Below are 57,671 nucleotides of genomic sequence, written 5' to 3'. Positions count from 1 at the left end.
ACACCGCGAAAGCGCGGGCCGGCCGTGACGTTCGACAGCACGGTGCGCCAGGGGAAGACGGCGTCCTGCTGGAACACGAAGCCGACCTTCGGGTCGATCCCGTCGACCGGCTCGCCGTACACCCGGACCTCGCCCTCGGTGGGCTCCTCCAAGCCGCTGACCAGGGTCAGCGTGGTGGACTTGCCGCAGCCGGTGGGGCCGACCACGGCGACGAACTCGCCCTGCGCGACGGTCAGGTCAAGATCGCGAACGGCGGTGTGCAGGGCGCCGGACGGAGTGCGGAACCGCTTGGTGGCGCCGGTCAACTCGATCGCCGGGGCCGGCGCCGGCCCGGTCGCCGGGGTTGTGCTCATGGGACCTCCCGGGTTTCTTCTGTGCTTGCCCCGGGAGGCTAGGAGCGGCGGGGGCGGCAGCGGGAGGCTTCTCGGCGAACTGCGGGTTCTCCGCCTTGAGGGGTGTTCTGCTCGTTTTGCTTCCGCTACAACAGCGGGGGCACGGCTGACAGAAACACCTCGGAAACATAGGGTGTGCCGACCACTGCCCCGTCCCCGCCCGGTTCCACCAGGTCCGCCCCGGTCCGCCCCGCCCCCGAGAGGAGGCCCGGATGAAGCACCCCCACTGGCCCCGCCGGGTCTTCGCCCAGCTGCTGCTGAGCCAGACCGTGGTGACCGTCGGCGTCACCGTCGTCACCGCCGGCCTGTTCCTGGCCCCGGTCAGCTCCGAGCTGGACCACGACGCGATGCAGCGCGCGCTGTCGATCGCCCAGGCCACCGCCAGCGACGAGGTGATCGCCCGGGCCGCCGAGGCCCGCGACACCGCCACCGCGCAGCGCAACGCCGAGCAGATCCGCACCGCCACCGGCGCCAGCTTCGTCGTGGTCACCGACCTGGACGGCATCCGGCTCTCGCACACCGACCCGGGCCGGATCGGCCAGCGGGTCTCCACCGACCCCGAGCCGGCCCTCAGCGGGCGCAGCGTGACCGCCATCCAGGAGGGCACCCTGGGGCGCACCGCGCGCGGCAAGGTACCGCTGCGGGTCGCGGGCGGGCGCATCGTCGGCGAGGTCTCGGTCGGCATCAGCGACGACTCGATCCGGCGGCGGCTGCTGAAGATGCTCACCGGCATCCTGCTCTGCGCCGGCGCCGGCCTGGCCGCGGGCACCGTCGCCACGCTGGTGCTGGCCCGGCGGCTGAAGCGGCGCACCCACAACATCGCGCTGGCCGACATCGCGGCACTGCTGGTGGAGCGGGAGGCGATGCTGCACGGGATCCGCGAGGGCATGGTGGCCCTGGACGAGCGGGGCCGGATCCGGCTGGCCAACGACGAGGCGGCGCGGCTGCTCGGCCTGCCCGAGGACTGCCCCGGCCGGGCGATCGACGAGGTGCTGCCGCCGGGCCGGCTGGCCGACGTGCTGGCCGGGCGGATCTCCGGGACGGATCTGCCGGCCGTCCGGGACGACCGGGTGCTGGTGGTGAACCGGATGGCGACGGCCGAGGGCGGCGCGGTGGTGACCCTGCGCGACCGCACCGAGCTGGAGTCCCTGGTCCGCGAACTCGACACCACCCGCAGTCTCACCGAGGCCCTGCGGGCCCAGGACCACGAGCACGCCAACCGGATGCACACCGTGCTCGGGCTGCTGGAGCTCGGCCGCCACGCACAGGCGGTGGAGTTCATCTCCGAGCAGTCGGGTTCGCACGCGGCGGTCGCGGCCCGGATCGCCGAACAGGTGCAGGACCCGCACGTCGCGGCGCTGCTGGCCGGCAAGACGGCGGTGGCGGGCGAGCGCGGCGTCCGGCTGGAGGTCGCCCCGGCGGCGCATCTGCCGGACGCGGTGGTGGACGCCCGGACGCTGGTCACCGTGCTCGGCAACCTGATCGACAACGCCGTGGACGCGGTGGCACCGGGCGGCGGTCAGGTCGCGGTGACCCTGGTGGCGGCCGGCTCCACCCTGCTGGTCGAGGTCGCGGACAGCGGCCCGGGCGTACCGGCGGGCCTGCGCGAGCGGGTCTTCGAGGAGGGCTGGACCAGCAAGGACGCGCCCGCGCACCGGCCGCGCGGGCTGGGGCTGGCGATGGTGCGGCGGCTGGTCGAACGGACCGGCGGCCGGATCGTGCTCGACGCCGGGCCGCTCGGCGGCGCCCGGTTCACCGTCGAGCTGCCCGAGGCCCTGCACGGCGAGGCCCCCGCTCCGCCCGCCGCCGTGTCGGCGACCGCCGCACCGCCCGTCGCACCGCTCGTGGAGGCCTGATGATCGACGTACTCGTGGTGGACGACGACTTCCGGGTCGCCGACGTGCACGCCGCCTACGTGGCCAAGGTGCCCGGCTTCCGGGTCACCGGCACCGCGCACTCGGCCGGTGAGGCACTGGCCGCGCTGGAGCGCCGCCCGGTGGACCTCCTGCTGCTCGACCACCATCTGCCGGACGAGACCGGTCTCGCCCTGGTGCGACGGCTGCGCGAACGGCAGGTGGCCTGCGACGTGATGATGGTGACGGCCGCCCGGGACGTCTCCACGGTGCACGCCGCGATGCAGCACGGCGCCCTGCAGTACCTGGTCAAGCCGTTCACCTTCGCCGGGCTGCGGGAGAAGCTGGTCGCGTACGCGCAGCTGCGGCACGCGCTGGCCGGACCGGCCGCCCGCGAGGCCGGCCAGGACGAGGTGGACCGGCTCTTCGCCACCCTGCGCAGCACGGCGGCCCCGGCGGTCGCCCTGCCCAAGGGCCACTCGGCGCCCACCACGGACCTGGTGCTCGGGGTGCTCCGGCGCGCGGGGCGGCCGCTCTCCGCCCAGGAGGTCGCGGAGGCCACCGGTCTGAGCCGCTCGACCGCGCAGCGCTACCTGAAGCAGCTGGAGCGGGACAGCCGGCTGCGGCTCACCCTGCGCTACGGCGACACCGGGCGGCCCGAACACCGCTACGTACTGGCCGTCCGCGCCTGACGGAGCCCCGCCCCGGGCGCGGGCGGGTCCGGGGCGGGGCTCCGCCGGCGGTCCCCGGCGGGCAGCACGGAGCCCCGACGGTTCCCAGGCCCGTCGGGGCTCCGTGGGCGCGCGGGCCGCGGCTCAGGCCGCGCCGGCGCCGGTGAGGGAGCGGACCTCCAGCTCGGCGTAGCGGTCCGGGTCGGCCGGCTCGGGCGAGACCAGGGTGCCGATCCAGCCGGCCAGGAAGCCCAACGGGATGGAGATGATGCCCGGGTTCTCCAGCGGGAACCAGTGGAAGTCCACCCCCGGGAAGAGCGCCACCTTGCTGCCGGAGACCACCGGCGAGAAGGTCACCAGCACGATCGCCGGAACCAGCCCGCCGTACACCGACCAGACCGCGCCGCGCGGGGTGAACCGGCGCCAGAACAGCGTGTACAGCAGCACCGGCAGGTTGGCCGAGGCGGCCACGGCGAAGGCCAGGCCGACCAGGAAGGCGACGTTCAGCTGCTGGGCGAAGAGGCTGAGCGCGATCGCGACCGCGCCGATCCCCACCGCCGCGATCCGGGCGACGCCGACCTCCTCGCGCTCGGAGGCCTCCCTGCGGGCCCGCCGGGAGGCCGGGACACCGCCCCGCCGACGGCGCGGGCGGCCCCGCCAGGCACCTGCCCAGATGTCGTGGGCGAAGGCCGCCGAGGAGGCGAGCGTCAGCCCGGCGACCACGGCGAGGATGGTGGCGAAGGCGATCGCCGAGATCAGTGCGAACAGCACCACCCCGCCGGTACTGCCGTTGCCGCCGCCGAGGACGAGGGCGAGCAGCGGGACGGCCGTGTTGCCTGCCGCGTTGGCGTGCCGGACCTCGGCCGAGCCGACCAGCGCGGTGGCGCCCAGGCCGAGCGCGATGGCCATCAGGTAGAAGCTGCCGACCAGCCCGATCGCCCACATCGTGGAGCGCCGGGCGGCCCGCGCGGTGGGCACGGTGTAGAAGCGGGAGAGGATGTGCGGCAGGCCCGCCGTCCCCAGCACCAGCGCGAGGCCGAGGCTGAAGAAGTCCAGCCGGCTGGTGAAGCTCGCCCCGTACTTGAGCCCCGGCTCCAGGTACCGCTGCCCGGCGCCGCTGTGCTGGGCGGCCTGCCGCATCAGCTCGGCGGCGTCCCCGTGGAAGCGGACCATCAGCAGCACGGTGAGCAGCACCGAGCCCGCGATCAGCAGGAAGGCCTTGACGATCTGGATCCAGGTGGTGGCCCGCATCCCGCCGACCGTGACGTAGACGATCATCAGACCGCCCACCGCCACGATGGTCCAGGTGCGGGCCTCGCTGCTGCTGGTGCCGAGCAGCAGGGCGACCAGGCTGCCCGCGCCGACCATCTGGGCGACCAGGTAGAGCAGGGTGACGACGACGCTGGCGCCGCCGGCCGCCGCCCGGACCTTGCGCCGCCGCAGCCGCAGCGCCAACACGTCGGCGAGGGTGTACCGGCCGGCGTTGCGGACCAGTTCGGCGACGAGCATCAGCACCACCAGCCAGGCGACCAGGAAGCCGATGCTGTAGAGCACGCCGTCGTAGCCGTACAGCGCGATCAGCCCGGCGACGCCGAGGAAGGAGGCGGCGGAGAGGTAGTCGCCGGAGAGCGCGAAGCCGTTCTGCAGCGGGGTGAAGTCACGGCCGCCGGCGTAGAAGTCCTCGGCGGCGCTGCCCCGGCGGCCCACCCAGAGGGTGATGCCCAGGGTGACCAGGACGATGACGGCGAAGAGCACGATGGCCAGGTCGTGGTGGTCTCCGGCCGGGGCGACGGGGGGCGGGGTGGCGGTCCTCATCGCAGCTGGTCCTGGGTGTCCCAGCGGAGCTCCAGCGCGGCCCGGTCCCGCTTGGTGCGGGCGTTGCGGGCGTAGAGCCAGGTGAGCACGAAGGTCGAGGCGAACTGCAGCAGGCCCAGCAGCCAGGCCACGTTGACCGGGCCGGCGACCTGGCTGCGCATCACCCCGGGCGCGGCGGCCTGGGCCGCGACGTACAGCAGGTACCAGCCGAGGAACGCCCCGCTGACGGGGAGGACGAAGGACCGGTAGCCGCGCTTGATCTCCTGGAACGCCTCGCTGGCCTGAACGGCGCGGTACACCTCGCTGCTGGTGTCGACGGCCGGCGGGGCCTCGGCCGGCGGCGCGGGTACCGGCGGGAGCGGCCGGGCGGGTGCCGCGGTCTCCGTCCGGGCGGGCGGCGGGCTCGGCGGCCCCTGGGGCGCGGGCGGCGCGGGCCGGCCGGGTTGGGGGGCCGCGGCGGGAGCGGCCCACCAGTCGAATCGCTGCCCCTGCCCGGGACTGCTCGTCTGCTGTTGTGGCACTGCTGCTCCTGGACCGGCGAGGCTCTGACGGGGCTCTGACCGAACCCATGATGGGGGCCCGCGGAGCCCGCAAACTCCCATTGCAGATACGTTCACTCGATGAGGTGATCGATGATCCGACAGACGCTCATCCGACTACTGCTGCGTACCGGTGATCCCGTGGCGGAAGGCGTAGGCGACCGCCTGGGCCCGGTCACGCACCGCGGTTTTGGCGAACAGATTGTTGATGTGCGTCTTCACGGTGGCCGGGCTGACGAACAGCCGCCGGGCGATCTCGGTGTTGGAGAGACCCTCCGCGATCAGGGCCAGCACCTCGGCCTCGCGGGCGGTCAGCCCGTCCGGCAGCTCCCCCGGCCGGCCCGTCCCACCCTGCGCCGCACTCGGCGCGGCGGCCCGGGCCGCACTGTCCGCCAGCCGCTCCAGCAGGCGCAGTTGCACCTGCGGGGAGAGCCCGGCCGCGCCCGAGCGGACGTCCGCGATGGCCCGGGCGATCTCCTCACCGCCCGCGTCCTTGGTGAGGTAGCCGCGCGCCCCGGCCTGCAGCGCGGGGAAGAGCGAGTCGTCGTCGGCGTAGGTGGTGAGCACCACCACCTCCGTCTCCGGGTGCGCGGCCCGGATCCGGCGGGTGGCCTCGACACCGTCGCAGCGCGGCATCCGCAGGTCCATCAGGACGACGTCCGGGCGGTGCCGCTCGACCAGCGCGACGGCCTCCTCGCCGTCGGCGGCGGCGCCGACCACCTCGATGCCCGGCAGCAGGCCGAGCAGCATCACGATGCCCTCGCGCACCACGGTCTGGTCGTCCGCCACCAGCACCCTGGTCGGGCCCACCCCGTTCACGCCGGTACCCGCAGCAGCACGCGCCACCCTCCCTCGTCCGGGCCCGCCAGCAGGGTGCCGCCGAGCAGCTCCGCGCGTTCGCGCATCCCCAGCAGACCGTACCCGCTGCCGCTGTCCGTCAGCCCGCCCGTCGGCTCGCCGCGCCCCGGCCGGCTGTTGCGCACCTCCAGCTCCACCGCGTCGGGCAGGTAGCGCAGTTCGAGTGCGCAGCGTGCGCCGGGGGCGTGTTTGCGCACGTTGGTCAGGGCTTCCTGCGCTGTGCGCCGTACCGCGAGCCCCGCCTCGGCGGGGAGCGGGCGCGGCGTCCCGGTGACGGAGAGCACCGCCCGCTCACGCCCGGTCAACTCCACCAGGAACTCGCCGACCGGGGTGAACTCGCCGCGCAGCGCGGAGAGCGCCTGCCGGGTCTCGGCCAGGCCGTCCTGCGCCATCCGCCGGGCGGCCACCACGCGTTCGCGGACCTGCTCCCGGTCGGTGCCCGCGTCCAGCATCAGCCGGGCCGCCTCCAGGTGGACGAGTTGCGCGGAGAGGCTGTGGGCCAGGACGTCGTGGATCTCCCGGGCGATCCTGGCCCGCTCGGCGAGCGCGGCGCTCTCCGCCTCGGCGGCCCGCGCGGCCCGCTCCTGGGCCAGCAGGCGCCGGGCGGTGCCGCGCGCCTCGGTGTCCAGCCGCAGCAGGTAGCCGAGCAGCGCGAGGCCGCCGACGGTGGCGACGACGCTCAGCCAGCTCGCCCAACTGGCCGCGGTGTACGAGCCGAGGGCGGCCGCCGCGGTGAGCAGCGCGGGCGCGGGCGGCAGCCGGATCAGGGCGGTCACGGCCAGGCCGTACCAGAGGACGTCGGCGAGCAGGAAGGCCTGCCCCCAGTTGGCCAGCCAGGCCACCCCGAGCAGGCCGGCGGCCAGGCCGAACGACAGCGCTGGCCGCTGCTCCCGGGCGGCGCGCAGGTACCCGGCGGACAGGCCGACGGCTGCGGCCAGCCCGGCCACCGCCACCACCACCGCCCAGCCGGTGTGGGCGCCGGCGGAGAACGTCCCCCAGCAGACGGTGACCAGCAGGACGGCCCGGCCGAGCGCGGTGAGGACCCGTCGCGGCCGGCTGTCGGCGTCGCGCTCCAGCCCCTCGCGGGACGGCCAGCGGGTCCAGTACCACCCGGCCACGGGTGCCTCCTCAAAGCTCGCGGTGGTGGGTCAGCGCAGCCCTGCGACCTGCTCCGGGGCCTCCAGCATCCGCGCCCTCCAGTTCACCACGAGCGAGCGGACCAGCAGCAGCACCGCCAGGCCGAGCAGCAGCGCGCTGCCCGCCTGGTGGACGTGCAGGGCCGCGCCGACCCCGTAGAGGCCGAGCCGGATGACGATCATCCCGGCCCAGGCGGCCACCGTGGCCCTGGTGCCCTTGGCCCACAGCCCGCCGTCCCCGGCCCGCCAGAGCCGGACGGTCCAGCCCCAGACGGAGCCCATCGCGAGCACCGCGACCAGTCCGCAGCCGAGCAGGGCGGCCGACTGGGCGGTGTGCTCGTGGTCGATCAGCCGCGGGTCGCGCAGCGCGAGCGCGCCGAGGACCAGCGGCAGCACCCAGAAGCGGCGATCGGTGTCCAGTCGCCGGGCGCGCATCTGGCGCCGGACGACCAGGGCCATCACCGCGATGACCGCGACGACGTTGACAAGGGTGCTCATCGGACTCTCCGTCCCGCCGGGAGGTGGCTGCTGACCTCCCCGACGCTACGGATCCGGCGCTCCCGGCTGATCGGAGCCGGGGTGGACGAACGGATGGAGCCGAACGCCCGAGGGCCCTCCACCCGTGGGTGGAGGGCCCTCGTCGCGCGGGTGTGCCCGGGGGCTGTGCTCAGGCGTCGATGCGGGAGCGGTCCAGGGTGGCCGCCGAGTCGACGATGAACTCCTTGCGGGGGGCGACGTCGTTGCCCATCAGCAGGTCGAAGATCTTCTCGGCCTGCTCCAGGTCGCCCAGGTTGATCCGGCGCAGCGTGCGGTGGCGCGGGTCCATGGTGGTCTCGGCCAGCTGGTCGGCGTCCATCTCGCCGAGACCCTTGTAGCGCTGCACCGGCTCCTTCCAGCGCATGCCCTTGCGCTGGAACTCCAGCAGGGTGGAGCGCAGCTCGGCGTCGGAGTAGGTGTAGTGGTACTTGTCCTGGCCGCGCTTGGGGCTGGTGAGCTCGATCCGGTGCAGCGGCGGGACGGCGGCGAAGACCCGGCCCTGCTCGACCATGGGCCGCATGTACCGCTGAAAGAGCGTCAGCAGCAGGCAGCGGATGTGCGAGCCGTCGACGTCGGCGTCGGCCATGAAGATGACCCGGCCGTAACGGGCCTGGTCGATGTCGAAGGTGCGGCCCGAACCGGCCCCTATCACCTGGATGATCGCGGCGCACTCGGTGTTCTTGAGCATGTCGCTCACGGACGCCTTCTGCACGTTGAGGATCTTGCCGCGGATCGGCAGCAGCGCCTGGAACTCCGAGTTGCGGGCCAGCTTGGCGGTACCGAGGGCGGAGTCCCCCTCGACGATGAAGAGTTCGCTGCGCTCGACGTCGTCGCTGCGGCAGTCGGCGAGCTTGGCCGGCAGCGAGCTGGTCTCCAGCGCGGTCTTCCGGCGCTGGGCCTCCTTGTGCTGACGGGCGGCGACCCTGGTCCGGGCGGCGGCGGCGACCTTCTCCAGCACCGCCCTGGCCTGCAGCTTCTCGTCCTTCTTGGCGGAGGTCAGGAAGGCCTTGAGCTCCTTGGCGACCACTGCGGCGACGATCCGGTTGGCCGCCGAGGTGCCCAGCACCTCCTTCGTCTGGCCCTCGAACTGCGGCTCCGCGAGCCGGACGGTGACCACGGCGGTGAGACCCTCGGTGGCGTCGTCCTTGGTGATGTCGTCCTCGGCGACGCGCAGCAGCTTGGCGGTGCGCAGTGCCTCGTTGACGGTCTTGGCGAGCGAGCGCTCGAAACCGGTGATGTGGGTGCCGCCCTTGGGGGTGGCGATGATGTTGACGAAGGAGCGCACCGTGGTGTCGTAGCCGGCGCCCCAGCGCAGCGCGATGTCCACCCCGAGGTGGCGGGTGACCTCGGTGGGCGTCATGTGGCCGACCTCGTCCAGGACGGGGACGGTCTCCTTGAAGGCCCCCTCGCCGTGCAGGCGCAGCACGTCGCAGACCGGCTTGTCCGGCGCGAGGAACTCGCAGAACTCGGCGATGCCGCCGTCGAAGCGGAAGGTCGACTCCTCGACCTGGTCACTCTCGGTCAGCCGCTCGTCACGGACGACGATGGTCAGGCCGGGGACGAGGAACGCGGTCTGCCGGGCCCGGTTGTGCAGGTGCTCCAGCGAGAGCCGGGCGTCCTTGAGGAAGATCTGCCGGTCGGCCCAGTAGCGGATCCGGGTGCCGGTGCGGGTCTTCGGCACCTTGCGGGCCTTGCTGAGGCCGTTGGCGGGCTCGAACGGGGCGTCCGGGCCGCCCTCGGTGAAGATACCGGGGGTGCCCCGGCGGAAGCTGATCGCGTGGGTGTGGCCGCTGCGGTCGACCTCCACGTCCAGCCGGGCCGAGAGGGCGTTGACGACGGACGCGCCGACGCCGTGCAGACCGCCGGAGGCCGCGTACGAGCCGCCGCCGAACTTGCCGCCGGCGTGCAGCTTGGTCATCACGACCTCGACACCGGAGAGCCCGGTCTTGGGCTCGACGTCCACCGGGATGCCGCGGCCGTTGTCCCGCACCTCGACCGAGGAGTCCTCGTGCAGGACGACGTCGATGTGGTCGCAGTGGCCGCCGAGGGCCTCGTCGACCGAGTTGTCGATGATCTCCCAGAGGCAGTGCATCAGGCCGCGGCTGTCGGTGGAGCCGATGTACATGCCGGGGCGCTTGCGGACCGCCTCCAGGCCCTCCAGGACAAGCAGGTGCCGAGCGGTGTAGTTGGAGCCGTCGTCGCCCGCCAGCAGTGCGGACGGCACGGTCGTTTCGGCACTCACGCGGCACTCTCCTCGGTGAAGTTCTGTCTCATCGGTCACATCCGGGCACAGCCGGAACGTCCGCCAGTGCAGCACACCGCACCGACAGCAGTTCCTCCGCGTGTGCACGCCCCTGCGGTGGGTGCACAGCACGACGGGAGGGTCCCGCGCAGCTTGTACGCGCTGCGCGAACAAGCACCGCTCCGGATTCCGCGCACCGGAGCGCCATCTCCTCCCGGTACCAGCGGTCCTGGCGGATCGTGGGGCCGGGCGCAGGCTCCGGAACTGCCGTTATGCAGGCTACCGGGGCCCAGGACGGGGCTTATGCTCCAACCCAGCAGAGGATTATGCTACGCGGACCTCGCACCCCGTCCCGATCGGGCGTTCGAGCGACAGGCGGATCCTGGGATTCGGTACGCATGAACCACCGGCCCCCGGGGCACGTCCTCATCAACACAGCAGAATCCTCAAAGAAGAAAAGCCACGAGCGGGAACGTTTTCGGCCTGGTTGGATGTTGACCCTGGTACGACAGCTCGTCGAGCTAGAGAAGAGGCGACGTGACTACTGTTCTGACCCCTGCGAGCCCGCTCACCGCGGCTGACCGCTGCGACCGCTGCGGCGCCCAGGCCTACCTGCGCGTCGTACTCGCCAGCGGCGGAGAGCTGCTCTTCTGCGCCCACCACGGCCGGAAGTTCGAGCCCGAGCTCAAGAAGATCGCCGTGGAGATACAGGACGAGAGCGGCCGGCTCAGCAGCACCACCAACGCCGCGGCCGCCGACGAAGAGCGCTGATACCGGGCGCCACAGCAGCAGCAGGCCACGAGCTGTGTCCGGCCGCGCACCACGCGCGACCGGTGAGCCGGGTGGCCGGTCCCCCTCGGGGGGCCGGCCACCCGGCTCTGCTGTTTCCGGCCGACGGCAGGGCGCCGGGCGCCGGATCGGGCGACGCCGCGTCAGAACGTGACCGCGCGACTACAGGACGGCACGTACCGCGTCGGAGACCGTACCGATCCGGGTGTAGACACCCGGGTGGGCCGCCTCCGCGCAGCCCGTCCCCCAGGAGACCAGCCCGGCCAGGCGGCCGGCGACGACCAGCGGGCCGCCGCTGTCCCCCTGGCAGGCGTCCTTCCCGCCCTTCTCCTCGCCGGCGCAGACCATGCCGCGGGCGTCGAAGTGCCCGTCCGACCCCCCGGGGTAGGCCTGCGCACAGGTCTGGTCCGGCACGATCGAGACGTCGACGCCACGGAGCGTGGGCGAGTAGTCACCACGACCGGTGCTGTCCCCCCAGCCGTAGACCTGCGCCCGGTTGCCCGCCCGGTACGACTCGACCTCCCCCTGGCCGACCAGGTCGATCACGGGCCGGGCGCCCTGCGACTCGCTGAGTGTGAGCACCGCCACGTCGTTCATATTGGCGGTGAAGGCGTAGTCCGGGTGGATCCAGACCTCCTGGACGGGCACCTCACGGCCGGCCGAGCCGCGCAGATCGTCCCGGCCGACCACGACCTTCAGACCGGGCCGGTCCACCCGCCGGCCCTTGGACTCGTCGTAGAAGCAGTGCGCGGCCGTCACCACCTTGGTCGCGGTGACCAGCGCGCCACCGCAGAACTGCCCCGAGCGGCCGTTGCCGAACTGCTGGCGACTGGCGACCGCCACCATCCACGGGTGTTCCGCGGTGGTCGCCGCGGCCCCGCCGACGATCCGGCGCTGGGCCTGGGCCGGCGCGGCCGGGCCGAACGCGACCAGGGTCGCGGGCAGCGCCGCGAGCAGACCGAGGACGGCGGCCCGGTGGCGGCGGCGCACCGGCCGGGTGGCCGGGTGTACCGATGGCGGGGCGCCGGTCAGCAGGTCCGCGCGATCCGGGTTGGGCAGCACCGTGTCTCCAGTTGGCTCGGCAGCAGGCAACCGGCACAGCGTAGGTGATCGACTACGATCCGCGACCGGTTCCCGCCGCACCGCCACCCGGACGAGCGACAACGGCCACCCGGACGCTGACGCGCCCGGGCTCCGAGCGGCCCACCGGACAACGCGAGAGGGCCCGGAGCGCAATGCTCCGGGCCCTCTCGGAAGGCGGACCGCCGGACCTCACCGGACCGGGTGGTCCGGCGGCGGTCCCGCCGGTGGCGGATCAGTCCAGGTAGTCGCGCAGCACCTGGGAGCGCGACGGGTGGCGCAGCTTCGACATGGTCTTGGACTCGATCTGGCGGATGCGCTCACGGGTGACCCCGTACACCTTGCCGATCTCGTCCAGCGTCTTCGGCTGGCCGTCCGTCAGGCCGAAGCGCATCGAGACCACGCCCGCCTCACGCTCGGACAGGGTGTCGAGCACCGAGTGCAGCTGCTCCTGGAGCAGGGTGAAGGAGACCGCGTCGGCCGGCACGACCGCCTCGGAGTCCTCGATCAGGTCACCGAACTCGCTGTCGCCGTCCTCACCCAGCGGGGTGTGCAGCGAGATGGGCTCGCGGCCGTACTTCTGGACCTCGATGACCTTCTCCGGGGTCATGTCGAGTTCCTTGGCCAGCTCCTCCGGGGTGGGCTCGCGGCCCAGGTCCTGGAGCATCTGGCGCTGGACGCGGGCCAGCTTGTTGATGACCTCGACCATGTGCACCGGGATACGGATGGTGCGGGCCTGGTCGGCCATCGCGCGGGTGATCGCCTGGCGGATCCACCACGTGGCGTAGGTGGAGAACTTGTAGCCCTTGGTGTAGTCGAACTTCTCGACCGCACGGATCAGACCGAGGTTGCCCTCCTGGATCAGGTCCAGGAAGAGCATGCCGCGGCCGGTGTAACGCTTGGCCAGCGAGACGACCAGACGGAGGTTGGCCTCCAGCAGGTGGTTCTTGGCGCGGCGGCCGTCCTCGGCGATGATCTCCAGCTCGCGCTTGAGCTTCGGAGCCAGCTTGTCGGCGGCCGAGAGCTTGTCCTCGGCGAACAGGCCGGCCTCGATGCGCTTGGCGAGCTCGACCTCCTGCTCGGCGTTGAGCAGCGGGACCTTGCCGATCTGCTTCAGGTAGTCCTTGACCGGGTCGGCGGTGGCACCGGCGACGGCGACCTGCTGGGCCGGAGCGTCGTCCTCGTCGTCGTCGGAGAGGACGAACCCCTGCGACTCCTCCTCGGGCTCCGCCTCCTCGGCCGCCTTGTCGCCGGGCAGCGCGACGTCCTCGAGCAGCTCCTCCTCGCCGGAGAGCTCCTCGTCGCCCTTGCCCGTCTTGGTGGCGGCGGTCTTCTTGGCGGCGGTCTTCTTGGCCGGCGCGGCGGTCTTCTTGGCGGCCGCCTTCTTGGCCGGGGCCGCCTTCTTCGCCGCCGACGCCTTCGCCTCGGCGGAGAGCCCGGTCGCGTCAACGGTGATCTCGGCGGACACCGTGCCGACCGGGGCCGCGGCGGCCGCGACCGACGGGGTCGAGATGGTGGCACCGGGCGCGATGCGCACGGGGGGCTTGGTCGGGGCCGCCGGAGCGGCCGGGTTCCGGGTGGTGACCGCCTTGGTGGCAGTGCGCTTGGTGGGGCTCTTGGCAGCGACGCTCTTGCGCTTGGCACCGGCCGGCTCGGCCGCGCTGACCATAAGGTCCACCCCCTCCTCAATCAGAACCTGGTTGAGGCTGCGCATGACGTTCTTCCACTTGGTGACCGGGATCTGGTCCGCCTCGAACGCCTGGCGCACGTCGTCACCGGCGATCTGCCCCTGGGCCTTGCCCCGCTCGATGAGCGCCAGCAGAGCCGCGGACTCGGCGATCTCGGGGGGAAGCGAACGGGATGTGCTGGCCGACACGAACAACCTCTCGGACGATGAGTGGACTCGAACCCGTACCGGCCGCCCGAGCGGGCGGGGAAGGAAATCGCGCGTCGGACGCGCGGTGTCGATTCCGACCGACTCGGGCTTGAGGACTGGGTTTGCAGGACGGCAGCAGCGCCGCAGACCAACACAGCATTCTGACATGTTGGGGTATTCCGGAGCTGCTTCCGCTCAGGACACATCGCTGCTACTCGTCAAGTGTTACGCATGGCCTTCGTGTCGCGGGTCACACCACTCGGCGTGCGCGGCTCGGGGCCCGCATCCATCATCCCTCACGCGCGGCCAAGCTCTTGGCATGGGCAGGCCATTGTCGCGCACGGCTGCCGCGCGGATGCGGCGGTATCGGAAGATCGGGGCGGTTCACCGTCGGGTCCACCGGCGCGGCCTCGGCGGCGGGGGCGGGGCGGGGCGGGCGAGGTCGCGCGGTGGCCACCGAGGGGGCGCGGGCGCGACGAAGCCCTCCGACCGCGCCGTGCGGTGCGGCCGGAGGGCCAGGGGTCGCGGGGCCGCTCGGTCGCCGGGTGGGCGACTCAGTGCTCCCGGGGGGCGGGGACGGACGGCTCGATCTCCGGGTGCACGGTGAGCAGCGCCCGCACCGCGGCCTCGCCGGCCGTGCCGTCGCCGGTGCCCAGGGCGTCCACCAGCCGGGCGTGCAGGCTGACCGAGGCCTCCGAGGGCCGCTCGCAGGCGATGGCCGGGCCGCCGGACACCTGCAGCGCGCAGGAGACGATCCCGGAGAGGTGCTCCAGCATCCGGTTCCCCGCCACCTGCAGGACCAGGGCGTGCAGCTCGGCATCGGCCCGCGAGAACGTGGAGAGGTCGGCCTGGGCCGAGGCGTGGCCCATGATCTCGGTCAGTTCGACCAGCCGCTGCTGGACGTCCTCCCGGCCGTGGCCGGCGGCGAGCCGGGCGGCCAGCGGCTCGATGGCCCAGCGGAGCTCGAACAGCTCCCGGCGCTGCTCGTCGCGCTGCGGGCCGAAGGCGCGCCACTCGATGATGTCCGGGTCGAGCAGGTTCCAGTCGCCGACCGGGCGGACCCGGGTGCCGACGTTCGGCCGGGCACTGACCAGGCCCTTGGCCTCCAGCACGCGCAGCGACTCACGGACGACGGTGCGGGAGACCTCGAAACGCTGGCCGATCTCCTCGGGGACGAGCGGGCGGTCGGCACCGAGGTCGCCCGAGACGATCATCTGGCCGAGCTGCTGCACGAGCTGGCCGTGCAGGCCTCGACCGCGGCTGCTGGTGGTCTTGCGGCCGACCCGGGCCAGATCCGACTCGGCGCCCTCCCAGCGGGGCGCCGGCGGGGTCGGCCGGTCGGCGTACGAGAAGCGGTCCAGCTCGCCGGCGCCGGGGATGGCACCTTCGGCGGAACGGGTGGGGGTCATGGTGGGGTGCGCAAGGGTACTCACAGGTCCTTTGTCGGCGATCGGCGGGCGCAGCTTGAGAATTCTCGTGAAAAGCACACGAAAGGGTGATCGACCGTGACTGGATAATTGACTTCTTATCAGGAAGAACCGCACATTGCGGCCACTGCTGGTCGATCTTGTCGAACCGTCAGCGGGACTCCCGGCCGGGCCGGGGCCCTCCCGACGGCCTCCAGGCCTTCGGCGAGTCTTTCGACCGGCCCCCGGCGGTGCCCCGGGAGGGGCGCCCGGACGGGGGCCGGAGGCCGGTCCGCCGCCTCAGAGGGCCCGGCGCCGGGCCTGGACCAGGAGGGAGACCAACAGCAGCACGAACGCCGGCGCCGTCACCGCCGCCAGGAGCGCCGGATCGGTCAGCACCGAACCGCTCTCCGCAACCCGGTGCTCCCCGCCGTACACCCATCCGTACGCCCACTCGACGCCGGACTGGAACGGCAGCAGCTCCGTCGCGCGGACCGGCCAGGCCGTACCCGTCCACCGGAGCAGCAGCGCCACTCCGGACTCCAGCAGCGGCGGCAGCGCGCAGAGCAACAGCACGCCGGCAGCGGCGCTGCGGGTCAGCGAGGCCGTCAGCACCCCGGTCCAACCGGCCACCACCACCAGCAGGACGAAGGCCAGCAGCGCGGCCGGCGCCCCGTGGCCGACCGCGAGCGCTGCCGGGGCGAACGCCCCGGGCAGGTCGGCGAGCCCGGTGAGGCCGGCCGAGGAGAGCGCCTCGGACACCCGCTCCGACAGGGCGGCCGGCTCCGACCAGGCGGCCACCGCGACCCCGGCCGGGAGCGCGACGTGCACGGCCACCGTGTCGACCAGCACGGTCGCGAGCGCCAGCAGCCCCGCCACCGGGCCGATCACCAGCAGCTTGGCCAGCAGCAGCCGTACCCGGCGCGGATACGACACCTGCGAGGCCGCCAGCCCGGGGTGTCGCACCTCGTGGCCGTAGGAGAGCGCGCCCAGCACCCCGGCGCCGAGCGCCGCGAACGGCAGCGGGATCAGCGGCACGGTCGCCGTCAGCAGCCGCACTCCCGCCGACCCGGTCAGCGGCCCGGCGGGAGTCTGGGCGGCCAGCACGGCGGCCACCACGGCGTCGCAGAGCAGCACGGCGGCGAGGAGCAGCCAGGTGGAGCGGAGGCCGCGCAGTCGGCGCAGCTCGTAGGCCAGTACACGCACGGTTCACTCGCTCCGGTGGTCGGGGGCGGCAGGGGCGGCGGGGGCGACCGCCGGGGCCTGGTGGGTGGGTGGCGCGCCGACGGCCGTCACCGGGTCCAGCCGTCCGAGCCGGACGGTGTCGGCGGTCATCAGGTCGCCGGTAGCCGTGTCCTCGTGCCGGATTCGCGGCTCGGGAGCCGGATCGCCGTCGGCGCGGGCCAGGCCGCGGAGACCGTCACGGAACAGGCGGTCCACGGCGACGGTCGGAGAGGTGTCGGCGCTCTCGATGCTGTCGGTGGTGCCGATGGTGCCGGCGGTCCCGGCGCTCTCCGGCTCGGGCCGGTGCGACGGGTCCGGCTGCCGGCCCGGCCGAGGCTGCTGGTGCTGCCGGCGCGAGGGCCGGGCGGCGCGGGCCGTGACCGCCGACAGTGCCGTGGCGGCCGCGACGGCGACACTGCCGGCGGCCGCGGCCACGGCGGACGACGAGGGCAGCGCGAGGACCGGCAGAGCGCCGGCGCTCGGTGTGCCGGCGCTCGGCTGGGGCACCAGGGCCGACGTGTTCGGGGACCCCTGGGGCTCCGGCGGCACCTCGTCCTCCGGCGCGGCGGTCGCCACGCCGGCAGCCCTCCCCGACCGGCGGGTCCCCGAACGGGGCTCGGCCGGGCGGGGCTCGGCCGGACGAGCGGAGCTGGGCTCGGCCGGGCGGGGCTCGGCCGGCGCCGACGCGACCTGGAGCCGACCCGAACGCCCCGAAGCCGTGGGCAGGGTGACGCGGGGAGCGGGCTGCTCGACCACCCGGTCGGCCAGCTCGTGCAACAGGATGCCGTGCCGGTAGGCGAGTTCACCGATCTCGGTGCGGCCGATCCCCGCCACCGCGAGGCCTGCCCCGCCGTCCCGGCGCACCGCGGCGCCCTGACCCGCCAGCAGATCGGCCAACCGGGCCATCTGCGGCCCGCGCACGGCGACCTCGGGGCTGAGCCGGGTGCGGCAGAACTCCGCCACCGGCTGATCGGCCACCAGGCGGCCCTGGTCGAGCGTGATCACACGGTCCGCGAGCCGGGCGGCCTCCTGCGGCGTGCGGGTGGTCACCAGAACCGTGCCGCCCGCGACGCCGAACGACCGCAGGAAGGAGTGGAACCACTCCACATTGCGCGGCGACAGCCCCTCGGTGGGCGCGTCGAGGACCAAGGTGCCGGGATCCGCGAGCAGCGCCGTGGCCAGGGCCAGCCGCCGGTGCATGCCGGGCGAGAAGGTGCGCAGCCGCTGCCCGGCCACGGCCGCCAGCCGGGTCTGCTCCAGGAGTTCGTCGGCCCGCCGGGCGGGTACTCCGACGGCTGCCGCCAGCATCCGGAGATGGCTGACGGCCTTGCGGCCCGGGTGTCCGGCCATCGTCCCCTCGGCTCCGCCGGGGCCGGGCAGCAGCACGCCGACCTCACGCTCCGGATGCCGGAGCCGCCGGTAGGTGCGGCCGCCGAAGAGCGTGACGCCCTGGCCGCGTTCGAGTTCGAGCATCAGCCGCAGCGCGGTGGACTTGCCCGCGTCCTCGGGACCCAGCAGGGCCGTCACCGCGCCCGGGCGGGCGTCGAAGGTCAGATCGAGCACCGCCGGCGGTCCACTCCTGCGGTAGACCTTGGTCAGTCCGGTGATCTGGATCATCGCTGGCTGCTCCCGTGCCCTCGGCCGACCTGGTCTGCGCGACGCGGGACCGTGCCCGCACGGCCCCGCGCCAGCACATTAGGGGTCCGGAGCGGCGATTCCGGGCAGGACGGGACCGGCACGGGCCCGCAGCCCGCGCACCTCACCCGATCAGGGGACAATCCGATCCTGCGACGGAGCCACGAGGTGCTGATCGGGCCCGGGACCGCGGACGCTCGGGGGTCGCGGTGCGAGCGGTGGCCGGGCGGGTGGCCGGAGCGAGCGGCGCGGCCTCAGGACTCCGGGCGCAGCATGGGCGGGTTGAGCACGGTGGCCCCGCCGGCCGTGAACAGCTGGGCCGGGCGACCGCCCTGACGCGTGGTCGTGCCGCCGGAGGGCAGCAGGAAGCCGGGGGTGCCGGTGACCTTGCGGTGGAAGTTCCTCGGGTCGAGCACCACACCCCATACCGCCTCGTAGACCCGGCGCAGCTCGCCGACGGTGAACTCGGTGGGGCAGAAGGCCGTTGCCAGTGAGGAGTACTCGATCTTGGAACGGGCGCGCTCGACCCCGTCGGCCAGGATCAGCCCGTGGTCGAAGGCGAGCGGGACGCCGTCGGCCGGGCTCTGCCCGAGCAGTTCGGCGACCGGGGCCCAGCGGGCGCCGCTGGCGTCGCCACCGGCCCGCGGGGTCGGCAGGTCCGGTGCCAGGACGAGGTAGGCGACGCTGACCACTCGCATCCGGGGGTCGCGCTGCGGGTGACCGTAGGTCGCGAGCTGCTCCAGGTGCGCGCCGGCCGTGCCGGGGCCCGCCGCGTCGTGACCGGGAGCCGAGTAGGCGCGCAGGCCGGTCTCCTCGGCCAGCTCCCGGGACGCCGCCTCGGCCAGGCCCTCGTCCGGGCGGACGAAACCGCCGGGCAGGGCCCAGTAGCCCTGGAAGGGGGGCTCACCCCGCCGGACCAGCAGGGCGCACAGCGCGTGGTCCCGCACCGTCAGCACCACCAGGTCAACCGTGACAGCGAACGGGGGGAAGGCCGACGGGTCATAACGCGACATGGCGACGATCATAGTCGTCTCTCTGACGATAAGCACAGGCCCGCGCACGAGCCGTGCCCCTGCCGCGCCCGGCCCCGACCACCGGTCGGGCGGGCGGCGGCGGCGCCCGCTCGCGGCACGGGTCGGGAAGGTCAGCGGGCGACCAGTTGGAGCTCCGCAGAGGCCTCCTCCACCATCGCGACGCCGATCCGGCTCACCCGTACCGAGAACGGTTCGCCCGCGACCCGCAGCCCGGTCAGCTGCAGCTCGCCGAGCGGGGCCGTACTGGCCGGCCGGACCATCACCCGCCCGCCCGGCACATCGGGGCGGACCCCGGCGAGGGCGAACACCGCGTGGACGGCTCCGGCCGCCGAGACCGCCGCCGGGTGGCAGGCGGCCGGGTGCGGCACCGGCGGGCAGCCGGGGACGCGCTGCTCTCCCGCGTACATCTCGGGCAGTCGTCCCTCGAAGTGGGCGGCCGCGCCGAGCAGCCCCTCCAGCAGCGCGCCGGCCTCGTTCTCGTGGCCGGCCTCGGCCAGCCCGGCGATCGCGAGGGCGGTCTCGTGGACGCGCACCGCCCCACTGCGGTGGCCGAGCGGATTGAACCGGGGCGACTTGGCGCTGAGCGTGCGCAGACCCCAGCCGCTGTCCAGCTCGGGTGCGGCCAGTCGCTGGGCGAGCAGTCTGGTCTGTTCCCGGTCGAGCAGGCTCTCGTGCCGGCCGCCGTCGGAGCAGAGCCCCGGGTCGAGGAGGTGGACGAAGGAGGAGGTGACGGCGGGTAGCGGCTGGCCGCCCGGGGCGAGGCCCGCCGCCGGGCGGCCACCGGAGAGGTCGTCGATCCAGAACCGCTCGCGGAAGCGCCCCCGCAGCGCGGCCGCCCAGGCGCGCCACTCCTCGGCGCCGGGGCGACCGAAGGCCTCCAACAGCTCGGCACCGTGCAGCGCGGCCCGGTGTGCCTGGGCCTGGACCTCGGCCCGGGCCGCCACCGGATGGGCGGCGCGCTCCTCCACCGGGCGGCTGAGGTCGGTGACGAAGCCGTCGACCAGGCCCTCGCGGAGCGCCCCGAGCGCCCGTTCGGCGGCCGGCAGCAGCTCGGCGACCTCGTGCCGGGGCAGGCCCCAGCGCCAGGCCTCGGCCAGCACCGTGACGAACAGCAACGTCGCCTCGGTGGCCGTGCAGGTGGGCGGCAGCTCCGGGCCGCCGTGCCGCAGCGCCCCGGGCAGCAGCCCCTCGGAGCGGTGACCGGGCTGCCCGGGACCGCCCTGGCCGGCCGCGGACGCGAGCTGCTGACGGCGGGCCAGCGCTCGCAGGGTGCCGGCCGCCAGCCGGGTGCCCAGCGGAAGGGTCAGGCGGGCCGCCCAGAGCGCGTCGGCCGGGGCGAGGCCGAAGCGCCAGGGCGCGCCGGAGGCCGGGTAGAGATCGGTCGGGCGGTCCGGGTCGGCGAACAGCAGGCCTCCGAGGGCGTCCAGCGCGCGCGGTACCAGCAGCCCGACCCGGGGGTCGTCGCTGCGGATCTCCGGCTCCGCCCATGGCAGCGGGACTCCGGTGCCCCGGCCACCCGGCGGCCGGGGGCCGGGGGTGGTGCTCTCCAGCTCGGTGCGCAGCTCGACCGACCACCGGGCGCCGGGCTGCACCTCCAAGTCCCAGCGCAGCACTCCGGCGCCGGCCAGGACGGCGTGCGGCGACGGCTTGGCGCTGACGACGGCGCTGTGGGTGGGACCGGCCCAGCGCAGCCCGGCGGACTGCACCTGTCCCGGCAGGTCCGGCGGCCGGTGACCGGCGGCGATCTCGCCGACGGCGCCGAGGTCCGTGCCGAGGGCGATCTCCAGCGGCAGCCGGGCGGGCCGGCTGCCGGTGTTCCGGACGGTGACGGTCTCGACCCCGTCGGCGTGGCGCAGCCGCTCGACGGTGAGCGCCGGATCGGGGTCGAGGTCGCCGGGGATCCGGACGGCGCCGAGGAAGCGGGCCTGGGCCGCCGTGGTCAGGGTGCCCTGGAGCGGCAGGGGCTCCATGCCACCGATCCGCAACTCCATCCGGGCCAGTACCCGGACGCCGGAACGGTAGAAGCCGTGGAGGCCGTGGCCGCGCAGTTGCCCGTCCGGACCGGAGGCGGCCATGGCGGGGGCGTTGACGCAGAGCACCGCGTGGTGGACGGCGGCGGGCTGCGGACGCGGCGGCGACGCCGGCCGGGCCGGGCCGACGGGTACGCCGGCGGGCATGCCCGGCGGTACCTGGTCGGGGCGGCCGACCGGTCTCGGCGCACCGACCACACTCTCGGCCGGCATGGCCTGTGGTGGCCTCATGGCGGTCACCGGACTCTCCTCCCCTCGGCGGTCCGGTGGCCGGTGGGGCCGGTGGGCCGCGAGCACACTCGATCGCGTGCTGATGGTGCCTGGCCGGTGGGGGTTCCCGCCGGCGTGTCTGCCGTGTCTGGCCGTACCCGTCGCCGGGCCGTGCCATGCGGCGCCCGGTACCGCCGAGGTGCCGGGTGCGTTCTCCCGGGCACGCCCTGGTGCCCGGCACTTCGTCATGGCCCTCGGTCGGTCGCGCCGGTGACACCGTGCACGACCGAGGCCCGAACCCGCCGTCGACGGGCCCGGGGCGGCCACCGCCTGTCGGCCGGGCGGGTGGTGCCCCGGTCGTTTCGCCGTCCGGCGTCCCGTCCGCCGCTGCTGCGCGGCGGCTCGGTACCCGGGCGCGCCACGGCGCCGTCCGTCTCGGGGAGCCCGGTGTCCGCCGGGCACAGTGCCCCCGGGGTGAACGCCGCCGACCGGTCGCAGGTAACGCTCGATCTGTCACTTCGGCCCGCCGCGCCGGGGTACCGGGCAGTCGTACCGCCGTCACCGGCCGGCCGCCGCTGCTGCTCCGGGCCGGTGCCGCTCCGGGCCGAAGCGCGGGAACCGCGGCTGTCGTACAGCCTCGCGCGCCTCCTCGGACGGACGGTCATGAACGGCGACCGTCGAACCCGTGTCCGGCCGCCGTCAGGATACGGTGCGGGGGTCGCGGAGCCCGCACCGGCAACCCCGTGAACGGCGCCGTGACCGCTGTGAACCAGACACATACCGAGGAGTTGTATGTCCACCGCCAGCCGGCTGCCCGGGATTGTCACGACCGACCACGTCTTCCGCCTGCCGCTCGACCACACCGCCCCGCAGGGCGAGCAGATCGAGGTGTACGCCCGCGAGGTGGTGGCCGCGCGCCGGGAGAAGGACGACCTGCCCTGGCTGCTCTTCCTCCAGGGCGGACCGGGCGGCAAGGCGGGGCGCCCGCTCGGCCGGGACGGCTGGCTGGAGCGCGCCCTCGACGACTACCGGGTGCTCCTGCTCGACCAGCGCGGCACCGGGCGGTCCACGCCCGCGACCCGGCAGACCCTCGCCCGTCGCGGCGGTGCCCAGGAGCAGGCCGACTACCTGGCGCACTTCCGCGCGGACTCGATCGTGCGGGACGCCGAGTCGATCCGCCGCCGGCTGCTCGGCGACGACCGGCGCTGGAGCGTGCTCGGCCAGAGCTTCGGCGGTTTCTGCCTCCTCAGCTACCTCTCGATCGCACCCGAGGGGCTGCACGAGGCCTTCGTCACCGGTGGCCTCGCGGGCCTGCGCAGCTCGGCCGACGACGTCTACCGGGCGGCCTACCCCCGGGTCGTCCGCAAGAACGAGGAGCACTACGCCCGCTTCCCGCAGGACGTCGAGGCCGTCCGGCGGATCGCCGCCCGTCTGACGGCCTCCCCCGCGACCCTGCCCGACGGCGGGCTGCTCACCGTCCAGGCGTTCCAGGCCCTCGGCATGATGCTCGGCGCCGGCAGCGGCTCCGGGAGCCTGCACTACCTCCTGGAGGAGGCCTGGGTGGAGGGCCCCGACGGGCCCGAGCTGTCCGACACCTTCCTGGCCGGCGTCCAGGCCAAGGTCTCCTTCGCCGAGGGGCCGCTGTACGCCGTGCTGCACGAGTCGATCTACGGCCAGCGGTCGGTGGACCGGGCGGGCACCGGCTGGTCGGCCGAGCGTGTCCGCAAGGAGTTCCCCGAGTTCGACGCCGCGGCCGCGCTGGAGTCCGGGGCGCCGGTGCTGTTCACCGGGGAGATGATCTACCCCTGGATGTTCGACACCGACCCGGCGCTCCGCCCGCTGAAGGAGACCGCGGAACTGCTCGCCGCCCGCACCGACTGGGCCGACCTGTACGACCCGGCCCGGCTGGCCGCCAACGAGGTGCCGGTGGTGGCGGCGGTCTACCACGACGACATGTACGTCGACACCGCGGACTCCCTGGAGACCGCCCGGTCGGTACGCGGCCTGCGGGCGTGGGTGACCAATGAGTGGGAGCACGACGGCCTTCGGGTGAGCGGTGGCAAGGTGCTCGACCGCCTGATCGCGATGGCGCACGGCGAGGCCTAGCAGGCGTCGGCCGCCGGCCCGGGACGGCGGCGCGACCGGTACCGGCGCCGGTCGGCCCGGGCGGCTGCCCGGGCCGACCGGACGGACGGGCCGGGGTGCCGGGCCGCCGGGGCGGTCACCGCGCATGCCGGGCCCTTCCCGCCGAGCCGCGGGCAGCACGGCACCGGCCGCGCCCGCCCGCCATGGCCTCCGCCGCCCAGGGCGAGGCGCGGCCCAGCCGCAGCCTCCGCACGGAGCGCGCCCTGACGGACGGACGGCCCGCCTCTCGGTCGGACGCCCGCACCGGCGGCCCACCGCCCGGGCCCTCGTCGGGCCGACCGGCCTCGCCGTCCTTCGGCGTGCCCCCGGTCGGGTGATCGGGGAGCCGCCCCGTAGTGGCGGCCACGTCCCCGAGGGCCCTCCGACTGGGGACCTCGGCCGGCCCCTTCCGGGCACGTCGGCGACGGGGCTTGGCCGGAGCCGGGCCCGGCGGCGCCTCCGGCACGGGCTCCGGACCACCCTCCGGGCCCTTCTCCGGGTCCTTCTCCGGGGTCGCGCCGGGACCGTTCGCCGGGTCAGGCCCGGTCAGGCCCTCCACCGGCTCCCGCCGCGCCCCGCCGGAGCGGCGGCTGCGCTCGGCCGCCACGCTCGCCAGCAACTCCTCGGGAGCGAGCCCACCGTTCAGGGACTCGTAGAGCAGCTGGGCCAACAGGTAGGAGGGGGCGAGCCGGAGCGTGTGGGCGAGCACGACACGGGCCGTCGCGGTGTCCCCCGCGACCCAGGACGCCCAGGCCAGCAGGGTGAGCGGGGGCGGGGCGTAACCGGCGTAGGGCGGCACGCAGCGCCTGGCGAGGAAGCGCCAGAGGCGCTGGGTGGGCGCGAGCTCCTCCGGCCGGATGTATTCGGCGGCCCGGTCCCGGGTGCGCCGGTCCTGGAGGGCGACGAGCAGCCGCGCCGTCCGGTGCTCGTCGAGGACGCGCGCGCCGGCCATGAACTCGGCCACGGCCTGGTCGAGCAGCGCACCGCCCCGCTCCCGGGAGAGCGCCGACGCCTGACCGGCTCGCCCACCGGCCGCGGCCCGGGCCAGCGCCAGGCGCTGGACCTCCGCACCGGGCGGACCGATCGGGGCCAGCCCCGCCACGATCGCCTTGCGGCTGCCCCGCGGCGCGAGGCCGGCGAACGTCGCCGCCGCGGCCACCGGGCCGGGGCCGGGCCGGATCGGCTGACCCGCCGGGTCGCAACACCCCTCCCCGCGGCAGAGGAAGGACCACCAGCGGCCGGAGGAGACGCAGAGCGACTCCTTCACCGCCACTCCCCTGGTCTCGAAGGCCGCCCTCAGCTCCGCCGCGAGCGGTTCGAGCCGGTCGAGCACCGGCGGACCGTGCTCCCGGTCCGGATCCTGACAGAGGTACAGCAGGACCTGGGCCGGTCGGCGGTCCCGCCGCTCGGAGAGGCCGACGAGCAGCGAGGCCGTCTCGCCGGCGGCCGCCGGCCACTGCCGCGGCGACTCGGGGATGTCCAGCCGGATCACCCCGCCCTGGTGGAGGTCCGGGCCCTGGAGCCCGACGGCCACGATGCTGTCGTCGGGGAAGAAGCCCAACAGGTAGGGCAACAGCTCGGCCATGTCGGCCGGGCCGCGCATGCTGACCGGCCGCCCGCCGGAGGCCGGGCCGAAGGGGAGTGCGATGTGTTCGTTGTTCATGGCCGGAAGACTGCCGCAATCCGCGAGCCGCCCCGGAGATTTCCTTTTCTCCTGTGGATAAAGCCCGCCTGTGGATAAAACCTCCCTCGTTCGGGGCATTCCGACCCACTCTCCCGGGTGACATTCGGCGGCCGTTCAGCGGAAGAGCCGATGAAATGCACCCGCGGGTCACCCCCGCATGAGCAGCACCGTTCGCCCATTGTCGGCCGCACGGGGTTACATGGAGGCCATGCAGCAGCCGCAGAACCACACCACCGCCACCGACGCCACCACCACGGCCGGCACCGGCAGCGCGACAGCCGCCGACCGCGCCGAGGTCCGGGCGCGGGCCGAGGCCGTCCTGCGCGAGCTCGCCGGGCCCGCCGCCACGCTCCGCGAGGACCAGTGGACGGCCATCGAGGCCCTGGTCGTCGACCACCGCCGGGCCCTGGTGGTGCAGCGCACCGGCTGGGGCAAGTCCGCCGTCTACTTCATCGCCACCGCCCTGCTGCGGGCCCGCGGCGCCGGTCCGACGGTGATCGTGTCCCCGCTGCTCGCCCTGATGCGCAACCAGGTCGAGTCGGCGGCCCGGGCCGGCATCAACGCCCGCACCATCAACTCGGCCAACACCGACGAGTGGGACGCGATCCAGGCCGAGGTCGCGGCGGGCGCGGTGGACATCCTGCTGGTCAGCCCCGAGCGGCTGAACAACCCCGACTTCCGCGACCAGGTGCTCCCCAAGCTCGCCGCCTCCACCGGCCTGCTGGTGGTGGACGAGGCCCACTGCATCTCCGACTGGGGCCACGACTTCCGCCCCGACTACCGCCGGCTGCGCACCATGCTCGCCGACCTCTCGCCGGGCGTCCCGGTGCTGGCCACCACCGCCACGGCCAACGCCCGGGTCACCGCCGACGTCGCCGAGCAGCTCGGCACCGGCTCCACGGACGCCCACGCCCTCGTGCTGCGCGGGCCGCTCGACCGCGAGAGCCTCACCCTCGGGGTCCTCGCGCTGCCCGACCCGGCACACCGGCTGGCGTGGCTGGCCGACCACCTCGACCGGCTGCCCGGCTCCGGCATCGTCTACACCCTGACGGTCGCCGCCGCCGACGAGGTGACGGCCTTCCTGCGCGAGCGGGGCTTCCCGGTGGCCTCCTACTCCGGCCGCACCGAGGACGCCGAGCGCCGTACCGCCGAGGCGGACCTGCTCGCCAACCGGGTCAAGGCGCTGGTCGCCACCTCCGCGCTCGGCATGGGCTTCGACAAGCCCGACCTCGGCTTCGTGGTGCACCTGGGCTCGCCCAGTTCGCCGATCGCCTACTACCAGCAGGTCGGCCGGGCCGGCCGTGGCGTCGACCGGGCCGAGGTACTGCTGCTGCCCGGGCGCGAGGACGAGGCGATCTGGCGCTACTTCGCCTCGCTGGCCTTCCCGCCCGAGGAGCAGGTCCGCCGCACCATCGACGCCCTCGCCGAGGCCGGCCGGCCGCTCTCCACCGCCGCGCTGGAGCCCCGGGTGGACCTGCGCCGCGCCCGGCTGGAGACCATGCTCAAGGTCCTCGACGTGGACGGCGCGGTGCGCCGGGTCAAGGGCGGCTGGACGGCCACCGGGCAGAGCTGGGCGTACGACACCGCCCGCTACGCCAAGGTCGCCGCCTCGCGCGAGGCCGAACAGCGGGCGATGCGCGAGTACGCGGCGGGCACCGATTGCCGGATGGAGTTCCTGCGGCGCCAGCTGGACGACGAACAGGCCGAGCCGTGCGGCCGCTGCGACAACTGCGCCGGGCCGCTGCACACCCCGGAGGTCTCCACCGCGGCGCTGGACGCCGCGCGGGCCGCGCTCGGCCGGCCCGGCGTCAGCTTCGAGCCGCGCCGGCTCTGGCCGACCGGCATGGACGCGTTGGGGGTGCCGCTCAAGGGACGCATTCCGGCGGGCGAACAGGCCGAGACCGGGCGGGCCCTCGGCCGACTGTCCGACATCGGCTGGGGCAACCGGCTGCGGACCCTGCTGGCCGACCAGGCCCCCGACGTGCCCGTGCCCGGCGAGGCGGTGGACGCCCTGGTGGCGGTTCTGAGCGACTGGGCGCGCGGCCCCGGCGGCTGGGCCGGGCCCGCGACGACGGAGGGCGTCCGGCTCGACCGGCCGGTCGGCGTGGTGACCATGGCCTCGTCGGCCCGGCCGCAGCTGGTCGGCAGCCTCGGTGCCCGGATCGCCGAGATCGGCCGACTGCCCCTGCTCGGGCGGATCGAGTACGCGACCGGCCGGCCGCCGCACGGCGCGCGCAGCAACAGTGCCCAGCGGTTGCACGCGCTGGCGGGGGCGCTCGCCCTGCCGCCGGAGGTGGAGGCCGCGGTGGCGGCGGCCGGCGGACCGGTGCTGCTGGTGGACGACCTGGTCGACTCCGGGTGGACGGTCACGGTCGCCGCCCGGCTGCTGCGCAAGGCGGGCGCGAGCGCCGTCCTGCCACTGGTACTGGCCGTGCAGGGCTGAGAGGGGCAGCCGAGCCGGGACGACACGATCGGGGCGCGCCGTCGGACAGCCGGCCGCGGAGCGAGAGGTTCCATGGCCGACGTACACCCGAATGGAGTAATGCGGCCGCGAGCCGGAGGATCCGACGGCGCCGGGGGCGCCAGTCGGGCAAAGAGCGGGGTGACCATGCGGAAAGCCGTCCGCACAGGCCTTCGGGCGACCCGGATCACGGCCCCGCCGTCTCCGAGTAGCGTTCGCGCCGCCGTGGAATATATCCGGCAGAACGTTGGCTTTCGGGCGGCGTTCATCATTTCATCGTTGCCGCTCCACCCCATCTGCCCTGAGAATTGGACCGTACCCGGAACCCGGTCCGCTGGACCAGGCCTTCGGCGTACACACGTACCCGCGCGCCCGTGGGTCGGAAGGAGGATCGTGATCAACGGTATCGGCCGAGGTCAGTATCCCCTCGCCCGGAGTTCGGCGCCCAGACGGGTATGCGATCTGGAGACGTGGGCCGCCTCGGGGATCCCGTCGCTGCGCGACCCGCGCGAGTTCGTCCTGGAGTTGCACCAACGCCACCTGCCGCAGCCCGGCACGGTCGTGATCGCCGTGCTGGACGCATCACACCGGCTGAACGCCTCGGCCTCCTTCGCGCCCTGGCCGCGCCACACCGACGGCTGGCAGCACCGCAACGCGATCCTGGCGCACCTGCGGCAGGTCACCCCGCACGACCTGCGCCGGGCTGCCCCGGCCCGAACGGCCGTGCTGCTGCGCTGCCGGGAGGGCGCGGCGGGCTGGACGGCTCAGGACGGCGCCTGGATGTGGGCGTTGCAGGACGCGGCGGCCCTGCACGGGCTGCGCTGCGGTTCGTACATCACGCTGTCCCCGGCGGGCTGGCAGATCCTCGCCGACGGCCGCGGCGGACGCAATCCGCACGCGGGTTCCTGGGCGGACGGGCCGGTCCACACCGTGACCGAACTGCCGCCCCGCTCGGCGCTGGACAGCACGCGCGGACAGCGCCCGCTGCGCCAGGCCGAGCGCCCCTGGGCCCCCGCGCGGGTCGCGGCGATCGAACCGGGCCGGCGCACCGGCACCCGCTGAGGCGACTGCCCGGGGGCGCGGCCGACGTCACGCGGCGGCCCAGGAAGGCCGCTGTCACGAGGCCGCGACGGGCGCTGCCGGCGGCCCGGCGGGCAGGCGAGGACGCCGCCGGCCGACGAGCCGGGCGACGGCATGGGTCGGGCCCGGCACCAGGTGGCGCCGGGCCCGGGGGTCGACAGGGATCAGGCGGTCACGGGGCGACCGGTCGGTGCGGCGGACGCGGCGGCCGCGGGGCCGGCGTTTCCGCAGACCACCAGGAGCTCGGCCGCCCGGCCCCGGGCCTCGGTGAACGCCTTGGCGGCACGGTCGGCCGTGCCGCCGTTGACGACCAGCACGACCACCTCGCGGCGGGCCGGGCGGGTCAGCGCGGCGTCCGCGTAGAACACGTCATCGCCCTCGGCGAGTTGCGCCCAGTAGCGCTCCTCGCCGAAGGAGAGTTCGTGCCGCTGCCAGGGGTGCGGCTCGCCGACCGTCAGCACCAGGACGGTGCCCGGGTCACGGCCGGATTCCAGCAGCCGGTCGACCGCCTCGTCGGCGCGGTCCAGCGCCTGCGCGGCGGTGGCGGGGAGCTGTTGGACCGCGGCCTGCGGTGCGGCGGGCGCCGGGCGACGCGGGCCGGGCTTGGGGATCCCGGCCGGCCGGGGCTTCGGCCCCGGGCGCTCGGCACCCGGTGGCGCCGAGCGCGCGGGTGCGGGGCGCTGGCCCGGCACCGGGGCCGGGGCAGCGGTGACGGTCGACTGTGCGGCAGAGGTCGCGCTGCCGGAGGCAGGCGTACGGGGGGCTTGTGCGTCCGACTCGCGGGGGAAGGGAACGCCGGGGCCCGGGAGGCTCTCGTGAATCTCCGGCTCCTCGGGGAAGACAGGCATACCCGGATATCTATCAAATGCCGGTCGGGCGCGCACGGGCGCCCCACCCATTGGGCACCACGAGCCTTTCGCCCCCACCCGGGGCAATGGCCGACGAAACGTCAGAAACCGAGCGTCAGCTGTTCGTCCGCGGGGCCCGCCGGACCCGGTCCGCCGACGCCGACGACGGCCCGGGTCCGCTTCAGATGACGCCACTTGGGCATCCCGTCCAGGTAGGCCCAGGAGAGCCGGTGCTGCTCGGTCGGCCCCAGCTCCTCCAACGCGGCGCGGTGCACCGGGGACGGGTAGCCGGCGTTGTCGGCGAAGCCGTACTCGGGACAGGTCTCCCCCAGCTCGGCCATCAGACCGTCGCGGTGGACCTTGGCGAGCACCGAGGCCGCCGAGACGCAGATGCAGGACTGATCGCCCTTGATGACCGTGCGCACTCGCCACGGGCCGCCCAGGTAGTCGTGCTTGCCGTCGAGTATCACCGCGTCGGGTTCCACCGGCAGTGCTTCCAGGGCACGCACGGCGGCCAGTCGCAGCGCCGCGGTCATCCCCAGTTCGTCGCACTCCAGCGCGGAGGCGTGACCGAGCGCGTACGCGGTGACCCAGTCGGCGAGGACCGGAGCGAGTGCCTCGCGGCGGAGCTCGGTGAGCAGCTTGGAGTCGGTCAGGCCCTCCGGCGGCTTGCGCAGCCCGGTGACGGCCGCGCCGACGGTGACCGGCCCGGCCCAGGCGCCGCGCCCGACCTCGTCGAGACCGACAACGATCTTGGCGCCGGCCCGGCGCAGCGAGCGCTCGACGGAGTGCGTCGGCGGGACGATGGGCATCGCGGAGTCCTTCGGCTGGGGCAACCTCCAGCGTAAGCCCCGCCCGGCGCCGCCCCGGACCACTCCACCCCGACCACCGACCACCGACCACCGACCACCGGCGGCCCACGGCTACCGGCCCGCCGGTTCCGGGCTGCCGCACCCGCCACCCGGGCGGACCCACCCGGCGTACGGGCGCGACACCCCGGGAGCGCTCGCGCCAACTATGGATCAGCCCCGGATCAGGTGCGGATCAGCGGCACCAGGACCTCGTCCACCAGCTCGACGGCGAATTCTGGCCCGAGATGCCGGCCGCAGATCTTGACCCGGTACATCAGCACCGCCGGAGCGACGTCGGCGACCAGCGAGGTGACCGCGCCGGGCCGGACGTCGCCGCGCTCGGCGCCGCGCCGCAGGATCTCCAGGATGGTGGCCTTGGTCGGTTCGACCACCCGCTGGACGATGAAGCCCTTGAACAGCTCGGCCTGCTCATGCTCCAGCTCGGCCATCAGTGCCTGCATCGCGCCGCCCGACCGGGAGTTCATCGCCTCGGTGAAACCCTGGATGAGCAGCAGCAATTCACTGCGGGCGGACCCGAGGTCGGGGGTGTCGGAGGGCCGTGGCAGAGTGGAGTCCAGGGCGTCGATGACGAGTTCGACCTTGGACGCCCAGCGCCGGTACAGCGCGGCCTTCCCGGTCCGCGCGGCCCCGGCGATGCCCTCCATCGTCAGCCGTGCGAATCCGCCGGAGGTGAGCTGGTCGAGCGCGGCCTCGAAGATCGCCCCTTCCAACTCCTTGCCCCGACGGCGCATCGGCCGGGACAGCACCTCGGCCGCCACCTTCACCGGGCAGTGCGACGCCGGCCCGGCCACCGGGGTGGCGGCCAGCGGCGCGGGCGCGGCGGGAAACTCCGCCACCCGCCCCTCCGCCGGCCCCGTGAGCTGCTCGCCCGCCAGGTCCGCGGCCTGGTCGAGCGGCCGCTCGACCGTCCGACCGGCCGTCCGGTCCGCCCTCTGGCGTCGCACCAACTGATCCATCGTCACCAACCTTAGGGAACGCTTGCGTTCACAATCTTGTCCAGGATATCGTCCAGGCTAGTGAACGATCCCGTTCCTTCATAGCCTGCGGGACGCCGCGGGACCGCGCTGGACCTCAGGTCCACAGCATACGAAGCAGTAGCCAGCAGGGGGCACTAACTTGGCTATCTCCGACACACTCAGCAAGAACTCTCCATCGCAGGGCAGCCAGGGCAGGAACAAGAGCATCACCCTGACCGTCATCGCCGCCACGCAGCTGATGGTCGTCCTCGACGCCACCATCGTGAACATCGCGCTGCCGCAGATCAGGGACGCGCTGAACTTCTCCACCACCAACCTGTCGTGGGTGATCAACGCCTACACGCTGACCTTCGGTGGCTTGCTGCTGCTCGGCGGCCGCGCCGGCGACATCCTCGGCCGTCGCCGGGTGTTCATCGCCGGCACGCTGTTGTTCGGGTTGGCCTCGCTGCTCGGCGGCTTCGCGCAGGACGGCGGCATGCTGCTGGCCGCCCGCGCGCTCCAGGGCATCGGCGGCGCGATATGCTCGCCCACCGCTTTCGCCCTGATCGCCACCAACTTCGACGAGGGACCGGAACGCAACAAGGCGTTCGGCGTCTTCTCGGCGGTGGCCGGCTCGGGCGCGGCCATCGGCCTGCTGGCCGGCGGCGTGCTCACCGAATACCTCGACTGGCGCTGGGTGTTCTTCGTCAACGTGCCGATCGCCGTCCTGATCGCGATCGCCGCGCCGCGCTACATCGCCGAGTCGGAGCGCCACGAGGGCCGCTTCGACCTGCCCGGCGCACTCACCTCCACGCTGGGCCTGATCGGCCTGGTCTACGGGTTCATCCGGGCCGCGTCGGACGGCTGGACGGACAGCGTGACGCTCGGCTCCTTCGCGGCCGGCGTGCTGCTCGTGGCCGCGTTCCTGGTGATCGAGAAGCGCACCGCGCAGCCGATCACCCCGCTGCACCTGTTCGCCAACCGCAATCGCACCGGCGGCCTGGTGATGATGCTCTGCCTGGCCGCGGCCATGTTCGGCATCTTCTTCTACGTCACGCTCTTCGTCCAGGGACCGCTCGGGTACAGCCCGTTGAAGGCCGGCTTCGCGTTCCTGCCGATCAGCATCTCGATCATCATCGCCGCGCAGGTGGCCTCCACCCTCCAGGCCAAGTACGGTCCGAAGCCGTTCATGGCCGGCGGCGCGCTCTTCGTCACCATCGGGCTCACCTGGCTGACCCAGATGGACGCGAACAGCAGCTACCTCGACGGAGTGCTCGGCCCCACGGTCGTGTTCGGCTTCGGCATGGGCCTGACCTTCGTCCCGGTGATGCTGCTCGCGGTCGCCGGTGTCGCCGGTGAGGAGACCGGCGCGGCGTCCGGCCTGCTGAACTCGATGCAGCAGATCGGCGGCTCGCTGGGCCTGTCGATCCTCACCACGGTGTTCGCGCACTACGCCACCGCGGAGGCCAAGCTGCAGCTCCCCGGCTTCCTGGCCACGGCCACGCCGGAGCAGAAGGCGGTGTTCCTGGAGAAGAAGGAGTTCCCCAAGGGCACCGACGCGGCCAACCAGGTGCTCGCCTACGGCATTTCGCACGGCTTCATCGTGGGCGCGGTGCTCGCCGGGCTCGCCCTGCTGGTCGCGGTCTTCGTGATCAAGGCCAAGGCCGACGACCTGGCCTCGAACACCTCCGGCATCGCGATGCACTGACGCGACGCACGAACGCGACGCCGCGAGGGCCGGCCGGGAGCAGCGAGCTCCCGGCCGGCCCTCGCGCATCGGGTCACCTCCAGGACCGCTCACGCCGCCCCCGACCCAACCGGCCAACGGCCAACCGGCCCGACCCGACCCGACCAGCGATCCCCGACCGGATCGGCGCCGGTCAGTACCGCTCGGTCCCGTCGCCCTCCCCCAGCCCGGCCCGCTCGCAGGCGCCCCCCTGCGCCGACACCTCGTTCACCAACGGACGCTCGGCGAAGACGCTCCGGGCCCGGGCCGAGGCGAGACTGGCCGCGTACCACGGCTCGGGCGCACCGGCGGCGTCGATCCGCATCAGCTGCAACGCGCAGGTCCGGTAGTCCGTCGGCAGCCGGTCCAGGGCCGGGACGGCGTCCAGCGAGAGATCCCGGACGTTGCGCAGGTCGATCTGCCCGGTCCGCTCGAAGCGGGCCACGTTCTGTTCGGCGACGATCGCGTCCGGCCCCATCAGCCCGTACACCGCCACCGTCAGCACGCCGCTGAGCACCACCACCCGCGGCAGCCATCCCGCCGAGCGGACCAGGCCGGCCGTGATCAGCAGCACGAACACGACGCCCAGCCAGACCTCGACCACCAGGACCCAGAGCCGGAGCCTGGTCAGCCCGGAGGCGTCGACGTAGAACCACATCCGGCCGAGGGCCGAGGCGACCACGACGAGGGTGAGCAGGCAGAGCAGGCCGAGCAGGACGCGGGCGAGCCTGCGGTCGGCCTCGGTGCTGCGCGGCGCCCAGCGCTTGGCGACGCCCACCACGACGAGGGTCAGCACGGTGACGACCGTCAGCTGCCAGAAGCCCTGCCGGGCGTACTCGGAGCGGCTCATCCCGGTGTTCCGCATGATCGAGTCCCGGCCGCCGAGCACCACCACGGCCTGGATCACGGCGAAGGCGCCGAACATCAGGTTGAGCGCGACCAGCGGCAGCGCCCACTCCAGCCGGCCGCGCTCGCGGCCCGGCCGGACCACCGTGCGGTCCCAGCGGCGCGGGCCCGCCGCGACGTGGGCGAAGCCCAGCGCGGTGACCACGCCGAGGGCGAAGAGCACGGCGCGCAGCGGGATCTCGCCGGGGGCCAGGCTGGGGCTGAGGCCGTCCATCAGATCGGCCATGGCGGCGTCGGCGCTGGCGAACAACCGGCCGAAGACGACCAGCAGCACGACGGTCACCAGGACCGCCTTGAACACCGGCACCACCTTGCCCCGGGCGGGCAGGCTGAGCCCGCGCAGACCGGTGCGGGCCCACCGCAGGCCGGGCACCAGCTGCCAGAGGATGCCGGGCAGGGCGAGCAGCACGCCCGCCCAGCGCCGGCCGCCGTGCAGCGCGAGCGAGGCCAGGGCCAGCCCGCCGACCGTGGCCAGTGCCGTCGGCCAGCCGGCGTCGGAGAGCGCCGGGACGGCGAGCAGGGCGAGCGCGAGCACACTCCAGAGCATCGTCCAGCCGCGCACCCGGCGACCGGCGGAGCGGGCGGCCAGGCCGGCGCCGACGGCGACGACCGTGCCGCAGATCAGCAGGTTGACGCCGAGTCCGCGGTCGAGCAGCCAGGCCGTCAGCAGGCCGGTCAGCAGTGCGGCCACGAGCGTCCTGGGCGTGACCGGGGCCTTGGGGCCGGGGTCGCTGGGGCGCAGCCAGGCGAAGGGTTTCGGCGCCGGCCGGCCCGGCGCCCGGTAGGGGTTCGGGCCGGAGGCCGCCGACCCCGGCCGGTCCTGCCCGGGGTCGCCCGGCCAGGTCTGCTGCCCTGGCGCGGAAGCGTCGTGCCGCTGCTCCGCGCCCGGCGCCGCCGGCTGCTCCCCCGGGCCGGCGGGAGCGCGGTACGGGCCGGCGGGAGCGCGGTACGGGTCGGATCCGGACGGCCCGCCGGCCGGGGCGGGTGTGGCGTGGCCGGGCATGGGTTCCCCCTCGAAGGTCTGCGGGCATGCGGCAGCCGCCCAGGGGGCAGCCCGCCGGAAGGCGCCGGGGCGCCGCGACTGACGCCGACTGTAGACCATTCTGAACAAGTTCAAAAACACCGGGGACGCCGCTGCCACCGGGCTGTGACAGCGGTGTCCGGAGAGTCCACCCACCAGGCAGGGGCCGGGGCGCGACCGAGCTGAAGGCCGGTCAGGAGGTCAGTAGGAGCCGTAGAGCGAGTACAGCAGCGTGTCCTTCACCGCCGGCCCGAACGCCGCGGGCCAGCCGCCGAAGGGCACCACCGCGTTGCTGTAGGCACCCGAGCCGGTCGGGCCGGTGGAGTAGTTCATGTTGTTCACCGAGGCGCCGGTGCCGTTGCTGTTGTAGACCAGCCAGTACGCGCTGTCGGCGTTGAGCGTCAGGCCGACGGGCAGCGAGTTCCAGGCGTTGGCGGTGAGCGTGCCGCTGCCGGTCGCCGCGACCAGGGTGCCCGGCGAGCCGCCCGCGTCGGTGTAGACGGCCAGCTGGTACTGGTTGTTCGGCGCCGCGCTGACCGGTCCGACGTGCACGCTCAGCGCGGTGAGCGGCACCGGCGACGCCCCCGTGGTGATCCGGCTGCCGTTCAGGTGGTGGGAGTCGGTGTCGTCGACCAGCGAGCCCACCGCCGTGTTGCCGAGCGTCCTGGGCGCCGCTCCCCCGGTGGTGAAGGAGATCGCGTACGGGCTCGCCAGCGCGTTGCCGGAGGTGTCCCGCACCCCCTGGACGCTCGCGGTGTAGCCGGTGGTCAGCGCCAGGGGGGCGCTCGGCGTGAAGACCACGCCGTTGGCGGCGCCGTCGTACGCCACCGAACCGGCCACGGCGGCGCCGCCCGCGGTGCGCACGGTCACGGCGGAGGCGGTCACGCTCGCCTGGTCCAGCGGCTCACCGAACGAGAAGCGCACCGCCGTGCCCGGCGGGACCCCGGTGGCACCGCCGGCCGGGCTGCTCCCGGTCACGGCGGGCGGGGTGGTGTCACGGCCGTACGAGGCCGAGTAGGAGCCCACCGCGCCGTCGAAGAACGCGTAGGCCACGCCCTTGACCGTCTCGATCCGGTACGGGACGGACCGACCGCCCGAGGAGATGCCGGTCAGCGTGCCGGACGCGGCGGAGACGGGCAGCATCGCCCGCAGCCCGTTGGCCCCGCCGGTGATGTCGAAGGTCAGCGCGCTGCCGCTCCAGGCCAGCCCGGCGAAGGCCGAGCCGTTGCGCGCGTCGAGCCAGGTGAGCATCTGCCGGCCGGAGACCACCGGGACGCCGCGGGCCTTCGCGGCGGCGATGACCGCGTCCGAGGCGGCGGAGGCGGCGAAGTCGGTGTGGATGTTCGCGGTCAGGGCCGCGTAGTAGCCCTTGCTTCCGTAGGCGGCGTCGAGCAGCGTGGTGATGGTGCCGGGGTAGGACTGGCCGGACTCGTCGGTCAGCTGGGTGGTGGCCTGGTACTCGTCGATCACGCTGCCGTCGGTGTCGGCGAAGCGCATGATCTGGGCGGTGCCGTTGAAGTAACCGGGGCGGTCCTTGGTGAAGTTGGACGGGTAGAAGTAGTAGTCGGTGTCCAGCCGGATGCCGTTGGACAGCTTGGTCTTCGCCTGGGTCGCCCAGTCGTCCCACTCCACGCAGTGCGTGCGGCTGCTCGACGGGCCCGGCAGGGAGGGGTACTTGGCCCGCCAGGTGGACAACTGGTCGGTGTAGTAGCCCTGCAGCGCGGAGGTGCTGCCCCACGGGCGGCAGTTGGTGGTGACGTGGACGCCCACCTCGAAGCCCTGGTCGGTGTAGGCCTGGGCCTGCGCCGGGGTCAGCGGGTCGTCGGTGTAGATGTACGAGGAGCCGCGGACGCACTCCCAGTCGGCGACGTCGCAGCCGGGCGGGCTCTGCGCGATGTAGCCGTCCCAGCGGCCGGCCGTGCCGCCGACTCCGTGGTCGTCGCCGGTCATCACCACCACGGCCTTGACGTCACGCGGGAAGTACCAGAAGCGCGGCAGCGGTTTGCGGGTGGAGTCGACCAGGGTGATCAGGTTGGCCAGCAGCCGCTGCTGCTCGTCGGCGATCGGGATCAGCGCCTTGTCCAGGTTGTTCCAGTCCGGCTGGCCTCCGGTGCCGAAGAACATCTCCGAGGCCTCGTAGCCGTCCGTGCCGTCCCGCTGCTGGCCGGCCCAGGCGGCGTTGCCCTGCCTGGTCTGCACCACCGACCTGGCCAGGTCGAAGCTGAAGGCGACGGCCAGCCCGCCGCCGGCCGTCCGCAGGGTGACGGCCGGGTTCGCGGTGGCGGTGGCGGCGTCGCTGTACAGGGCGGCGACGGTGGTGGCGCCGCTGAGCGTGTAGAGGTCGGCGGCGCCGTGGTAGCCCATGGTGTCGCCGGTGATCCCGGCGCCGGGGGCGGCGGAGGTGTCCACCTTGAGGTAGGCGTCCGCCCGGGTGCCGGTGGCCGGGGTGAGGCCGAACAGCGGCGCGAGCTGCTTGTCGGGGCGCATCGCGACCAGTCGGCCACCGCCGTTGGTCCAGGTGGTGAACAGGGCGGCCTGCGCCGGGGTGAGCGGCATCTCGCCCAGCAGCACCACGTCCGAGGAGGCCAGCAGCGGGCCGGTCACCGCCGAGATGTCCACCGTGCGGTAGGAGTTGAGCCCCTCGGCCTTGAGGATCTCGGCCAGGTAGCGGGTGTACGGGTTGGCCTGGCTGGTGACCAGCAGGACCGGCCCCTCACCGCCCGGTCCGGCGCCCGGCGGCGGTGGCGGCGGGGCCTGCTCCGCGGTGTAGGTCGCGTAGATCGAGAAGCTGAGACCGCCGGACGTCACCGGGCCGAAGTCGGCCGGCCAACTGCCGTAAGCCCGGCCGCCGTTGCCGTACGCGCTGGTACCGCCGGGGCTGTACCGCAGATTGTTGACGGCCGCGGTCGTCCCGTTGCTGTTGTAGGCCAGCCAGTACGCGGTGTTGGCGGCGAGTGTCGTCGTCAGCGGCACCGTGTTCCAGCTGTCGGCGGTCAGGGTCGCCGCGGCGCTGCTCGCCAGCAGGGCGCCCGGGCTGCCCCCGTTGTCGCGGTAGACCGCCACCTGGAACTGGTTGTTCGGCGCCGCGTCCACCGCGCCCACGTAGACGCTCATGGCGCTGACCGTGCCGCCGGCCGCGCCGGTGACGTACCTGGACGCGTTGAGGTAGTCGGAGTCCGCCGAGTCGGTGGACGGACCGACGGCCGTACTGCCCAGCGTCGTGGTGGCGGCCGCCGCGGGAACGGCCGCCGGACCGGCGACCACCGCCGCCGCCGTGGTGAGGGCGACCAGCAGGCCCCCGACCCTGCCGCGCCACCCGGCGCCCGCGCGGATGCCTGCTCCTGCCATGGCCGCCCCCCATGCGCTTCGGTCAACTGCCCCTATCGGTGTACCGGTTCGGTGCCGACCGTGTCCACGCAACCGTCACATCCCGCGCCGATCGGAACTATCCCTTGACCGAACCGGCCAGCAGACCGCGGACGAAGTACCGCTGGAGGCCGAAGAAGACCGCCAGCGGGACGATGATCGACAGGAACGCCCCGGCGGTGAGCAGTTCCCAGCGCCCGCCGAAGGAGCCGGACAACTGCGCCAGCCGGACGGTCATCGGCGCCACCTCGGGGGTGCCGCCGGCGAAGGTCAGCGCCACCAGCAGGTCGTTCCAGACCCAGAGGAACTGGAAGATGGCGAACGAGGCCAGCGCCGGTGTGCAGAGCGGGAGCACGATCGAGCGGAAGATCTTGAAGTGCGAGGCGCCGTCCACCACCGCCGCCTCCATCAGGTCCCGCGGCAGCTGGGCGATGAAGTTGTGCAGCAGGAAGATCGCCAGGGGCAGCGCGAACATGGTGTGCGCCAGCCAGACCGGCGCGTAGGTGCCCTTGAGGTCCACCGCCGGGAGGAGCGTCATCGAGCCCAGGTGCGCACCGCCGGAGAACAGTCGCAGCAGCGGGATCAGTGCCATCTGGATCGGCACCACCTGGAGCGCGAACACCACGAAGAACACCGTGTCACTGCCCCGGAACCGCACCCAGGCGAGGCCGTACGCGGCCATCGCCGCCAGCACCAGCGGGAAGAGCGTCGCCGGGACGCTGATCGCCAGCGAGTTGACCAGGAAGGGCATCAGGCCGGTGGAGACGCCGGAACCGCCCTCGAACAGCACGGTGTGGTAGTTCGAGAGGCCGAGGTCGGGGTGGACGAACACGTTCCACCAGCCGTCGGCGGTGACGTCCTGCTTGGGGCGCAGCGAGGTGGCGAGCAGTCCGAGGGTGGGGACGGTCCACAGCACCGTCACCGCGATCACGAAGACCGAGGCGAGCGGGCTGGTGAAGGCCTGCCTGACCGGGCCACGGCGCTCGCCCAGCGGCCTGCGCGCGCCCAGCCGCGTGCGCGCGGGTGAGGGCCGGCCGCGGTCGTCCGGCGGACGCCGGCGCTCACCCCGCGGACGCCGGTCGAAGGGGGCCCGACGCCGGTCGGCGGGCCGACGGTTCGCGCTCATCGGACTCCGCGCTCCTTCCGCAGCTGGACGATGTTGTAGGCCACCAGCGGCAGCACCGCGAGGAAGAGGATCACCGCGAGCGCGCTGCCCCGCCCGGTGTTGAACTGCACGAAGGACTGCGAGTACATCTCGTTGGCCAGCACCTGGGTCCCGAAGTTGCCGCCGGTCATGGTGCGGACGATGTCGAAGGCCTTGAGCGTGGTGATCATCACCGTGGTGAGCACGACCACCACCGTGGTGCGGATCATCGGCACCGTGACGTACCAGAACAGCCGCACCCCGCCCGCGCCGTCCAGCCGCGCGGCCTCGGTGACCTCGTCCGGGATCGCCTTGATCGCCGCCGAGAGGACGACCATCGCGAAACCGGTCTGCACCCAGACCATCACCGCCATCAACAGGAAGGTGTTGAGCGGCTGGGAGAGCATCCAGTTCGGCGGGTGCTCCCAGCCCAGCGAGACGGCGAGCTGGCTGAGCAGACCGATCTGCGACTGGGCGGCGTCACGCGACTCGTAGACGAACTTGAAGATGATCGAGGCGCCGACCAGCGAGATGGCCATCGGCATGAAGATCAGCGACTTGTACACCGCCTGGCCGCGCATCCGGTCCACCAGCAGCGCCAGCACCAGCCCGAGGCCGGTGGCGGCGAGCGGCGCGACCACCAGCCAGAGCAGGGTGGTGACCAGGATCTTCTGGACCGAATCGGTGGTGAGCGCCCAGCCGAAGTTCTCGCCGCCGACGAACCGGCTGCTGTCGTCGTCGTAGAGGCTCAGGTAGACGGTGCGGACCAGCGGGGCGACCAGGCCGACGAGCAGCAGCACGACCGCCGGGCCGAGGAAGACCACGACGGACAGCGGCCGGGCGATCCGGCCGGAGGCCCGGCCGGCCACCAGGAAGACCAGCAGCAGGATGCCCAGGAAGCCGGCGACGGCGCCGAAGCTGTTGCCGAACTTGACCGCTGCGTCGCCCCAGGCGCCGTCGGCGAGCGCGGTGGCGGTGAGGGACATGGCTGCGCGTCCTTTCCCTGCCGCGGGCAGAGAGGAGGGGGCGGGCGGTGCGGGTGGGTGGCCCCGCACCGCCCTCGACAGGTGGTCCGTGCGGTGGGAACCGCTACTGCGGCCAGGCCGCGTCGATCTCGGCGGCGGTCTTCTGGATGGACTGGCCCTCGGCGAACCAGGCCGTCAGCGACTTCCACTCCTGCCCGGCCCCGACCGCGGCCGGCATCAGGTCCGAACCGTCGAAGCGGAAGGTGGCCGCCGGGTCGGTGAGCGCGTCGGCGGAGAGCCGGTCGATCGGATCGGTGTACAGGGCCTTGTCCACGCCCTGGTTCGCGGAGACCCAGCCGGTCGCGGTCCGCACCCGGCTGCTCGCCCAGTCCGAGCTGGACAGGTAGTTCTGCACGGCCTGCACCTCGGGCCGGCTCGCGAACGCCGTCAGGAACTCCCCGCCGCCCTCGACCGGGCTGGGCACCTGCGGGTTCACGGCCGGCAGGCGGAAGGCGAAGACGTCGCCGTCCGGGCCGACCTTGGTGTCCTTGGGCCACTGCGCCTTGTAGAAGGACGCCTGCTGGAGCAGGAAGCACTTGCCGGTGAGGATCGGGGCGCCCGCGTCCTGGAAGGTCGTGGTGGCGATCGACTTCACGTCACCGTAGCCGCCGTTGACCCAGTCGGGGTTCTGCATCCAGTCCGCCACGGTCTTCATCGCGGTGGTGATCTTCTCGTCGGAGAACTTCACCTTGTGGCTGACCCACTGGTCGTACACCTCGCCGCCGTAGGAGCCCAGCACCACCTCCTCCAGCCAGTCGGTGGCCGGCCAGCCGGTGGCCGTCCCGGAGGCGATCCCGCCGCACCAGGGCTTGCCGGCGCCCGCCTTGGCGATCCGGTCGCTGAGCGCCATCAGGTCGGCCCAGGACTGCGGCACCGCGTAACCGGCCTGCTGGAAGGCCTTCGGCGAGTACCAGACCAGCGACTTCATGTTGGCGCTCATCGGCGCCGCGTAGAAGGTGCCGTTGACCGAGCCGTAGGTCTTCCAGACCGGGCTCCACTTCTCCTGGTTGGCGACGGTCTGCGCGGGGGGCTTGGCCACCTTGCCGCTCTTGACCATCTGGGCCAGCAGGCCGGGCTGCGGGATGATCGCGAAGTCCGGGGCGTTGCCGCCGGTCACCCGGACCGGCAGTTGGGACTCGAAGTCGTTGGAGCCCTCATAACTGATCTTGATGCCGGTGCACTTGGAGAACTCGGCCCAGGACTTCTCCAGATTGTCCGACTCCGGGCTGAGGATCGAGGCGAAGATCGTCACCGTGCTGCCGGAATGCCCCGCGTAGGGCTGGTACTTGGCACAGTCACCGGCCAGGGTCTCGCCCCCGCCACCCGAACCGCCTCCGGAGCTCGAACTGTTGGAGCAGGCCGCGGTCAGCGCCAGCGCCGCCAGCACGGCGGGCACGACGGCCAGGCGGCGGGGCCTCGCGGACGGCGCGGTCGGGGTGGGGGTCAATGCGGTCCTCCTCGCCAGGGCGCACGGAGCGCCGGCAGTACGACAGAACGACATTGCGCTGTACCGGAGATCGACATGGACGCGGCGGGCGGCCGGTTTGACGACGTTAACGCAGCAGCCACCCTCCGCCAAGGTCCGCGTTCGACCTTCATCGGCACGTGCCCCAGTTGTGACCCGGACGCGGCCGGGCCGACCGGGCCGGTGCGCCGTCGAACACCGACGGTCCCGACCCCGACCCCGACCGGGACCGAGGCCTGGGCCTGGGCCACGGCCGTCCGCACGGCCGGGCTCAGGAGAGCCGGACCGGCAGCTCCCGCAGCGAGTTCACCACCAGCGAGGGGCTCGGCCGCAGTTCCTCGTCCGGCACCGCCAGCGCCAGCTCCGGGAACCGCTCGAACAGCGCCGGCAGCGCGACCCCCGCTTCCAGCCGGGCCAACGGCGACCCCGGGCAGACGTGCGGACCGTGACCGAAGGACAGGTGGCGGCTCGGGTCCCTGGTGATGTCGAACAGTTCGGCGGTCACCCCGTGCTGCGCCGGGTCCCGGCCGATCGCGTTGTAGGAGATCAGCACCGGCTCGCCCTTGGGGATCACCACGGCGCCGACCTCGACGTCGTCGGTGGTGAAGCGGAACAGGAAGTTGCTGGTCGGCGGCGTCCACCGGAGCGACTCCTCGACCACCGCGTCCCAGGACACGGCGCCGGCGCGGACCAGCTCCAGCTGGTCCGGGTGGGTGAGCAGCGCCCGGACGGCGTTGCCGATCAGGTTGACCGTGGTCTCGTGGCCCGCCGCGATGATCACTCGCAGGGTGGCCGCCGCCTCCGCGTCGCTCAGCGCCCCGCCCTCGGCGTCCGCCGCCAGCAGCGCACTGGCCAGGTCCTCCCCGGGCTCCGAACGGCGCTTCGCCACCAGGTCGTTGACGAAGGCGTTCAGCCCGGCGACGGTCGCCTGGATGCCGTCCGGGTTGGGCCGGATGCCGAAGAACTGCTCGTAGAGGTCCCGCAGCAGGGCGTGGTCGGACTCCGGGACGCCGAGCAGCGAGCAGATCACCGTCATCGGCAACGGAAAGGCGAAGACCGACTTGAGGTCGACCAGCCGCTCCCCCGCCGCCAGCGCGTCCAGCAGGCCGTGGGTGATCTCCTCCACCCGGGGGCGCATCAGCTCCACCCGGCGCGGCGTGAACGCCTGCGCCACCAGCGTCCGCAGCCGGCGGTGCCGGGCGCCGTCGGTGGTCACCATGCTGGGGCCGGGTACCGCCAGACCGATCAGCGGCCACGTCCGGGGCACGTCGCCGCGCTGGTAGGCCGCCCAGTGCGCGGCGTCCTTCACCAGCCGGGCATCGGTCAGCAGGTCGCGCGCGGCCGCGTGCCGGGTCACCGCCCAGGCGGCCACGCCGCCGGGCAGCTCCACCGCCACCGCCGGACCGGCGGCGCGCAGCAGCGCCCCCTCGGCGGCGTTGTCACGCGCCAGCGGATCGAGCGCTATCGGGGCGGTCATCGGCACAGCTCTCCTCGGTTTCCTGGTTCCTGTCCGGTTGGCAGCGGCCCGCGGGCCGGGCTCAGACCGCGTAGCCCGGGGTGAACGACACCGGCAGCGCCATCAGACCGCGCACCCACGCCGACGGCCGCCACACCAACGCGTGCTCGGCCACCGCCAGCCGGAGGTCCGGGAGCCGGTCCAGCAGCACCTCGATCGCGGTGGTGGCGATCACCTCGGCCGCCTCCTGGGCCGGGAACGGGCAGCCGTGTTCGCCGTACGAGTAGCTCATGTGCGCCCGGTTGCCCTCCGCCGGGCTGCCGTCGGCCTGCCGCACCGACGGGTCCGCGTTCGCCCCCGCGAAGCCGAGCAGGATCATGTCCCCCGCCGCGATCCGCTGGCCGCCGAGCAGGGTGTCCCGGACCGCCCAGCGTCCGGCGAAGATCTGCGTCGGGGTGTCCTCCCAGAGCGCCTCGTTCAGCGCCTGGTTGATGCTGCGCCGGCCGGCCGAGAGGGAGGCGGCGAACCGCTCGTCGGTGAGCATCAGCCGCAGCGCGTTGGAGATCCAGTACGAGCAGGGCTGGTGGCCGGCGATCAGCAGGACCCGCAGGTCGCGCATCACCTCGTCGTGGTCCAGACCCGCCTCGTGCAGCAGCATCCGCGAGGCAAGGTCGTCGGACGGGTGCTCGGCCTTCTCCCGGACCAGGTCCAGCATCACGCCGAGCAGCCGCTGCGCGCCGGCCGGGGCGTCCGGCCCGCCGTCCAGCATGGCCAGCAGCCCGTCGATCAGGACGGGCGCCTGCTCCTCGCTCAGCCCGAGCAGCCGGCAGAGCACCAGCAGCGGCATCCGGTGCGCGTACTCGGCGACCAGGTCGGCCTCACCGCGCCCGGCGAACCCGTCGATCAGTCGGTCCGCGATCTCCTCGCCGTGCTTGCGCAACTCGTACGGGTCGACGGCGGCCAGCGCGTCCGTGACGGCCCGCGAGCGGCGCACGTGCTCCTCGCCCTCGGTGTACAGCATCGACGGCGCCGGGGCCATCATCGGCTTCAGGGGCCAGTCCTCGGGGATGCTCCCCCAGGCGTTCCAGCGGGTGGAGTCCCGGCCGAACAGCTGCGGCTGACCGGTCACCAGCTGCAGCTCCCGGTAGCCGATCACCAGCCAGGCGGGGACACCGCCGGCCAGCTCGACCGGGGCCACCGGTCCGTGGGCGGCCCGCAACTCGCGGTAGAGCTGGGACGGGTCGGTCTGGAAGCGCGGCCCGTACAGCGGGGTGGCACCGGCGTGCGCCGGGCAGCCCGGCGGCGGGGTGGCGGCGGGCTCGGTCACGGGGTGCTCTCCTCGTACGGGGACGGGTCGGTGGGGCCGGCGACGGACAGCGCGACCGGGGAGGCCGCGTCCGCCCGGACCGGGCGCCCGGCCCCGGCCGGCGCGGCCGTGCCCCCGGCCTCCACCCGGGCGGCCAGGTGGCGGACCAGCTCGATCAGCACCCGCTTGCTCGATTCCCGGTCACGCGCGTCGCAGTCCACCAACGGCACCTCGGCGGGCAGGTCGAGCGCCGCGCGCACCTGCTCCAGCGTGTGGCCCGGCTCGCCGAAGTTGTTGCGGGCCACGATGAACGGCGTGCCGTGGTGCTCCAGCCGGTCGATGGCGTACCAGGACTCCTCCAGCCGCCGGGTGTCCACCAGGACGACCGCGCCGAGCGCACCGCTGAACAGGCGGTCCCAGAGGAACCAGAAGCGCTCCTGGCCGGGCGCGCCGAACAGGTACAGCACCTGGCTCGCGGAGAGCGTGATCCGGCCGAAGTCGAACGCGACCGTGGTGGAGCGCTTGCCCCAGGCGCCCGAGGGGTCGTCGATGCCCTCGCCCGCCCTGGTCATGGTCTCCTCGGTGTTCAGCGGCCGGATCTCGCTGACCGCGCCGACCAGGGTCGTCTTGCCGACGCCGAACCCGCCGACCACGACGATCTTCAGCGCGTTGTCGGCGGTACCGCGCAGCGGGGTGCGCCCGCCCGTGGGGGTGTGCCCGCCCGTGGGCGTCTCAGAGCTGTTGGAGTCCATGCAACACCTGCTTCAGCGTGTCGAGATCGGGCAGCCGGGCCTTGTGGGGGGCGAACCGCGGGTGCCGGGCGGTGACCGCCCCGGTCTCCAGCAGGTCGCCGAGGAGGATCTTCACCACCGAGACCGGCAGCGCCAGCTCCGCGGCGACCTCCACGACGGCCGTCGGGGCCTCGCACAGACGCAGGATGCGCGCGTGCTCGGACTGCATGCCCGGGGCCGGCTCCCGCTCGGCGACGATCAGGGTGACCAGGTCGAAGGCGTTCTCCGGGGAACGGCTGCGGCCCCGGGTGATGGTGTAGAGGCGGTCCGGGTCGTCGTCACGGCCCGGCAGGACCGGCCGCCCGCTCATACCCGGGCGCTCTCTCGTGGCACCGCGCCCGTGTCCGCCCCGGCCACCGCGTCCGCACGGGCCGGGGCACTGAGGTGGACACCGATCTGCTCGATCAGACCGTGCATGTTGTGGCCGACCACACCCACGTCCGCCTCGTCGTCGGTGACGACCGCGAGGTGGGCGCCCTCACCGGCGGCCACGATGCAGAGGATGCCACCGTGGAACTCGGTCATCGACTGCCGCACACCGCCGCTGCCGTCGCCGAACTCCACCGAGGCGCCGTGCGCCAGGCTCTGCATCCCGGAGGCGATCGCGGCCAGCTGGTCGGCCTGGTCGGCGCTCAGCCCGGCGGTGTGGCAGAGCCGGAGGCCGTCGGCGGAGAGCACCAGGGCGTGCCGGGCGCCGGGGGTGGCGGTCAGCAGGTTCTCCAACAGCCAGTCGAGGTCACGGTCGATAACGCTGCTCATCAGGAGTCCTTCTCGGTGACGGGTGACGCGTCGGGTGTGGTGTCCGTGGTGTCGGTGGGGTCCGTGATCGGCCCGGTGGCGGGTGCGCTGCCGCTCCCGGCCTGCTGGGCGGCGCGCCGGAAGGCGCCGAACCGGGCGGCGGCGCTCGCCGCGTCGCCGCGTCCGGGCTTCGCGGCGGGCGCCCCGGTGGCCGTGACGCCCGCGGTGGCGGTAGCGGTGGCGGTAGCGGTGGCGAGCGTCTGCCCCCGGCGGCGCTGCGGCAGACCGCTGTCGGTGACCTGCGCCGGGGCCGGCGCGGAGGTCGCGGCGCCCGGGGCGGCGGCCCGGTCCGGGGCGCGGGTCGGCGCAAGGGTGGGCGCGAGCGCAGGCGTGAGCGCCGGGCGCGCCGGTGTCGTCCCCCGGGCCGGAACGGGCCCGGGCGCCGCGGCGGGCTCCGGAGCGGGGTGCGTCACCAGCTGCTGCGGGATGAGGACCACCACCCCGGTGCCGCCGCGCGCCGACGGCCGGAAGGAGATCTGCAGCCCGTACTTGCGGGCCAGCGCGCCGACCACCGCGAGGCCGAGCCGCGTCCCGGCCGTGAGCGTGGTGAGGTCCAGGGGTTCGGCGGAGACGGCCCGCTCGGCCCGGCGCAGCCAGCTCTCGCTCAGCCCGAGGCCGCTGTCCTCGACGGTGACCGCCAGCCCGGCCGGCACCTCCTCGACGTAGACGTGCACCTCGGCCGGCGGGGCGGAGAAGTTGGTGGCGTTGTCGAGCAGTTCGGCGAGCGCGTGCATCACGCCCTCGGCGGCGAACCCGGCCACCGCGGCCGCGCTGGCGTTGTGCAGCCGGACGCGCCGGTAGGCGCCGATCCGGCCGAGCGCACCGCGCAGCACCGACTCCACCGCGATCGGCTTGGCCCAGCGCCGGCCCGAGCGGGCGCCGGTGAGCACCGCGATGCTGTCGGCCATCCGGCCGGCCTGCGCCGTGGAGTGGTCCAGTCGCAGCAGGTCGCCGAGGACCTCCTCGTCGTGCCGGTGCTGCATCTCGCGCAGCTCGGCGTGCATGCTCGTGGCGAGCGCCTGGACCCGCCCGGCGGCGGTCGCGCAGACCGCGAGGGCGGCGGCCCGCAGCCGCTCGCCCCGGCCGATCTCCTCGGCGAGGGCGCGCAGCAGCGCGTGCTGGGGGTGCGTACGGTGTGCCGCGAGCGCGCTGTCCACGGACGCGCCGTCGCGGAGCTTCTTCACCACCTCGGGCAGAACGGACCCGGCCAGCCGGTCCAGGGCGGCGCGCGCGGCCTGCTCGGCCTCCAGCTCGGACCGCACCCGGGCCAGTTCGGTGCGCACGGCCCCGGCCTCGGCCTCGGCGTCCGCCCGCTCGCTCCGGGCCGCCTCCCGCGCGGTGTCGGCGGCGGCGATCCGGGAGTGGGCCGCCGCCTCGGCGGACTCGGCGGCGGCGGCCCGGTCGAGCGCCGCCCCGGTCCGGTCCTGCTGCGCGGTGAGCTCCTCCGCCAGCCGGCGGGTGCGCTCGGTCGCGGTCGCCGCCAGCCCGACCGCGATCAGCCAGAGCACCGCGACCGCGCAGACCGCGACGGCCGTCAGCGGCTGATGTGCCGCCAGGGCCCGGCCCGCCGCCACCGGGGCGGCGACGCCCGCCAGCAGGACGGCCGCGGCGGTGAGGGCCGCGGTACGCGGGGCCGGGCGTCGGCGCGCCCTGCCGTCGGGGCTGGTGCGTACTCTCATCGATGCGGTCCTCGGCGGCGGGCGTCGACGGGCGGACGCCGACAGCAGGGCGGGCTCACGTGCGACCGCCCGGCCGACGTATAGAAACGTCTCCGGGCGGCTGATCGGTTCACGCTTTCGGCCGATCATATCCATTCAGCTACTGCCCTCAAGCGGCAAGTTGACGGACAGTCCCGTTCGTTCACGCCTTGTGCACCGATTGGCGACCGGGTCGTCGCACCTCGATCAACTCAAGGTGACATCCACCGCCCGGCGCACCGCGGCGGCGTCCAACCCGTGATCGGCGATGATCCTGGCACCGAGCCCGTCCCCCTCCCGGACCACCCCGAGCAGCAGGTGCCCGACCGCGATGTGGCCGGACTTCAGCCGGAGCGACTCGCGCAGCGACAGCTCCAGCACCTTCTTCGCCCGGGGCGTGAACGGCACCCGCCCACCCCCGGGGTCGGAGCGGAACCAGCCCCGCCGGCCGGCCCCGGCCTCCTCCGGCCGGGCATCCAGCGCGCCCTCCCCGAACGCCGACTCGACGGCCTCCCGGACGGCGTCCAGATCCACCCCGATCGCCGCCAGCGCCTCCGCGTCGTCCGCACCGCCGCGCAGGCGGAGCACCGCCCGCCGCACGGCGGCGTGGTCCAGGCCCGCCTCGACCAGGACGGCCGCCGACGGATCCCGCGACATCGCGACGACAGCCAGCAGCAGGTGCTCGCTCCCGATCCGCCCGTGCCTGAGCCCCGCCGCCTCCTGGCCCGCCTGGCCCACCACGCGCCGCGCATCGTCGGTGAAACGCTCGAACATCGCTCAGCCTCCGTCCTTCTCGCTCCCGGAACCCCCGGAACCGCGCCGGGCGTACTTCTTGTGCACGGCCTGCCTGGTCACACCGAGACAGACCGCGATGTCCTGCCAGGACCACCCCTGCTCGCGGGCGTTGCCGACCTGCAGGCCCTCCAGGCGGTCGGCCAGGTCGCGCAGCGCCCGGACCGACCGGAGCCCGACCGCCGGGTCCCGGCTGCTCGCGGCGGCCGCGAGTTCTCCGTTCTCGCTCATATTGTCAACGTAGGTTGACACCACGCCGGTGTCAACCCCAGTTGACACCCACGGGCCCGAAGCGCCCCGGGAGACCCCGCGTCCCCTCCTCGCACACCGAGGAGCGCCCCCTCGCCCCGGATCGGTCCGCCCACGCAAAAGGGGCGGGGCGAGGACCGTGAAGGTCCTCGCCCCGCCCCGGACGTCACCCCTCAGGGGTTGCCGTCCCGCGTCGGCCCGGTCAGCTGCAGCCGCTGGTGGAGCCGCAGCCCTCGCAGAGGTAGCAGCTGCCGGCGCGGCGCATCTTGGTGCCGCAGGAGAAGCAGAGCGGCGCGTCGGCGTTGAGGCCGAGCTGGATCTCCAGCAGCTCCGTCGAGTTGTGGGCCTTCCGCGGGGCCTCGACGGCCGGCGCGGGCTTGGCCACCGGGGCCGCCGGGGTCACCGGAACGACCGGCGCGGACTGGGCCAGGGTCTCGGTGTCCAGCTCCTCGGCCTCGAGCGGCTCGTAGGAACCCGTCTCCAGGTGGCGCTGGCGCTCGTCGACGGAGTGGATGCCGAGCGCGGAACGGGTCTCGAACGGCAGGAAGTCCAGCGCCAGGCGGCGGAAGATGTAGTCGACGATCGACTGCGCCATCCGCACGTCCGGGTCGTCGGTCAGACCGGCCGGCTCGAAGCGCATGTTGGTGAACTTCGAGACGTAGGTCTCCAGCGGCACGCCGTACTGCAGGCCGACCGAGACGGCGATCGAGAAGGCGTCCATCATGCCCGCGAGGGTCGAACCCTGCTTGGACATCTTCAGGAAGACCTCGCCGAGGCCGTCGTCCGGGTAGGAGTTGGCCGTCATGTAGCCCTCGGCGCCACCGACCGTGAAGGAGGTGGTGATGCCCGGGCGGCCCTTGGGCAGGCGCTTGCGGACCGGACGGTACTCGACGACCTTCTCGACCGCGGCGGCCGGGGCCCGGTCGGCCTTGACCTCGTCGCCGGACTTCTTCTTGGCCGACAGCGGCTGGCCGACCTTGCAGTTGTCACGGTAGATAGCGAGCGCCTTGACGCCCATCTTCCAGGCCTCGAAGTAGATCTCCTCGATCTCCTCGACCGTCGCGCTCTCCGGCATGTTGACCGTCTTGGAGATGGCGCCGGAGATCCAGGGCTGGATCGCCGCCATCATCCGCACGTGTCCCATGGCCGAGATGACGCGCTCGCCCATCGCGCAGTCGAAGACCTCGTAGTGCTCGGCCTTCAGGCCGGGCGCGTCCACCACGTTGCCGTGCTCGGCGATGTGGGCGACGATCGCCTCGATCTGCTCGTCCTGGTAGCCGAGCCGCTTCAGGGCGCGCGGCACGGTGCCGTTGACGATCTGCATGGAGCCGCCGCCGACGAGCTTCTTGAACTTGACCAGCGCCAGGTCGGGCTCCACACCGGTGGTGTCGCAGTCCATCATCAGGCCGATGGTGCCGGTCGGCGCGAGCACCGACGCCTGGGCGTTGCGGAAGCCGTTCTGCTCGCCGAGGCGCAGGACGTCCTGCCAGGTCTCGGTGGCGGCGGCCCAGACCGGGGCGTCCAGCTCGTCGACCGCGACGGCGGCGACCGAGGCGTCCGCGTGCTGCTTCATGACCTGCCGGTGCGGGGCGGCGTTGCGGGCGTAGCCGTCGTACGGGCCGACCACGCCGGCGAGTTCGGCGCCGCGACGGTAGGCGGTACCGGTCATCAGCGAGGTGATGGCGCCGGCCAGCGCGCGGCCGCCCACGCTGTCGTACGCGTGGCCGGTGGCCATCAGCAGGGCGCCGAGGTTGGCGTAGCCGATGCCGAGCTGGCGGAACGCGCGGGTGGTCTCGCCGATCTTCTCGGTGGGGAAGTCGGCGAAGCAGATGGAGATGTCCATCGCGGTGATGACCAGCTCGACGACCTTGGCGAAGCGCTCGGCGTCGAACGAGTCGTCGTCGCGCAGGAACTTCATCAGGTTGAGCGAGGCGAGGTTGCAACTGGAGTTGTCCAGGTGCATGTACTCGGAGCAGGGGTTGGACGCGTTGATGCGGCCGGACTCCGGGCAGGTGTGCCAGCGGTTGATGGTGCTGTCGTACTGGATGCCCGGGTCGGCGCAGGCCCAGGCGGCCTCGGCCATCTTGCGGAAGAGCTTCTTCGCGTCGACGGTCTCGATCACCTCGCCGGTCATCCGGGCCCGCAGGCCGAATTCGGTGCCGTTCTCGACGGCGGTCATGAACTCGTCGTTGACCCGGACCGAGTTGTTGGCGTTCTGGTACTGGACGGAGGCGATGTCGTCGCCGCCGAGGTCCATGTCGAAGCCCGCGTCGCGCAGGGCGCGGATCTTCTCCTCCTCCTTCACCTTGGTCTCGATGAAGGCCTCGACATCGGGGTGGTCGACGTCCAGCACGACCATCTTGGCCGCCCGGCGGGTGGCGCCGCCGGACTTGATGGTGCCGGCGGAGGCGTCGGCGCCGCGCATGAAGGAGACCGGGCCGGAGGCGTTGCCGCCGGAGGAGAGCAGCTCCTTGGAGGAGCGGATCCGGGAGAGGTTGAGGCCGGCGCCGGAGCCGCCCTTGAAGATCATGCCCTCTTCCTTGTACCAGTCGAGGATCGACTCCATGGAGTCGTCGACGGCCAGGATGAAGCAGGCGCTGACCTGCTGGGGCTGCTTGGTGCCGACGTTGAACCAGACCGGCGAGTTGAAGCTGAACACCTGGTGGAGGAGGGCGTAGGTCAGCTCGTGCTCGAAGGTCTCGGCGTCACCGGGGGTGGTGAAGTAACCGTTCTTCTCGCCGGCGGCGCGGTAGGTGAGCACCACCCGGTCGATGATCTGCTTGAGGCTCCACTCACGCTGCGGGGTACCGACGGCGCCGCGGAAGTACTTGGACGTGACGATGTTGACGGCGTTGACCGACCAGAAGTCGGGGAACTCCACGCCGTGCTGCTCGAAGTTGATCGAGCCGTCGCGCCAGTTGGTCATGACGACGTCGCGCCGCTCCCAGCGGACCTCGTCGTAGGGGTGGACGCCAGGGGTGGTGTGGATGCGCTCGATCCGCAGGCCGCCCTTGGGGGCCTTGCCGGCGCCCTTGGTCGCGGTCTTGTCGGACTTCGACCCGCGTGCGGAACCGCTCGTGGTGTCTGTCACTTCTCGCTCCTCCTCCTGGGCAAACGCCCAAAGTGCCCCGAAAAGTCCGGGCACCGCTGGTTCGTCTTCCGTGGTGCGGACAGGCGACGAGATGCCTGTTCCCGCACGGTTTGTGGTGTTCTGTGCGCCGTTTCCGGGCACACGTCGGCCCCGAAGGGCCGGTGGGGCGGTCGGCCCCGGGGGGCCGGTGGTGCTGAGCCGGGCCTCCTAGGGCGCGGCGGCGGGGACGGGCACGCAGGCACCGTCCGCCTCGGGGGCGGGCCGCTCGGCGCGGAGTTCCGCGATGGCGGCCTCGAAGTCTTCCAGTCCGTCGTACGCCTGGTAGACGCTGGCGAAGCGGAGGAAGGCGACGACGTCGAGCTGCTTGAGCGGTCCGAGTATGGCCAGACCCACGTCGTGGGTGGTGAGCTCGGACTTGCCGGTGGCCCGCACGCACTCCTCGACCTTCTGGCCGAGCTGGGCGAGGGCGTCCTCGGTGACCGGGCGGCCCTGACAGGCCTTTCGGACTCCGGAGATGACCTTCTCCCGGGAGAACGGCTCGGTGACACCGCTTCGCTTGATGACCATGAGTGCGGCCGTCTCCACCGTGGTGAAGCGGCGACCGCAGTCCGGGCACTGCCGACGACGGCGGATCGAGCTGCCGTCTTCGGTGGTCCGGCTGTCGACGACGCGGCTGTCGGAGTGCCGGCAGAAGGGGCAGTGCACCTGAAGATCCCTCCCGGGCAGGACGTGCGGACTGGTCGAGTCTATGCGATGAAGACCCGGGACCGCCAAGCCGATCATGCGACGTGACCACTAGTACTGGGCACGGAGAGGACTGTAGCCACTACATGTAGGTCTTCGGGGGAAGCTTCACCCCTGGCGTGTCGGCGCCGATTAGACTGCCGGGGCCGACTTCTGGTCGAACATTTAATCGATGTACAACAAAGCCTTGATCGAGTCAGCCAACTCCCGAATAATTCACTCGAACGTGTGTTTGGCGCAACCTTTCGATAGGAGGTGCCGTTGGGCTGGAAAAGGGGAGAGGACAGCCGTCGAGAGGGGCCGCCGTGAACACGATCGAAAGCAACACCATCCCGGTGCAGGAACACTCCCAGCTCAAGGTGGGGCAGCGCACCACGAATCAGCAGAGTGTGGACAGCATGGACCGTAGCGAAGAACACCGCCTCTCCGGCCAGGCCGTTTCCAACACGAGCCGCGTGCCCGACCAAGCGATCGAGCACGCCCCCGTGCTGGACGACAGCCATCCGGTGCCCGCGCGCTCGATGCCCGGCCGCCCTCCCGGCATCCGGACCGACGAGGCCGGGCTCACCGAACGCCAGCGGCGGGTGATCGAGGTCATCCGGGACTCCGTCCAGCGGCGCGGCTACCCGCCGTCCATGCGGGAGATCGGCCAGGCCGTCGGCCTGTCCAGCACCTCCTCGGTCGCGCACCAGCTGATGGCGCTGGAGCGCAAGGGCTTCCTCCGCCGGGATCCGCACCGCCCGCGTGCCTACGAGGTCCGCGGCGTCGAGGTGGCCCGCCCCAACACCGCCGAGACGGCCGGGCGCCCGTCCACCTCGTACGTGCCGCTGGTCGGGCGGATCGCCGCCGGCGGGCCGATCCTGGCCGAACAGACGGTCGAGGACGTCTTCCCGCTGCCGCGCCAGCTGGTCGGCGAGGGCGAGCTGTTCGCGCTGACCGTGCGCGGCGACTCGATGATCGAGGCCGCCATCTGCGACGGCGACTGGGTGACCGTCCGCCGGCAGCCGGTCGCCGAGAACGGCGACATCGTGGCCGCGATGATCGACGGCGAGGCCACCGTGAAGCGCCTCAAGCGCGAGGACGGCCGGATCTGGCTGATGCCGCACAACCCGGCGTACGAGCCGATCAACGGCGACAACGCGACCATCCTGGGCAAGGTCGTCGCGGTCCTGCGCCGCCTCTGAGCGCCCGGTACGGCGCACACCGGGAAGGGGCTCCACCGCACGGTGCGGGGGGCCCCTCCGGCGTGCCCGGGCCCGGCGACCGTCGCCACGAGCCGCGACCGGACCGGCCACGACCGGGCGAACGGCGGCCGGACGGGCCGGCGGCCGGCTCAGCCCCGCTTGACCACCGGCCGGACCGGCTCCGCCGAGGCGTCGATCGCCGCCAGCGAGCGCCGCACCTGGTTGCGATCGGTGGTGTACCAGAACTCCGGCATCGAGGAGCGGAAGAAGCTCCCGTACCGCTTCGTCTCCACCCGCGGGTCCAGCACCGCCACCACCCCGCGGTCGTCCGCCGCCCGCACCAGCCGGCCCGCGCCCTGCGCCATCAGCAGCGCCGCGTGGGTGGCCGCGACGGCCATGAAGCCGTTCCCGCCGCGCTGTTCGACGTCCCGCTGCCGGGCGCTCATCAGCGGGTCGTCGGGGCGCGGGAACGGGACCCGGTCCATCACCACCAGCTGACAGGCCGAGCCGGGCACGTCCACGCCCTGCCAGAGCGAGAGCGTGCCGAACAGGCAGGTGGTCGCGTCCGAGGCGAACTCGCGGATCAACTCGCCCAGGGTGTCCTCCCCCTGGAGCAGGATCCGGTTGTCCAGCCGCTCGCGCATCGCCTCGGCGGCGGCCTGCGCGCCGCGCATCGAGGAGAACAGGCCGAGCGTCCGCCCGCCCGCCGCGCCGATCAGTTCGGCCAGCTCGTCCAGCATGTCGGGACGCTCCGGGTCCCGCCCGGGCTCGGCCAGGTGCCGTGCGACGTAGAGGATGCCCTGCTTGGGGTACTTGAACGGCGAGCCGACGTCGATACCGCGCCAGTGCGGCACCGGGTCCTCGCCGAAGCCGGCCTCGGGGGTGTCGCCCGCGGCACGCTCGTCCGGCAGCCGGGCCTCCGAGGGCAGGCCCACCGAGGCGGCGACTCCGGTGAAGTCCCCGCCGAGCTTCAGCGTGGCCGAGGTGAGCACCACCGAACGCTCCTTGTAGAGGCCCTCCCGCAGCAGCCCGGAGACGCTCAGCGGGGCGACCCGCAGCGAGGCGGTGCCCAGGCCGTACCGGTCACTGCGCTCGATCCAGACCACGTCGTACTCGGAGTCCGCCAGCAGCCGCTCGGCCGTCTCGTGCAGCGCCTCGGCGGAGGCCATCGCCTGCTTGCGCACGGCGTCCTCGTCGGTGAGCGCCTTGTCCCGCGTCTCACCGAGCGAGGTGATCACCTGCCGACTGGCGTCCCGGATCGCGGTGACGGCGTAGGCCAGGTATTCGGGCAGCTCCTCCACCCGGCCGGGCTGGGCGGTCTCCATCAGGCCGTGGAAGTTCTCCGCGGCCCCCTGGAGGGCGTCCACCGCCTTCTCGTTGGCCAGCCTGGCCGCGCGCTTCACCGCCCGGTTCACCGCGCCGACGGTCAGCTCGGCGGTGGCCGCGCCGGTGACCCGGTTGACCAGCTCGTGCGCCTCGTCCACGATCAGCAGCCCGTGCTCGGGCAGCACCGGGGCGCCCTCGATGGCGTCGATCGCCAGCATCGCGTGGTTGGTCACCACGACGTCCGCCAGCTTGGCCCGTTCGCGCGCCTTCTCGGCGAAGCACTCCTGCCCGTACGCGCAGCGGGTGGCGCCCAGGCACTCCTTGGAGGTGACCGCGAGCTGGGCCCAGGCCTTGTCGGAGACGCCGGGGCTGAGGTCGTCCCGGTCCCCGGTCTCCGTCTCGTCCGCCCAGTCGCGCAGCCGCAGGACGTCCTGGCCGAGCTTGCCGGTGGGGCCGCCGAGGGCGTCCACCGGGTCGAACAGGCCCTCGCCCTCCTCGCTCGGGGTGCCCTCGTTGGCCCGGTGCAGGCAGAGGTAGTTGGAGCGGCCCTTGAGCATCGCGAACAGCGGGCGACGGCGCAGCACCGGGTGCAGCGCGTCCACCGTCCGCGGCAGGTCCCGCTCGACCAGCTGGCGCTGGAGCGCCAGCGTGGCCGTGGCGACCACCACGCGGTCCCCGTGGGCGAGGGCCGGCACCAGGTAGGCGAGGGACTTGCCGGTGCCGGTGCCGGCCTGCACCAGCAGGTGCTCGCCGTGGTCGACGGCGTCGGCGACGGCCTCGGCCATCCGGACCTGGCCGGCGCGCTCGACGCCGCCGACGGCGGCCACGGCGGCGTGCAGCAGCTCGGGGAGCTGGGCCCGCGGGACGGCCTCGACCGCACCGTCGGCGGCCGACTCGTCGGCTTCGTCGTCGGCGGGGAGCTGGGATTCGGAGTCGTTCGTCATGACCCACCCAGCCTACGGGGCAGGGGTGACAATCCGGTCCCGCCGGCCGTGCGGCACCACGGCCCCCGCGACGGCCAGCGCGTTGGCGACGGTGCCGTGCCGCGCCGCGTGCGGGCGGTGCGGGCGGTCCCCGTAGCCGTCGAGCAACAGCCGGTTCCGGTTGAGGCAGAGCCGGTCGATCCTCGGCCGGAACAGGTCGAACAGCTCGAACCGCTCGCGCAGCTCGGGGAAACGCTCCTGGTGGCGGAGGATCTCGGCCCGCAGCAGGGCCCAGAACTCGGCCTCGGGCAGCCCGGTCTGCGCCTCCAGCAGCGGAGCGAGGTAGCGGTAGACGCCGATGAACAGACCGGAGTGCAGGAACTGGCAGAGGCCCTGCGGATCCTCGCGCAGCAGCACCTCGGCCACCTCCGCGGGCAGCTCGCGCAGTTCCGGCAGGTCCTGGTCGCTGAGGTTGACGTCGTCGACGAAGTCCTTGACCGCGAGCCGGACCGGGGCGTCCCGCTCGTCGAAGACCACGATGGCGTTCTCACCGTGCGGGGAGAAGACCAGGCCGTACCGGTAGAGGAAGTGCAGCAGCGGCGGCAGCATCGCGGCGAACAGCCGGGCGGTCCACGCGGCGGGGGTGAGACCGGAGCGGGCGATCAGCTCGGCGGCCAGCGCCCGCCCGTCGGAGCCGGTCTGCAGCAGCGCCGCCAGGGTGCGGGCGCGCTCGCCGTCGTCCAGGCAGGGGCCGAGCGGCTCGCGCCAGATCGCGCCCAGCAGCTCCTTGTACTGGTAGGGCGCCTCCGGCAGCTCGCGGTAGAGCGGGTGGTCGACGGTGACCGAGGCGATCTCGCCGAGCAGCACCACCCGGCACTCGTCCCGCAGGAACGGGTCCGCCTGCCGGATCCCGTGGATCCAGGCGGTGACGGCGGGCGCGGCCAGCGTGCGCTCGGTGGGCAGACCGCGCCAGACCAGGGTGTTGAGGATGGCCAGCGGCAGCTTGACGGTGCAGCGGTCGGGCCGGCTCCGGTTGAAGAAGGAGCGGATGGACTGCTGGGGCAGCCGCAGGTCACCGTCCGTGGGCAGCGGGACGATCTCGCCGCTCGCGATCCACGGGGCGAACAGCGGGACGACGGTCTCGTCCCACTGCCAGGGGTGCACCGGGAGCAGCAGGTAGTCGTCGGCGTCCGGGCCGAGCACGGCCCGCAGGGCGCCCGGGTCGTCGAGTTCGCGCGCGTACAGCTGCTCGGGCTCGGCGACCCCGGGGACACCGCGGTACTGCGCCAGCCGGCGGTGGACGGCGATC

The 57,671-nt window shown here is 73.6% G+C and carries 43 protein-coding genes (2 of these 43 cut by a window edge); 8 read left to right on the top strand and 35 right to left on the bottom strand.

The features are described from left to right. Positions 1 to 353 carry the 5' portion of an ABC transporter ATP-binding protein gene (locus tag ACIQTO_RS29475; protein WP_380575333.1) on the bottom strand. Its footprint begins 481 nt before the window's first position, so only the first 353 of its 834 coding nucleotides appear in the window; the start codon lies at positions 351 to 353; its stop codon lies beyond the left edge, outside the window. Positions 354 to 604: 251 nt separating this feature from the next. Here ACIQTO_RS29475 and ACIQTO_RS29470 point away from each other — a divergent pair, with 251 nt between their 5' ends. Then, positions 605 to 2,248: an ATP-binding protein gene (locus tag ACIQTO_RS29470; RefSeq protein ID WP_402394220.1), complete on the top strand. Its 1,644-nt coding sequence runs from the start codon at positions 605 to 607 to the stop codon at positions 2,246 to 2,248. Then, complete coding sequence (locus ACIQTO_RS29465) at positions 2,248 to 2,937, top strand: response regulator (RefSeq protein ID WP_402394218.1); 690 nt, start codon at positions 2,248 to 2,250, stop codon at positions 2,935 to 2,937. Before ACIQTO_RS29470 ends, ACIQTO_RS29465 begins: the two co-directional genes overlap by 1 nt. Before the next feature lie 123 nt (positions 2,938 to 3,060). Here the strand turns inward: ACIQTO_RS29465 and ACIQTO_RS29460 are convergent, their stop codons facing one another. The 6 genes from ACIQTO_RS29460 to ACIQTO_RS29435 all read right to left on the bottom strand — a co-directional run bounded on the left by ACIQTO_RS29460 (position 3,061) and on the right by ACIQTO_RS29435 (position 10,043). Next, entirely contained in the window at positions 3,061 to 4,731 is a 1,671-nt protein-coding gene (locus ACIQTO_RS29460; protein ID WP_402394216.1) for a cation acetate symporter, read from the bottom strand. Next, positions 4,728 to 5,252: a DUF485 domain-containing protein gene (locus tag ACIQTO_RS29455; protein ID WP_402394214.1), complete on the bottom strand. Its 525-nt coding sequence runs from the start codon at positions 5,250 to 5,252 to the stop codon at positions 4,728 to 4,730. Before ACIQTO_RS29455 ends, ACIQTO_RS29460 begins: the two co-directional genes overlap by 4 nt. 135 nt (positions 5,253 to 5,387) lie before the next feature. Continuing rightward, entirely contained in the window at positions 5,388 to 6,089 is a 702-nt protein-coding gene (locus tag ACIQTO_RS29450) for a response regulator (protein WP_402394211.1), read from the bottom strand. Then, positions 6,086 to 7,246, bottom strand: coding sequence for a sensor histidine kinase (locus tag ACIQTO_RS29445; RefSeq protein ID WP_402394208.1), 1,161 nt, complete (start codon positions 7,244 to 7,246; stop codon positions 6,086 to 6,088). The genes ACIQTO_RS29450 and ACIQTO_RS29445 overlap by 4 nt, the downstream gene beginning before the upstream one ends. A 30-nt stretch (positions 7,247 to 7,276) precedes the next feature. After that, on the bottom strand, positions 7,277 to 7,762 hold the full coding sequence (locus tag ACIQTO_RS29440; RefSeq protein WP_402394205.1) for a DUF1453 domain-containing protein: 486 nt from the start codon (positions 7,760 to 7,762) through the stop codon (positions 7,277 to 7,279). A 169-nt stretch (positions 7,763 to 7,931) separates the two neighbouring features. Next, positions 7,932 to 10,043, bottom strand: a complete 2,112-nt coding sequence (locus ACIQTO_RS29435) for a type IIA DNA topoisomerase subunit B (RefSeq protein ID WP_402394203.1) — start codon at positions 10,041 to 10,043, stop codon at positions 7,932 to 7,934. A gap of 537 nt (positions 10,044 to 10,580) precedes the next feature. On the opposite strand from ACIQTO_RS29435, the gene ACIQTO_RS29430 reads away from it, so the two are divergent. Further along, positions 10,581 to 10,814 (top strand): hypothetical protein, encoded by a 234-nt coding sequence (locus ACIQTO_RS29430; RefSeq protein ID WP_329489866.1) that lies wholly within the window; start codon positions 10,581 to 10,583, stop codon positions 10,812 to 10,814. A 180-nt stretch (positions 10,815 to 10,994) separates the two neighbouring features. On the opposite strand, the gene ACIQTO_RS29425 is transcribed toward ACIQTO_RS29430, so the two are convergent. The 7 genes from ACIQTO_RS29425 to ACIQTO_RS29395 all read right to left on the bottom strand — a co-directional run bounded on the left by ACIQTO_RS29425 (position 10,995) and on the right by ACIQTO_RS29395 (position 21,348). Next, the gene (locus ACIQTO_RS29425; RefSeq protein ID WP_402394289.1) at positions 10,995 to 11,777 is read right to left on the bottom strand and encodes a S1 family peptidase; all 783 of its coding nucleotides are present in this window, start codon (positions 11,775 to 11,777) and stop codon (positions 10,995 to 10,997) included. 370 nt (positions 11,778 to 12,147) lie between these two features. Then, positions 12,148 to 13,788, bottom strand: a complete 1,641-nt coding sequence (locus tag ACIQTO_RS29420) for an RNA polymerase sigma factor (protein WP_402394200.1) — start codon at positions 13,786 to 13,788, stop codon at positions 12,148 to 12,150. Positions 13,789 to 14,342: 554 nt separating this feature from the next. Further along, positions 14,343 to 15,275, bottom strand: coding sequence for a FadR/GntR family transcriptional regulator (locus ACIQTO_RS29415; RefSeq protein WP_402394198.1), 933 nt, complete (start codon positions 15,273 to 15,275; stop codon positions 14,343 to 14,345). A 219-nt stretch (positions 15,276 to 15,494) separates the two neighbouring features. Then, the gene (locus ACIQTO_RS29410; RefSeq protein ID WP_402394195.1) at positions 15,495 to 16,400 is read right to left on the bottom strand and encodes a hypothetical protein; all 906 of its coding nucleotides are present in this window, start codon (positions 16,398 to 16,400) and stop codon (positions 15,495 to 15,497) included. Positions 16,401 to 16,403: 3 nt separating this feature from the next. Continuing rightward, a complete protein-coding gene (locus ACIQTO_RS29405; protein ID WP_402394192.1) occupies positions 16,404 to 18,035 on the bottom strand; it encodes an ATP-binding cassette domain-containing protein in 1,632 nt (543 codons plus the stop codon). A 272-nt stretch (positions 18,036 to 18,307) separates the two neighbouring features. Next, complete coding sequence (locus ACIQTO_RS29400) at positions 18,308 to 19,066, bottom strand: NUDIX domain-containing protein (RefSeq protein WP_402394189.1); 759 nt, start codon at positions 19,064 to 19,066, stop codon at positions 18,308 to 18,310. 131 nt (positions 19,067 to 19,197) lie between these two features. Beyond that, positions 19,198 to 21,348: a glycogen debranching N-terminal domain-containing protein gene (locus ACIQTO_RS29395; RefSeq protein WP_402394286.1), complete on the bottom strand. Its 2,151-nt coding sequence runs from the start codon at positions 21,346 to 21,348 to the stop codon at positions 19,198 to 19,200. A gap of 771 nt (positions 21,349 to 22,119) precedes the next feature. Between ACIQTO_RS29395 and ACIQTO_RS29390 the strand changes: the two genes are divergently transcribed. Continuing rightward, complete coding sequence (locus ACIQTO_RS29390) at positions 22,120 to 23,433, top strand: alpha/beta fold hydrolase (RefSeq protein WP_402394186.1); 1,314 nt, start codon at positions 22,120 to 22,122, stop codon at positions 23,431 to 23,433. Positions 23,434 to 23,548: 115 nt separating this feature from the next. Here the strand turns inward: ACIQTO_RS29390 and ACIQTO_RS29385 are convergent, their stop codons facing one another. After that, a complete protein-coding gene (locus ACIQTO_RS29385; protein WP_402394185.1) occupies positions 23,549 to 25,114 on the bottom strand; it encodes a DUF4192 domain-containing protein in 1,566 nt (521 codons plus the stop codon). 178 nt (positions 25,115 to 25,292) lie between these two features. Here ACIQTO_RS29385 and ACIQTO_RS29380 point away from each other — a divergent pair, with 178 nt between their 5' ends. Together ACIQTO_RS29380 and ACIQTO_RS29375 are read left to right on the top strand one after the other, a co-directional pair. Continuing rightward, on the top strand, positions 25,293 to 27,578 hold the full coding sequence (locus ACIQTO_RS29380; RefSeq protein ID WP_402394183.1) for a RecQ family ATP-dependent DNA helicase: 2,286 nt from the start codon (positions 25,293 to 25,295) through the stop codon (positions 27,576 to 27,578). 411 nt (positions 27,579 to 27,989) lie between these two features. Further along, positions 27,990 to 28,658 carry a hypothetical protein gene (locus tag ACIQTO_RS29375; RefSeq protein WP_402394180.1) on the top strand — a complete coding sequence of 223 codons (669 nt, stop codon included), beginning with the start codon at positions 27,990 to 27,992 and terminating at the stop codon, positions 28,656 to 28,658. Positions 28,659 to 28,840: 182 nt separating this feature from the next. Here the strand turns inward: ACIQTO_RS29375 and ACIQTO_RS29370 are convergent, their stop codons facing one another. The 3 genes from ACIQTO_RS29370 to ACIQTO_RS29360 form a co-directional block, all read right to left on the bottom strand. Beyond that, positions 28,841 to 29,368 (bottom strand): hypothetical protein, encoded by a 528-nt coding sequence (locus tag ACIQTO_RS29370; RefSeq protein ID WP_402394177.1) that lies wholly within the window; start codon positions 29,366 to 29,368, stop codon positions 28,841 to 28,843. A gap of 257 nt (positions 29,369 to 29,625) precedes the next feature. After that, positions 29,626 to 30,336 (bottom strand): ribonuclease HII, encoded by a 711-nt coding sequence (locus ACIQTO_RS29365; protein ID WP_402394175.1) that lies wholly within the window; start codon positions 30,334 to 30,336, stop codon positions 29,626 to 29,628. Positions 30,337 to 30,557: 221 nt separating this feature from the next. After that, positions 30,558 to 31,340: a TetR/AcrR family transcriptional regulator gene (locus ACIQTO_RS29360; RefSeq protein WP_402394172.1), complete on the bottom strand. Its 783-nt coding sequence runs from the start codon at positions 31,338 to 31,340 to the stop codon at positions 30,558 to 30,560. Between the two features lie 172 nt (positions 31,341 to 31,512). Here ACIQTO_RS29360 and ACIQTO_RS29355 point away from each other — a divergent pair, with 172 nt between their 5' ends. Then, positions 31,513 to 33,060 carry an MFS transporter gene (locus ACIQTO_RS29355; protein WP_402394169.1) on the top strand — a complete coding sequence of 516 codons (1,548 nt, stop codon included), beginning with the start codon at positions 31,513 to 31,515 and terminating at the stop codon, positions 33,058 to 33,060. Between the two features lie 172 nt (positions 33,061 to 33,232). Here ACIQTO_RS29355 and ACIQTO_RS29350 read toward each other — a convergent pair whose 3' ends face one another. The 15 genes from ACIQTO_RS29350 to nrdR form a co-directional block, all read right to left on the bottom strand. Next, a complete protein-coding gene (locus ACIQTO_RS29350; protein WP_402394166.1) occupies positions 33,233 to 34,987 on the bottom strand; it encodes a DUF4153 domain-containing protein in 1,755 nt (584 codons plus the stop codon). Between the two features lie 219 nt (positions 34,988 to 35,206). After that, positions 35,207 to 38,353 carry an Ig-like domain-containing protein gene (locus tag ACIQTO_RS29345; RefSeq protein WP_402394164.1) on the bottom strand — a complete coding sequence of 1,049 codons (3,147 nt, stop codon included), beginning with the start codon at positions 38,351 to 38,353 and terminating at the stop codon, positions 35,207 to 35,209. A 97-nt stretch (positions 38,354 to 38,450) separates the two neighbouring features. After that, entirely contained in the window at positions 38,451 to 39,497 is a 1,047-nt protein-coding gene (locus tag ACIQTO_RS29340) for a carbohydrate ABC transporter permease (RefSeq protein ID WP_402394161.1), read from the bottom strand. Continuing rightward, positions 39,494 to 40,501, bottom strand: coding sequence for a carbohydrate ABC transporter permease (locus tag ACIQTO_RS29335; protein WP_402394158.1), 1,008 nt, complete (start codon positions 40,499 to 40,501; stop codon positions 39,494 to 39,496). The genes ACIQTO_RS29340 and ACIQTO_RS29335 overlap by 4 nt, the downstream gene beginning before the upstream one ends. A gap of 103 nt (positions 40,502 to 40,604) precedes the next feature. Continuing rightward, positions 40,605 to 41,987, bottom strand: a complete 1,383-nt coding sequence (locus ACIQTO_RS29330; protein WP_402394154.1) for an ABC transporter substrate-binding protein — start codon at positions 41,985 to 41,987, stop codon at positions 40,605 to 40,607. A 289-nt stretch (positions 41,988 to 42,276) separates the two neighbouring features. Continuing rightward, positions 42,277 to 43,482: a cytochrome P450 gene (locus ACIQTO_RS29325; protein WP_402394151.1), complete on the bottom strand. Its 1,206-nt coding sequence runs from the start codon at positions 43,480 to 43,482 to the stop codon at positions 42,277 to 42,279. 61 nt (positions 43,483 to 43,543) lie between these two features. Beyond that, on the bottom strand, positions 43,544 to 44,788 hold the full coding sequence (locus tag ACIQTO_RS29320; RefSeq protein WP_402394149.1) for a cytochrome P450: 1,245 nt from the start codon (positions 44,786 to 44,788) through the stop codon (positions 43,544 to 43,546). After that, entirely contained in the window at positions 44,785 to 45,519 is a 735-nt protein-coding gene (locus ACIQTO_RS29315; RefSeq protein ID WP_402394146.1) for a GTP-binding protein, read from the bottom strand. The genes ACIQTO_RS29320 and ACIQTO_RS29315 overlap by 4 nt, the downstream gene beginning before the upstream one ends. Then, the gene (locus ACIQTO_RS29310) at positions 45,500 to 45,868 is read right to left on the bottom strand and encodes a DUF742 domain-containing protein (RefSeq protein WP_380575297.1); all 369 of its coding nucleotides are present in this window, start codon (positions 45,866 to 45,868) and stop codon (positions 45,500 to 45,502) included. Before ACIQTO_RS29310 ends, ACIQTO_RS29315 begins: the two co-directional genes overlap by 20 nt. Then, positions 45,865 to 46,317, bottom strand: a complete 453-nt coding sequence (locus ACIQTO_RS29305; RefSeq protein ID WP_402394144.1) for a roadblock/LC7 domain-containing protein — start codon at positions 46,315 to 46,317, stop codon at positions 45,865 to 45,867. Before ACIQTO_RS29305 ends, ACIQTO_RS29310 begins: the two co-directional genes overlap by 4 nt. Beyond that, positions 46,317 to 48,035 (bottom strand): sensor histidine kinase, encoded by a 1,719-nt coding sequence (locus tag ACIQTO_RS29300; RefSeq protein WP_402394142.1) that lies wholly within the window; start codon positions 48,033 to 48,035, stop codon positions 46,317 to 46,319. The genes ACIQTO_RS29305 and ACIQTO_RS29300 overlap by 1 nt, the downstream gene beginning before the upstream one ends. A gap of 225 nt (positions 48,036 to 48,260) precedes the next feature. Continuing rightward, entirely contained in the window at positions 48,261 to 48,827 is a 567-nt protein-coding gene (locus tag ACIQTO_RS29295) for a Clp protease N-terminal domain-containing protein (protein ID WP_402394140.1), read from the bottom strand. Positions 48,828 to 48,830: 3 nt separating this feature from the next. Beyond that, the gene (locus ACIQTO_RS29290; RefSeq protein WP_380575291.1) at positions 48,831 to 49,076 is read right to left on the bottom strand and encodes an RNA polymerase subunit sigma-70; all 246 of its coding nucleotides are present in this window, start codon (positions 49,074 to 49,076) and stop codon (positions 48,831 to 48,833) included. A gap of 220 nt (positions 49,077 to 49,296) precedes the next feature. Then, positions 49,297 to 52,185 (bottom strand): vitamin B12-dependent ribonucleotide reductase, encoded by a 2,889-nt coding sequence (locus ACIQTO_RS29285; protein WP_402394137.1) that lies wholly within the window; start codon positions 52,183 to 52,185, stop codon positions 49,297 to 49,299. A gap of 207 nt (positions 52,186 to 52,392) precedes the next feature. Continuing rightward, positions 52,393 to 52,890: a transcriptional regulator NrdR gene (nrdR, locus tag ACIQTO_RS29280; protein ID WP_402394134.1), complete on the bottom strand. Its 498-nt coding sequence runs from the start codon at positions 52,888 to 52,890 to the stop codon at positions 52,393 to 52,395. A gap of 560 nt (positions 52,891 to 53,450) precedes the next feature. Between nrdR and lexA the strand changes: the two genes are divergently transcribed. Next, complete coding sequence (lexA, locus tag ACIQTO_RS29275; protein ID WP_224281048.1) at positions 53,451 to 54,113, top strand: transcriptional repressor LexA; 663 nt, start codon at positions 53,451 to 53,453, stop codon at positions 54,111 to 54,113. A 149-nt stretch (positions 54,114 to 54,262) separates the two neighbouring features. Here lexA and ACIQTO_RS29270 read toward each other — a convergent pair whose 3' ends face one another. Together ACIQTO_RS29270 and ACIQTO_RS29265 are read right to left on the bottom strand one after the other, a co-directional pair. Continuing rightward, positions 54,263 to 56,383, bottom strand: a complete 2,121-nt coding sequence (locus ACIQTO_RS29270) for an ATP-dependent DNA helicase (RefSeq protein ID WP_402394132.1) — start codon at positions 56,381 to 56,383, stop codon at positions 54,263 to 54,265. 12 nt (positions 56,384 to 56,395) lie between these two features. Further along, positions 56,396 to 57,671, bottom strand: the 3' portion of a protein-coding gene (locus ACIQTO_RS29265; RefSeq protein WP_402394129.1) for an IucA/IucC family protein. It continues 548 nt past the right edge of the window; 1,276 of the gene's 1,824 nt are visible here — the last part of the coding sequence; the start codon falls outside the window, past its right edge; it ends in the stop codon at positions 56,396 to 56,398.

The sequence above is a fragment of the Kitasatospora sp. NPDC091207 genome (assembly GCF_044768625.1).
GTDB lineage: Bacteria > Actinomycetota > Actinomycetes > Streptomycetales > Streptomycetaceae > Kitasatospora.
Note: the sequence above shows the minus strand (reverse complement) of the source record. Positions and strands in the feature narration are given on the sequence as shown.

Coding starts and splice junctions, on each gene's coding strand:
- ACIQTO_RS29470 (WP_402394220.1), top strand. CDS start 605: ATGAAGCACCCCCACTGGCCCCGCCGGGTCTTCGCCCAGCTGCTGCTG.
- ACIQTO_RS29465 (WP_402394218.1), top strand. CDS start 2,248: ATGATCGACGTACTCGTGGTGGACGACGACTTCCGGGTCGCCGACGTG.
- ACIQTO_RS29460 (WP_402394216.1), bottom strand. CDS start 4,731: ATGAGGACCGCCACCCCGCCCCCCGTCGCCCCGGCCGGAGACCACCAC.
- ACIQTO_RS29440 (WP_402394205.1), bottom strand. CDS start 7,762: ATGAGCACCCTTGTCAACGTCGTCGCGGTCATCGCGGTGATGGCCCTG.
- ACIQTO_RS29405 (WP_402394192.1), bottom strand. CDS start 18,035: ATGATCCAGATCACCGGACTGACCAAGGTCTACCGCAGGAGTGGACCG.
- ACIQTO_RS29400 (WP_402394189.1), bottom strand. CDS start 19,066: ATGTCGCGTTATGACCCGTCGGCCTTCCCCCCGTTCGCTGTCACGGTT.
- ACIQTO_RS29395 (WP_402394286.1), bottom strand. CDS start 21,348: ATGAGGCCACCACAGGCCATGCCGGCCGAGAGTGTGGTCGGTGCGCCG.
- ACIQTO_RS29390 (WP_402394186.1), top strand. CDS start 22,120: ATGTCCACCGCCAGCCGGCTGCCCGGGATTGTCACGACCGACCACGTC.
- ACIQTO_RS29385 (WP_402394185.1), bottom strand. CDS start 25,114: ATGAACAACGAACACATCGCACTCCCCTTCGGCCCGGCCTCCGGCGGG.
- ACIQTO_RS29380 (WP_402394183.1), top strand. CDS start 25,293: ATGAGCAGCACCGTTCGCCCATTGTCGGCCGCACGGGGTTACATGGAG.
- ACIQTO_RS29365 (WP_402394175.1), bottom strand. CDS start 30,336: ATGCCCATCGTCCCGCCGACGCACTCCGTCGAGCGCTCGCTGCGCCGG.
- ACIQTO_RS29350 (WP_402394166.1), bottom strand. CDS start 34,987: ATGCCCGGCCACGCCACACCCGCCCCGGCCGGCGGGCCGTCCGGATCC.
- ACIQTO_RS29345 (WP_402394164.1), bottom strand. CDS start 38,353: ATGGCAGGAGCAGGCATCCGCGCGGGCGCCGGGTGGCGCGGCAGGGTC.
- ACIQTO_RS29340 (WP_402394161.1), bottom strand. CDS start 39,497: ATGAGCGCGAACCGTCGGCCCGCCGACCGGCGTCGGGCCCCCTTCGAC.
- ACIQTO_RS29335 (WP_402394158.1), bottom strand. CDS start 40,501: ATGTCCCTCACCGCCACCGCGCTCGCCGACGGCGCCTGGGGCGACGCA.
- ACIQTO_RS29325 (WP_402394151.1), bottom strand. CDS start 43,482: ATGACCGCCCCGATAGCGCTCGATCCGCTGGCGCGTGACAACGCCGCC.
- ACIQTO_RS29315 (WP_402394146.1), bottom strand. CDS start 45,519: ATGGACTCCAACAGCTCTGAGACGCCCACGGGCGGGCACACCCCCACG.
- ACIQTO_RS29310 (WP_380575297.1), bottom strand. CDS start 45,868: ATGAGCGGGCGGCCGGTCCTGCCGGGCCGTGACGACGACCCGGACCGC.
- ACIQTO_RS29305 (WP_402394144.1), bottom strand. CDS start 46,317: ATGAGCAGCGTTATCGACCGTGACCTCGACTGGCTGTTGGAGAACCTG.
- ACIQTO_RS29300 (WP_402394142.1), bottom strand. CDS start 48,035: ATGAGAGTACGCACCAGCCCCGACGGCAGGGCGCGCCGACGCCCGGCC.
- ACIQTO_RS29295 (WP_402394140.1), bottom strand. CDS start 48,827: ATGTTCGAGCGTTTCACCGACGATGCGCGGCGCGTGGTGGGCCAGGCG.
- ACIQTO_RS29290 (WP_380575291.1), bottom strand. CDS start 49,076: ATGAGCGAGAACGGAGAACTCGCGGCCGCCGCGAGCAGCCGGGACCCG.
- lexA (WP_224281048.1), top strand. CDS start 53,451: ATGCCCGGCCGCCCTCCCGGCATCCGGACCGACGAGGCCGGGCTCACC.
- ACIQTO_RS29270 (WP_402394132.1), bottom strand. CDS start 56,383: ATGACGAACGACTCCGAATCCCAGCTCCCCGCCGACGACGAAGCCGAC.